A 56365-nucleotide genomic window follows, 5' to 3' on the forward strand; every position below is an offset into this window, starting at 1 on the left:
TACGAGACGCTGGCGCGCCTCGACCGGGAGGGCTGCGCGCGGTACGTGGTCACCGACATCGCCAAGGACGGCACCCTGCAGGGCCCCAACCTCGAGCTGCTGAAGAACGTCTGCGCCGTCACCGACCGGCCCGTCGTCGCCTCCGGTGGCGTGTCGTCGCTGGACGACCTCCGCGCCATCGCCGAGCTCGTCCCGCTCGGCGTCGAGGGCTCGATCGTCGGCAAGGCGCTGTACGCGAAGGCGTTCACGCTGGAAGAGGCCCTGGAAGCGGTGGCCCGGTGAGCGAGGTGCGCCGGATCGGGTCCGGCGGACCGTGGGAGGAGGCCTTCGGCTACTCCCGCGCGGTGCAGCTGCCGGGCGGGCTGGTGCTCGTCTCCGGCTGCACCTCCGTGGTGGACGGTGAGATCGCCGCCGGGGGGCCGTACGAGCAGACGGTGAACGCCTTCAACGTGGCCTTCGCCGCCCTGGAGAAGCTCGGGCTCGGCCGCGAAGACGTCGTGCGCACGCGCATGTACCTCACCCACGCGCGGGACGTCGACGACATCGGGCGCGCCCACAAGGAGTTGTTCGACGCCGTCCGGCCCGCCGCGTCCATGGTCATCGTGTCCGGCTTCGTGGACCCGAGTCTGGTCGTCGAGGTCGAGGTCGAGGCGTTCCGCTCCGGCGACGGCGACGGCCACGGCGATGGCGATGGCGACGGCGACGGCGACGAGGAGGTGCCCGCGTCATGACGCTGGCCGTACGAGTCATCCCCTGCCTGGACGTGGACGCCGGCCGGGTGGTCAAGGGCGTCAACTTCCAGAACCTGCGGGACGCGGGCGACCCCGTCGAGATGGCCAAGGTGTACGACGCCGAGGGCGCCGACGAGCTGACGTTCCTGGACATCACCGCGTCCTCCGGCAACCGAGAGACTACGTACGACGTGGTGCGCCGCACCGCCGAGCAGGTGTTCATCCCGCTGACCGTGGGCGGCGGGGTGCGCACCCCGGAGGACGTCGACAAGCTGCTGCGGGCAGGCGCCGACAAGGTGGGCGTCAACACGGCCGCGATCGCCCGCCCGGAGCTGATCCGGGAGATCGCCGAGCGGTTCGGTCGGCAGGTGCTGGTCCTGTCGGTGGACGCCCGGCGCACGGAGTCGGGCTCCTTCGAGGTGACGACCCACGGCGGCCGCCGAGGCACCGGCATCGACGCCGTCGAGTGGGCGCACCGGGCGGCGGAGCTGGGCGCGGGCGAGATCCTGCTGAACTCGATGGACGCGGACGGCACGAAGGACGGCTACGACCTGGAGATGATCGCCGCGGTGCGCAAGCACGTGACGGTCCCGGTGATCGCCTCCGGCGGCGCCGGCCGGCTCACGCACTTCCCGCCGGCCGTCGAGGCGGGCGCGGACGCGGTGCTGGCGGCGTCGGTCTTCCACTTCGGCGACCTGCGGATCGGCGAGGTCAAGCAGACCCTGCGCGAGGCGGGCCACCCGGTGCGGTGACACCGGCGGACCCGCGCCGGGACGCGCGGCGCTCCTGACCTGGTAAGCCCCGGCCACCTGGCGGCCGGGGCTCACTCGTCCCGAGAAAAGAAAGATAAGTTGCGCAAAATATATTGCGCAACTATTCCTTCCTGTCTACCGTGGGGGACATGACAGGCAGGGAACGCAATCGCCGGATCACGGACCTGGGCACGCTGAAGGCGCTCGCCCACCCGTTGCGGATGCAGCTGTACCGCGGGCTGACCGTCGCCCGTGTCGCCACCGCCTCCCACCTCGCCGACCAGGTGGGCGAGGCCGTCTCGCTCGTCAGCTACCACCTGCGCAAGCTCGCCGAGCACGGGCTGATCGAGGAGGCCGAGCCGCAGAGCGCGGACGGCCGCGAGCGCTGGTGGCGGCTCTCCTCCGACGGCGTGAGCATCCGCGACGAGGACTTCCGCGACGCCCCGGAGAAGGCGGCCGCGCACACCGCGGCCAGCAGGCTCTTCGCCGAGGACCGCATGGACATGTACCGGCGCTGGCTCGACGAGCGGACCCACTGGGGCGCCGAGTGGAACCGCAGCGCCGAGTCCTCCGAGTCCATCCTGCGTCTCACCGCGGACGAACTGGCCGAGCTCAACGCCGAGATGCTCGCGCTCCTGCGCAGGTACGAAGAGCGGGGCAGGGCCGCGGACGCCGCCGAGGGCGCCGACGTTTCCCCCGGCCGCGAGAACGTCTCCGTGCACACGTACTCGTTCCCGTTCCGTGCCTGATCCGGCGCCCGGACCCGCCTCCCCGTCCGTCGCCGGACCCGGACCCGGCGCCGCGTCCGCCGCCGTACCCGAATCCGTGTCCGCTCCCGTGGGAGAGAGGCTGCCGGTGACCACCGCCACGCACGAGACCGTCCAGCGCACCGCCCCCGAACTCCCCGCCCACCGCGACCCCAACGTGCTGCGCTGGCTCACCGCCTACACCGCTTCCATGGTCGGCGACAGCGTCTACTACATCGCCCTGTCGTGGACCGCCGTGCAGACCGGCACCGCCGCACAGGCCGGGCTGGTGATGACGGCGAGCGCCGTGCCGCGGGCCCTGCTGATGCTGGGCGGGGGAGTGATCGCCGACCGGCTGGGTCCGCGCGGGGTCGTCATCGGCAGCGACGCCGTGCGCTGTGCGGCCGTCCTCGCGGTGGCCGCGCTGCTGTACGCGACGACTCCCGGACTGTGGCCGCTCACCCTGCTCGCCCTGGTCTTCGGCGCCGTCGACGCCGTCTTCATGCCGGCCGTGGGCGCGCTTCCCGCGCGCGTGACGAGCCGCGGGCAGCTCGCACGCGTCCAGGGCATGCGCGGCCTCGCCATCCGGTTCGCGAGCGTCGTCGGCGGGCCGCTCGGCGGTCTCGGCGTGGCGGTCGGCGGCGCGGCCGCCGCGTTCTCCCTGGCCGGGCTGCTGATAGCGGTCTCGGTGCCGCTGCTGTGCTCCGTGCGCGTCCGCGAGCTGCCCGCCGACGACCGGGCGGCCGCCGGCGGCACCGCCCGGAGCGACCTGCGGGCCGGCCTGCGGTACGTACGCCGCCACCGCGTCCTCGCCCCCTTGCTGCTGGCCATCGCCCTGGGCGACCTGGGCTTCGTCGGGCCCCTCAACGTGGGCCTGACCCTGCTGGCCGACGAACGCGGCTGGGGCGCCGCCGGCATGGGGTGGGTGCTCTCCGGGTTCGGCGTCGGCGCGGGCGCCGCCTCCCTGCTGCTGACCCTGCGAGGACGGCTCCCGCACGCCGGCCGGCTGGCCGGCTGGTCGATCCTGGCGGGCTCCGTGGCCATCGGCGCCCTCGCGTTCGCGCCCACCCTCGTCACCGCCGTCGGCACGGCCCTGCTGATCGGACTGCTCGCCGGGCTCAGCGGCGCCGTGTGCGGAGCCCTGCTGCAGACCCAGGCCGACCCCGCCTGCCTGGGCCGCGTCACCGCCGTCTCCAGCCTGGTCAGCGTCGGTCTCACCCCGCTCAGCATGCCGGTGTCGGCCGCGGCCGTCGGGGCCTGGGGCACCGGCCCCGTCTTCGTCGTGAGCGCCGCGGTCTGCGGGCTGGGCGGCGTCGTGGCCCTGAGCGTGCCCGACCTGCGCCGCGCCGAACTGCCGCGCTGACCCCACCCCCGGGGGGCCGGGCCGCCGGCCCCCCGGCCCGCACGCCGCTCAGATGCCGAGCTGCTTGCCGCCGTGCAGCCGGTCGATCGCTTCCTTCTCGCCGTCCAGCTCCACCGCGGCGGCGCTCTGCCGCCCGTACAGGAACAGCAGCAGCTCCGACGGCTCACCCGTGGCCGTCACGACCGGCGTGCCCCGGTTGGCGACCGCCGTACGGCCGTCCGGGCGGCGCAGGACCAGGCCCGTCGGCATGCCGCGGCCCATCAGGCGCGCGGTGCGCTCCAGCCGCGACCACAGCGCGTCCTGGAAGACCGGGTCGAGTTCGCGCGCGGACCAGTCGGGCCGCGCCCGGCGGACGTCCTCCGTGTGCACGTAGAACTCGATGGTGTTGGACGCCTCGTCGAGCTGCTTGAGCTGGAACGGGGAGAAACGCGGCGGACCCGTGCGGATCAGCTGGATCAGCTCCCCGTACGGCTTCGCGGCGAACTCCTCCATCACCCGGTCCAGGCGCGACGCCAGCTGCTTGATCAGGATGCCTCCGGTGGCGTCCGGACGGCGCTCGCGCACCACCACGTGCGCGGCCAGGTCACGGGTCTGCCACCCCTCGCAGAGAGTGGGCGCCTCAGGGCCCGCGGTCTCCAAGAGGTCGGCGAGCAGAAGCCGTTCACGCTTCGCGAAAGTGGACATGCGGCCAGCCTACGACCCCGTGCACGGTCCGCACAGTGGACACCGCGCCGTCACCGTCAGTGGCGCGCGGCACAATGGCAGGCATGACCAGCACGCCCACGCCCAGCAGCCTGGACCCCGACATCGCCGCGCGTCTCAAGCGCAGCCCCGACGGGCTCGTCCCCGCCATCGCCCAGCAGTACGACACCGGTGAGGTGCTCATGCTCGGCTGGATGGACGACGAGGCGCTGCACCGCACGCTCACCACCGGCCGCTGCACCTACTGGTCGCGCAGCCGCCGCGAGTACTGGGTCAAGGGCGACACCTCGGGCCACGTCCAGCAGGTCAGGTCCGTCGCCCTCGACTGTGACGCCGACACCGTGCTCGTCCAGGTCGACCAGACCGGCGCGGCCTGCCACACCGGCGCCCGCACCTGTTTCGAGGCCGACGTCCTTCTGAAGGACGCCGCGGGCGCCGATTCCGGCGTCACGGGCTCGGATCAGTAAGGTCAGCCGCCATGGACCTCGAGACGTTCCGCAAGCTGGCCACCGACCGTCGGGTCATCCCGGTCACCCGCAAGCTCCTCGCCGACGGCGACACCCCGGTCGCGCTCTACCGCAAGCTCGCCGCCGAGCGCCCCGGCACCTTCCTGCTGGAGTCCGCGGAGAACGGCCGCTCCTGGTCCCGGTACTCCTTCGTCGGCGTCCGCAGCGCCGCCACGCTCACCGCACGCGACGGCCAGGCCCACTGGCTCGGCGCCCCGCCCGTCGGCGTCCCCGACGAGGGCGACCCGCTCGCCGCGCTGCGCGCCACCGTCGAGACCCTGCACACCCCCCACCAGGAGGGCCTGCCGCCCTTCACCGGCGGCATGGTCGGCTACCTCGGCTACGACATCGTGCGCCGCCTGGAGAAGATCGGCCCCGGCGAGCGGGACGACCTGAAGCTGCCCGAGCTGACGATGCTGCTCACCAGCGACCTCGCCGTCATGGACCACTGGGAGGGCTCCGTCCTGCTGATCGCCAACGCGATCAACCACAACGACCTCGACACCGGCGTCGACGAGGCACACGCCGACGCGATCGCCCGGCTGGACGCCATGGAGGCCGACCTCTCCCGCGCCGTCGCCCAGCCGCCGGCCGTCCTGCCGCCCTCGGAACTGCCCGAGTACACCGCGCTGTGGGGCGGCCCCGACTTCCGGGAGGCCGTCGAGGACGTCAAGGAGCGCATCCGCGCGGGCGAGGCCTTCCAGGTCGTCCCCTCCCAGCGCTTCGAGACGGCGTGCACCGCGAGCGCGCTGGACGTCTACCGGGTGCTGCGGGCCACCAACCCCTCCCCGTACATGTACCTGTTCCGCTTCGACGGCTTCGACGTCGTGGGCTCCTCCCCGGAGGCCCTGGTCAAGGTCGAGGACGGACGGGCCATGGTCCACCCCATCGCCGGCACCCGGCACCGGGGCGCCACCCCGCAGGAGGACCAGGCCCTCGCCGACGAGCTGCTCGCCGACCCCAAGGAGCGCGCCGAGCACCTCATGCTCGTCGACCTGGGCCGCAACGACCTGGGGCGGGTCTGCGAGCCCGGCTCGGTCGAGGTCGTCGACTTCATGTCCGTCGAGCGGTACTCGCACGTGATGCACATCGTCTCCACCGTCACCGGACAGGTCGCCGCCGGCCGTACCGCCTTCGACGTCCTCACCGCCTGCTTCCCCGCCGGCACCCTCTCCGGCGCCCCCAAGCCGCGCGCCATGCAGATCATCGACGAACTCGAGCCCTCCCGGCGCGGCCTGTACGGAGGCTGCGTGGGCTACCTGGACTTCGCCGGGGACTCCGACACCGCCATCGCCATCCGCACGGCCCTGCTGCGCGACGGCACCGCCTACGTCCAGGCCGGCGCGGGCATCGTCGCCGACTCCGATCCGGTCGCCGAGGACCAGGAGTGCCGCAACAAGGCGGCGGCCGTGCTGCGCGCCGTGCACACCGCCAACCGCCTCGGCGGCCCGAGCGCCTGAGGAGAAGTCCGGCGGACGCGAGACGCCCGCCGCCCGATAGGACGCGTCTCACTGAACCCCGGGTGACGTATCGCCCGGGGTTCAGGCGATAGTGGAGCACGTGACTGCTGCACCTCACCCCCGTTCCGAGACCGCGTCCGCCCGGTCGGGCCGCCGGAGCCTCGCCCTCGCCCTGCTGTTCGGCGCGCTGGGCGCGGCCGTGGCCCTGCTGTCCACCCGGCAGCGCTGGTCGCAGGGCACGGCCACGGTGGCCGGTGGCGCCTTCCCGCTGACCGCCAGGGGCAGCGACGTGACGGGCGTGCCCGCGGCGCTCGCCATAGTGGGCCTCGCCGCGCTGGTCGCCGTCTTCGCCGTCCGCCGCACCGGCCGCCTTGCCGTCTCCCTGCTGCTCGCGCTGTCCGGCGCCGGGATCATGGCCACCGCCCTGTTCGGGGCGAGCGACGGCTCCGCGCTCGACGAGCAGGCCGCCAAGGCCTCCGGCGACACCTCGGCCACCGTCGCCTCGTTCACCCACACCGCCTGGCCCTACGCGGCGGCCGCGGGCGGCGCCCTGATCCTCCTCGCAGGCCTGCTCGCCCTGCGCTACGGCCGCGGGTGGCCCGCCATGTCGGGCCGCTACGAACGCGACGGCACCCCCCGTCCCCGGCGCGCCCCCAGGCCCGCCGACCCCGACCGGCCCGAGGAGATGTGGAAGGCCCTGGACCGGGGCGAGGACCCGACCGGCGCCGGCCCCGCCTGACAGGCCCCTGACCAGGTCACCGTCCCGGGCCGCCGATGTGGCGCATCAGACGCGACCGGATCCCACCCCCGCGTCCACCGGGCGTGCGCGTACGGGACAATGGACGACGAGCGTCCGGCTCGGACGGACACAGAGACAGCAATGAGGAGCAAGTCATGGCGGGCAGCAGCCACGGACACACCCCAGCCGCCTGGACCGGTGTCACCATCGCCATCATCGGGTTCACCGTCGCGGGCGCGTTCATGGTGATGGCCGAGCCGCTCGGCTTCTGGGCCGGCATGGCGATCGTGGCGCTCTCCGGCTTCGTCGGCCTGGCGATGCGCGCGGCGGGCCTCGGCCGGCCGAAGGCCGCGGCCCAGCCGGTGCACCAGGTCACGGCCACCCGCGAGCCCGCGGGCGCCGAGGGCTGAGCGACCCGTTTTCGTGAGGGGCGGCCGGTGGACGACCGGCCGCCCCTCACGCATGCCCGGCCGCGCCCTGCACGCGCGCGTGCGGCCACGGCGGGGCACAATGCGCATCGTGAACGCCGACAGCCGCAGTGCGACGACCACCGTCCTTCGACGCCTGGCCGTGCCCGTCGGCATCCTCGCGGCCGTCACCGGGGCCTTCGCCTACGTCGGGGCCGTCGACCCCAACGAGCCCGGCCACTACCCGGCCTGTCCGCTGCTGCGCTACACCGGCCTGTACTGCCCCGGCTGCGGAGGCCTGCGCAGCGCGCACGCGTTCGTGCACGGCGACCTGCAGACCGCGCTGCACGACAACGCCCCGGCCGTCCTCGCCTACCTCGGCTTCGCCGTCGTGTGGACCGTCTGGGTGGTCCGCGCGGCGCGCGGCCGGCCGGTGCGCGTCGACCCCACCCCCGTGCAACTGTGGACGCTCGGCGCGTTGCTGCTGGTCTTCACGGTTGTCCGGAACCTGCCGTTCGGCGGCTGGCTGCATCCTTGATCGACAGGGCGATGTCCAGGTAGTGGGACCGCCGTCAACCGGATGCGAGGCCATCGCCCCGCTCCGGATACCATCGAGTGACCATCTGTTTCTCCCTCGGTCGCAAAAGGGCCGACCGTCTCTCAGCCGGAAGGGGGCCGCTCGCGTGAGTGTGCTCGACGAGATCATCGACGGAGTCCGTGCCGACCTCGCGGAGCGGCAGGCGCGCGTCAGCCTCGACGAGCTCAAGGAGCTGGCGGCCAAGGCCCCCGCCGCCAGGGACGGGGCCGCGGCGCTCCGCGGCGACGGCGTCAAGGTGATCTGTGAGGTCAAGCGCTCCAGCCCGTCCAAGGGCGCGCTGGCCGCGATCGCCGACCCCGCCGGCCTCGCCGCCGACTACGAGGCGGGCGGCGCGGCCGTCATCTCCGTCCTCACCGAACAGCGCCGGTTCGGCGGCTCGCTCGCCGACCTCGAGGCGGTCCGCGCCCGGGTGGACATCCCCGTCCTGCGCAAGGACTTCATCGTCACCTCGTACCAGCTGTGGGAGGCCCGCGCGTACGGCGCCGACCTCGCGCTGCTCATCGTGGCCGCCCTCGAGCAGTCGGCCCTCGAGTCGCTCATCGAGCGCGCCGTCTCCATCGGCCTCACCCCGCTCGTCGAGGTCCACGACGAGGACGAGGTCGAGCGGGCCGTCGACGCCGGCGCCAAGGTGATCGGCGTCAACGCGCGCAACCTCAAGACCCTCGAGGTCGACCGCGGGACCTTCGAGCGGGTGGCCCCCGAGATCCCGGCGAACATCGTGAAGATCGCCGAGTCCGGCGTCCGCGGCCCGCACGACCTCATCGCGTACGCCAACGCCGGCGCCGACGCCGTCCTCGTCGGCGAGTCCCTGGTGACCGGGCGCGACCCCAAGACCGCGGTGGCCGACCTGGTGGCGGCGGGCGAGCACCCCGCGCTGCGCCACGGCCGGGGCTGATCTCCCGCTAGGCTTGCCCCGATGACTCCGACGACCCCCGCGACCGCCACGGACCGCTACGCCCGCCTCGCGCGCGGCTGCCGTCCCCGTGGCTGCCGCGCGCCCGCCCGCCGGGTGCACGGCCGCCGGGTCCGGTACGTCATCGGCGACGAGCCGGGCCAGGTGAACGGCATGCGATGGCAGCGGCGCCCCCGGGGGGCGCGGGGAACTGCGCGACGAGCCGCCGACGGCGGTTAGCCGTCCGCCGACCCCGCTCCCACGGCGTTTCGTGTCTGCACACCACACCGTCTCACCGTGAGGTTTCCGCATGCCCAGCGAGTTCTTCATTCCCGACCCCGACGGACAGGTCCCCACCGTCGAGGGCTACTTCGGCGCGTTCGGCGGCAAGTTCATCCCGGAGGCCCTCGTCGCCGCCGTGGACGAGGTGGCCGTCGAGTACGACAAGGCCAAGCACGACCCCGAGTTCGCGCGCGAGCTCGACGACCTGCTGGTGCACTACACCGGCCGCCCCAGCTCCCTCACCGAGGTGCCGAGGTTCGCCGAGCACGCCGGCGGCGCCCGGATCTTCCTCAAGCGCGAGGACCTCAACCACACCGGCTCCCACAAGATCAACAACGTCCTCGGCCAGGCGCTGCTCACCAAGCGCATGGGCAAGACCCGTGTGATCGCCGAGACCGGCGCGGGCCAGCACGGCGTCGCCACGGCCACCGCCTGCGCCCTCTTCGGGCTCGAGTGCACCATCTACATGGGTGAGATCGACACCCGGCGCCAGGCCCTCAACGTGGCCCGGATGCGCATGCTGGGCGCCGAGGTCGTCGCCGTGAAGTCCGGCAGCCGCACCCTGAAGGACGCCATCAACGAGGCGTTCCGCGACTGGGTCGCCAACGTCGACCGCACCCACTACCTGTTCGGCACGGTCGCGGGACCCCACCCCTTCCCGGCCATGGTCCGCGACTTCCACCGGGTCATCGGCGTCGAGGCCCGCCGCCAGATCCTGGAGCGCGCCGGACGCCTGCCCGACGCGGCCGTCGCCTGCGTCGGCGGCGGCTCCAACGCCATCGGCCTCTTCCACGCCTTCATCCCGGACGCCGGCGTGCGCCTGATCGGCTGCGAGCCGGCCGGGCACGGCATCGAGACGGGCGAGCACGCGGCGACCCTGACCGCGGGCGAGCCCGGCATCCTGCACGGCTCGCGCTCCTACGTCCTCCAGGACGACGAGGGCCAGATCACCGAGCCGTACTCCATCTCGGCGGGCCTCGACTACCCCGGCATCGGCCCCGAGCACTCCTACCTCAAGGACACCGGCCGCGGCGAGTACCGCGCGGTCACCGACGACGCGGCCATGCAGGCCCTGCGCCTGCTGTCGCGCACCGAGGGCGTCATCCCGGCCATCGAGAGCGCGCACGCGCTGGCCGGCGCGCTGGAGGTCGGCAGGGAACTGGGCCCGGACGGGCTGATCGTCGTGAACCTGTCCGGTCGCGGCGACAAGGACATGGACACGGCCGCCCGCTACTTCGGGCTGTACGACACCGACGCCGAGGTCGCCGCCGACGCGGCCGCCACCGCGGAGATCGAGGGGGACGCCAAGTGAGCGGGAACATTCAGCTGCTGTCGGACACCCTCGCCGCCGCGAAGGCCGAGGACCGCGCCGCGCTCATCGCCTACCTCCCGGCCGGGTTCCCGACGGTGGACGGCGGCATCGAGGCGATCAAGGCCGTCCTGGACGGCGGCGCCGACGTGGTCGAGGTCGGACTGCCGCACAGCGACCCGGTCCTCGACGGGCCGGTCATCCAGACCGCCGACGACATCGCCCTGCGCGGCGGGGTGCGCATCGCGGACGTCATGCGCACGGTCCGCGAGGCGTTCGAGGCCACCGGCAGGCCGATCCTCGTCATGACGTACTGGAACCCCATCGACCGCTACGGCGTCGAGCGGTTCACCGCCGAACTGGCGGAGGCCGGCGGTGCGGGCTGCATCCTGCCCGACCTGCCGGTGCAGGAGTCGGCCCTGTGGAGGGAGCACGCCGACAAGCACGGCCTCGCGACCGTCTTCGTCGTCGCGCCGAGCAGCCGGGCCGCCCGGCTCGCGCAGATCACCGAGGCGGGCAGCGGCTTCGTCTACGCCGCCTCGCTGATGGGTGTCACCGGCACCCGGGAGTCGGTCGGCGCGCAGGCGCAGGACCTGGTGGAGCGGACCCGGGCCACCGGCACCGGCCTGCCGGTCTGCGTCGGCCTCGGCGTCTCGGACGCCCGGCAGGCCGCGGAGGTGGCCGGCTTCGCCGACGGCGTGATCGTCGGCTCGGCCTTCGTCAAGCGGATGCTGGACGCACCGGACGAGGCGGCCGGCGTCGAGGCGGTCCGCGCGCTCGCGGGCGACCTGGCGAAGGGCGTGCGCCGCCAGGCGTGAGGGGAACACCGGTCACCCGAACGGGTGGACCTGGGACCGGGGAGGCGCAATGCGCCTCCCCGGTTCGTTCTGGGGGTGTGAGCGAGAAGAATCGTGACGGAAAGCGCACTGCCCGGGAGCGGCTGGCAGCGGAGCGCGAGAAGCAGAAGACGGCCGAGCGGCGGCGGCGCACACTGATCGTCGGCGCGAGCGTCGTCTGCGTGCTGGGGCTGGCCGCGGTGATCGGCGTCGTCGCCGCGAACTCCGGCAAGGACGACAGCAGCGACAAGTCGGGCCCGGTCGTGGCGCCCTCGGGGGCCCAGGGCGAGGACGCCCTCGCGATCCCGGTCGGCAAGGACGGCGCCAAGGCCACGCTCACGGTGTGGGAGGACTTCCGCTGCCCGGCCTGCAAGGCCTTCGAGACGGCGTACCGGCCCACGATCCACGAGCTGACGCAGGGCGGGAAGCTGAAGGTCGAGTACCACCTGGCCACCCTCATCGACGGCAACATGGGCGGCAGCGGCTCCCGCAACGCGGCCAACGCGGCGGCCTGCGCCCAGGACGTCGGCAAGTTCCCCGCCTACCACGACGTTCTCTACGAGAACCAGCCGGAAGAGACGAAGGACGAGTACGCCGAGAACAGCAGGCTGATCGAACTCGCGGGCAAGGTCGACGGGCTCGACACGCCCGCGTTCCGCGCCTGTGTGGAGCAGGGCACGCACAACAGCTGGGTCGTCAAGTCCAACCAGGCCTTCCAGAACGGCCGCTTCGGCGGCACCCCCACCGTGCTGTTCAACGGCAAGAACATCTACCAGGACCGGTCGATGACGCCGGAGAAGCTGAAGAAGATGGTGGAGGAGGCCGACCAGCGGTGACACGGGCGGCGACCGCGCACACCAGCCCGTTATGGAGCCGTAGCCCGGCCGCCCGTCGTCGGCCGGGCGGGGCAGGGTAGCGTCGACCCTGCCATGGAACTTGCCTACATTCCCAGCCCGTCGCACGGGGTGCTGTACCTCGGCCCCGTTCCCCTGCGCGGCTACGCGTTCTGCATCATCATCGGCGTCTTCGTCGCGGTCTGGCTCGGCAACAGGCGCTGGGTCGCCCGGGGCGGGCTGGCCGGCACGGTGGCCGACATCTCCGTCTGGGCGGTGCCCTTCGGGCTGGTCGGCGGCCGGCTCTACCACGTGATCACGGACTACGAGCTGTACTTCAGCGAGGGCCGGGACTGGGTGGACGCCTTCAAGGTCTGGGAGGGCGGCCTCGGCATCTGGGGCGCGATCGCGCTCGGCGCGGTGGGCGCGTGGATCGGCTGCCGCCGCCGGGGCATCCCGCTGCCGGCGTACGCCGACGCCATCGCCCCCGGCATCGCCTTCGCGCAGGCGATCGGGCGCTGGGGCAACTGGTTCAACCAGGAGCTCTACGGCAAGGAGACCGACCTTCCCTGGGCCCTGCACATCACGTCCTCGGCGGACGGGCGGGTGCCCGGCTACTACCACCCGACGTTCCTCTACGAGTCGCTGTGGTGCATCGGCGTGGCCCTTCTCGTCATCTGGGCCGACCGCCGCTTCAAGCTGGGCCACGGGCGGGCGTTCGCCCTGTACGTCGCCGCGTACTGCGTGGGCCGCGCCTGGATCGAGTACATGCGGGTGGACGACGCCCACCACATCCTGGGCCTGCGGCTGAACGACTGGACCGCGCTGGTGGTCTTCCTGCTCGCGGTGGCGTACATGGTCGTCTCGGCGAAGAAGCGCCCGGGCCGCGAGGCGGTCGTCGAACCTGCCGCGCAGGCAGCCGGCGACGCGGCCGGGGACGCCTCGGCGGACGGCGAGGAGAAGTCCGGGGCGCAGCCGTCCCCGTCCGATGCCGCGGAGGACTCCGCAGGGGCGAAGGCCGGGGACGCGTCCGCGGCCGACGACGGGACAGCGGCGAAGAAGGCCGAGGACGGGACCGCGGCCGAGGCGGACGACAAGGCCGAGGCGAAGGCCGACGTCAAGGACGAGGCGGAGTCGGCGGGCAAGAAGAGCTGACGGCCGTCGGCACGACGACGCGCACCAGGAAGCGCACCACGACGAGGGCGCCCGGGTTCACCGGGCGCCCTCGTCGTGCGACCGCGGGGCCGTGGCCGGGCGGTCAGTCCCGGCCGGCCAGGGCCAGCGTGCGGTGTGCGGCCGCCACCACCGCGGCGTCGACGAACCGTCCGTCGGGGAGCGCCTGGGCGCCCTGTTCGGTGAGGGCCGCCTTCACGATCGTCTCGGCGTCCTCCAGTTCCTGCTGGGTCGGCAGGTAGGCCTGTTCGATGATCGGGAGCTGGCGGGGGTGGATGGCGGCGCGCCCCAGGAATCCGAGGGTGCGGCCGTGGGCGCAACTGGTGGCCAGGCCGTCCAGGTCGCGGATGTCGGGGTGCACCGACTGGGGCGGGGGCGCCAGTCCGGCGGCCCGGGCGGCGACGACGACCCGGGAGCGCGACCAGTCCAGGCCCGCGTCGTGGCGGACGCCCAGATCGGCTCGCAGGTCCGCCTCGCCGAGGGCGATGCCGCGCAGGGAGGGGTGGGCGCGGGCGATGGCGAAGGCGTGTTCCACGCCGAGGGCGGTCTCCAGCAGGGCGTGCAGAGGGGTGGCGCCGCGGTCGCTGCGGGGCACGCTCTCGGCGACCCGGGTGATCTGGTGGGGGGCCGTCACCTTCGGCAGGCGCAGACCGCAGACGCCGGGGAGGGCGGCCACCGTGCGCAGGTCGGCCGCCGCGTAGGGGGTGTCCAGGGAGTTCACCCGGACGTGGACCGGTACCGGCTGGGGCTCCGCGAGGCGTTCGGCGGTGGCCGCGCGGGCGTACTCCTTGCGGTCCGGCGCGACCGCGTCCTCCAGGTCGACGATGACGACGTCGGCGCCGCAGGCGAGGGCCTTGGTGACCGTCCGGGGGCGGTCGCCGGGGACGTAGAGCCAGGTCAGCGGGGGCTTCTTCACAGGGCGCCCACCTCACGCAGGGTGCTCAGCTCGGCCGCCGTGAGGCCCAGTTCGGTCAGCACGGCGTCGGTGTCGGCGCCGTGCGGGCGGCCGGCCCAGCGGATCGCGCCGGGCGTCGCGGAGAGCCTGAAGAGGACGTTCTGCATCCGGATCCGGCCCAGCTCCGGGTCGTCCACCGCGGTGACGGTGTCCAGGGCCTGGTACTGGGGGTCCGACAGCACGTCCCGGACGTCCTGGACCGGGGCGATCGCCGCCTGCGCCTTCTCGAACGCCGCGAGGACGTCGGCGCGGGTGTGCCGGGCGATCCAGGAGCCGACCGCCTCGTCGAGGACGTCGGTGTGGGCGGCCCGCTCGGCGCCGGTGGCGAACCACGGCTCGTCGATCAGTTCCGGGCGGCCGACGAGCCGCATCACCCGTTCCGCGACCGACTGCGCCGACGTCGACACGGCGACCCAGTCCCCGTCGGCCGTGCGGTAGGTGTTGCGCGGGGCGTTGTTGGCGGACCGGTTGCCGGTACGGGCCTGGACGTACCCCAGCTGGTCGTACCAGAGGGGCTGGGGGCCGAGGACGGTGAGGATGGGCTCGATGATCGCCATGTCGACGACCTGGCCCTCGCCGGTGCGGTCGCGGGCGGCGAGGGCCGTCATGACGGCGTACGCGGTGGCCAGGCCGGCGATCGAGTCGGCCAGGCCGAAGGGCGGGAGGACGGGAGGGGAGTCCGGTTCGCCGGTGATCGCCGCGAAGCCGCTCATCGCCTCCGCGAGGGTGCCGAAGCCGGGGCGGTGCGCGTAGGGGCCGAACTGGCCGAAGGCGGTGACACGGGCGAGGACCAGGCGGGGGTTCGCCGCCGACAGCTCCTCCCAGCCGAGGTCCCACTTCTCCAGGACGCCGGGACGGAAGTTCTCGATGATCACGTCGGCCTTCGCGGCGAGCCGCAGCAGGGTGTCGCGGCCGCCGGGCGTGGACAGGTTGAGGGTGATCGTGCGCTTGTTGCGGCCCAGGAGCTTCCACCACAGGCCCACGCCGTCCTTGGACGGGCCGTGCCCCCGGGAGGGGTCGGGACGGTCGGGGTGCTCGACCTTGACGACGTCCGCGCCGAAGTCGCCGAGCAGGGTGGCGGCGAGCGGCCCGGCGAACAGGGTGGCCAGGTCGAGGACCCGGACGCCGTGCAGGGGAGCGGTCCGCTCGGCCACGGGGGATGAGGTCGTGCCGGGTGCGGTCGTGGCGGATGTGGTCGTGGCGGGTTCGGTCATGAGGCGTACTGCGTCTCGATCTCGGAGCGGTACGGCATCGACGCGGTGGCGCCGTGCCGCTGGACCGAGAGCGCGGCCGCGGCCGCCGCCCAGGCCAGCGCCTCCCGTACGGGCCGTTCCTCGCCCAGCGCCACCGCGAGGGCGCCGACGAAGGTGTCGCCCGCGCCGGTGGAGTCCACGGCCGTGACGCGCGGGGCGGGCACGGTGAGGGGTTCGGCGCCCCGGGCCGCGTAGAGGCTGCCGGCCGCGCCGAGCGTGATGACGACCTCGGGGACGCTGTCCAGCAGGACGGCGGCCGCCTCGCGCGGGTCGGTGCGGCCGGTGAGCGCGGTCGCCTCGTGCTCGTTGGGCACCAACAGATCGGTGGCGTCGAGGAGTTCCGCCGGCAGCGGCCGGGCGGGGGCGGGGGTGAGGATCGTGCGCACGCCGTGCGCCCGGGCCGCCCGCGCACCGGCGACGACCGCGGCCAGGGGCACTTCGAGCTGAAGGAGCAGCGCGTCCGCGGAGGCGATGAGGCCTTCGTCGCCGGGGGCCAGGTGGTCGACGGTGCCGTTGGCGCCGGGCACCACGACGATCGCGTTGCCGCCGTCGTCGTCCACCACGATGTGCGCGGTTCCGGAGGGGGCCTCGACGGTGCGCAGGTGGTCGGTGTTGACGCCCGCGTGCTCGAGCGTGGAGCGCAGCCGGGCGCCGAACGAGTCGTTGCCGACCGCCCCGATCATCGAGACGGCGCCGCCGGCGTGGGCGGCCGCGGTCGCCTGGTTGGCGCCCTTGCCGCCGGGGATCGTGCGGAACTCCCGTCCCGTCACGGTCTCCCCGCGCTGCGGGGGCTTCTCGACGTAGGCGACGAGGTCCATGTTCGTGCTGCCGAGCACGACGATGTCGGTCATGGGCGGGATGCCTCCCGAGGGATGAGGGACCGGGTGAGATGGGCGAGGGCGTCGAAGCCGACGCCGTCGAAGTCGGCGACGGAGGTGGTCAGCCGGTTCTTGAGCGGGGCCGTCCAGCGGTCGGGGAGGGCGGCCGGGCCGCCGGTGAGCAGCGCGGCGACGCCGCCCGCGGTCGCGCCGTCGGAGTCGGTGTCCCAACCTCCGGACACGGCACGGCAGATGGACCCGGCGAAGTCGCCGTCCGCATGGGTGAGGGCGGCGGCGATCAGGGCCGTGTTGGGGACGGCGTGCACCCAGTGTGCCGTCCGGTGGGCGGCATGGAGCCCGTCGACGACGGTGTCGAAGTCGGCGTGCTCCCCGGCGAGCCGGATCGCGTGGGTGACGGCGACGGCGAGCCGGGAGCGGGGCGGGACGACCGTCAGGCCGGTGCGCAGACAGGCGTGCACGTCGAGGCCGCCGGTCGCGGCAGCGGCGACGACGGCCGCCGTGAACATCGCCGCGTAGACGCCGTTCCCGGTGTGGGTGAGGACGGCGTCGCGGTGCGCCTGCTCGGCCGCGGCGGCCGGGTCGCCGGGGTTGGTCCAGCCGTGCACGTCGGCGCGGATCAGGGCGCCGATCCACTCCCGGAAGGGGTTGCGGTGGCGGGCGGTGTACGGGGGTTCGATGCCGCAGAGGAGGTTGCGGTAGGCGACGCGCTCGGCGGTGAAGGTGCGGCCCGCGGGGAGTTCGTCGAGCCAGAGCCGGGCCACGTCGGCGGTGGTGAAGCCCCTGCCGTGACGCTGCAGCAGCAGGAGGTTGAGCAGGGGGTAGTTGAGGTCGTCGTCCTCGGGCATGCCGTCGATGTTCTCGGCCAGGGAGGTGGGCGCCGAGCGGCGGTTCCAGGGGTGCTCCTCGAGGAGGGGGCCGGGGACCCCTCGGGCGGTGAAGTAGCCGTTCAGGGGCCAGTTGCCGGCGGCCCGGGCGAGCCGGCGGACGGCGTCCAGGGGGAGCTTCTCCACCGGTTTGCCCAGGAGGCAGCCGGCGGCCCGCCCCAGCCACGCCGCTTCCAGGCGGGCCCGCGAGGGCGCCGGGGGTCTCGTGCCGCCCGGCCGGCCGGGCCACCGGGGGCAGAGCGTTCTGATGGCGTCCAGCTCGGTCGGCTCGTCCTCGGCCAGTCTGCTGGGCAGGTCCGCCAGTTCGTCCAGCAGGTCGTCCGCGAGGAGCCGGAGATAGCCGGAGGCCCGTTGCCCGGAGGCGCCGGCGCGGGGCGGCGCCTCGTGGCCTCCGGCCGCCCGCCAGCGGGCGGCGACCGCCCACGGCTCCCGGCCGTCCTCGGCCGCCTGGCGCAGTTCGTGGCCGAGCAGGTCCTCCGGCTGGACCCAGGTCAGTCGGAGCATCCGGAGCCTCCGGGGGCGCCTGCGAGGGCGTGGAAGGCCCGCTCGTGGTCGCGGCGGCGTTCGACGTCGCGGCGGAAGACCTCGCGGGCGACGCCGGTGAGCGTCGCCGCCGGCTGCCACAGGTCGAGGCGGCTGGCCTCGGCGACCTGTTTCGCCCACTCCTCGGGGACCGGTGAGCCGAGGGCGCCGGCCACCGCTCCCGCCATCGTGGCGATCGAGTCGCAGTCGCGGCCGTAGTTCACGGAGCCGAGGACCGCCCGGCGGTAGTCGCCGCCCGCCGCCAGCACCATGCCCAGGGCGACCGGGAGTTCCTCGATCGCGTGCAGCCGGGAGGGGCGGCGGGCGCCGAGCGAGGGCCGCCGGTAGTCGGGGCCCACCGTGTCGTAGGGCGCCACCGCCTCCCTGAGCGGGATGAGCGCGGACTCGACGTCGCCGTGCCGGACCGCCTCCTCGCAGACCTTCTCGATCGCCGTGCGCGTGCCGTCCTTCGCCAGGGCCAGACAGGCCGTCACCACCGAATCCGCGGTCGCGCCCGGCGTGCACGCGGCCGCCACCGCCGCGGCGAAGACGCCCGCCGCCTCCCGGCCGTAGGACGACTGGTGGGCGCCCGCGACGTCCAGCGCCTCCGCGTACGCCCCCGCCGGATCGGCCGCGTTCACCAGGCCCACCGGGGCCATGTACATCGCCGCGCCGCAGTTGACGATGTTGCCCACGCCCGCTTCCCGCGGGTCCACGTGGCCGTAGTGGAGCCGGGCGACCAGCCATTTCTCCGCCAGGAAGATCCGGTGCAGGGGGAGTGCCTCGGCCTCCAGTTCCGGGATCCAGCGGGGGGTCGTCATCAGGTCCGGGACGAGGTGCTCGGCGATCGCGTAGGCGTCGAGGTGATCACGGACCGCGGCGTAGACCCTGATCAGCGCATGGGTCATCAGGGTGTCGTCGGTGACGTGGCCGTCGCCCTTGTGGTAAGGGGCGATGGGGCGGGCGGTGCGCCAGTCGTCGCCGTTCCAGGGCCCGACGACGCCGTGCACACGGCCGCCGTGGCGTTCGAGGATCTGGTCCGGGGTGTAGCCCTCGACGGGGCCGCCGAGGGCGTCGCCCACGGCCGCGCCGACCAGGGCGCCGGTGATGCGCTCCTCCAGGGTTGCCCCGTTGCTTTCTTCTGCTTTGGGCGTCATGCCCCGAATCATCCTCCTGGTGGGGCCGGTTGTGCGGCTTCCAGGAGCCCGGCGAGTTTCACCAGGTCGGTGCCGGTGAGCCGGGGGAGCGCGCAGCCGGACAGGACGCGGCAGCTGTCGCGCCACGCCCCGGGGATCGCGGCGGCGCCGCCGAGCGCCCCGGTGAGCGCGCCCGCCAGGGCGGGGGCCGAGTCCGCGACCCGGGAGAGGCAGGCCGCGGCCGGCACCGCCTCGCCGATGCGGCCGCCGGACGCCGTCGCCAGGGCCAGCGCCACCGGCACGGTCTCCGCGGCCGCGATGCCGTAGCTGTAGACGTGGTCGACGATCTGGTGCTCCAGCAGCGGGATGAGCGCGAACGCGCTCGGCGCGGTGCGGGCCAGGTCCAGCGCGTGCCGGGCGTTGCGGCCGATCTCCGTGTGCGCGGGGAGCTCGCCGAGCGCCGCCGTCACGCAGGCCTCGACGTCCGCCCCGGCCAGGGCGAGGGCGAGGGCCGCGGCCATCGCCCTCGCGCCGTGCACGCCGTCGCCGTCCTGGGTGTAGCGGGCGTCGAACTCGGCGAGCCCGGCGGCGGCCCCGGGATCGCCGGCGTGCGCCACGGCGAGCACGCAGGCGCGTACGCAGGCCGCGTCGTCGAAGTAGTGCGGGTTGTCGTGGCCGGTGGCGGGGGGCCGCAGTCCGGCGGCGAGATTGCCCAGTCCGGCGCGCACCGAGATACGGGCCCGCAGGGGCAGGACGGCGGACTCGACCTCCGGCGCGCGGTCGGCCGCCGCGGCGACCTCACTGGCGATCGCGTTCCAGGTGAGGTCGATGGCGGCACGCATCCGGCGGTCCCGGCCGAGGTCGCCCAGAGCGGTGTCGTCGCCGGCCCGCAGCACCGCCTCGGCGGCGAACGCCGCCCACTCGGCGTCGTCGGAGGGGCCGAGCCGGAGGGGCTCGGGGGGCTGGTTCAGGGCGATGGGGACGGGCAGGGTGGTCGTCGCGTTGTGTTCGGCGAAGGTGTCGAGCTCCCGGGTCAGCCGACGGGTCCAGTCCGGCATCCGGGCGGCGCGATGGCGGGCGGCGGGCCATCCGGCGGCGTCGCCCGCGGCGAGGCCGAGCAGCAGGCCTTCGATGCGCCGTGTGCGCCGCGGGTGGGCGAGGCCTTCGGTCCCGGCCTCTCCCGCCGGCCCGGCGGCCCGGCGTGCCGCGCCGGTGCGGTCGCCCGTCGCGTCGGCGCCGTTCGCGCCGCCGGGTGCGGACGGGTCCCGCGGGGCGCCCGCCCCCGTGCCCCCGCCCTCGCGGCCGGCGGTCGCGGGCGTGCAGGGCGCCGCCGTGACCGCTGCGGCCGGCGCCGTCTCGTCCCAGGGTGCGGGCGGTGTCATGAACAGGCCTCCGGGATGTCGTGACTGTCGTTCGCTGCCGTCGCTGCCGTCGCCATCGCCGTCGTCAGGGTGAAGGCCGTCGGGTCGGGGCGGGGAAGCCGTCCCGGGCTCATCAGGATCGGGACGACGTCTGCCACGACCACGCCCTCGCCCCACTTGCCGCCCTCGCCCGGCACCAGCAGCTCGGCCACGTCCAGGACGTGATGGCCCGCCATCGAGGGCAGGCAGGTGCCCCGTGCCGGACCGATGGCCGCCGCCCAGTCCGGCGGGATCGCCGAGACCCCCCGGGTGGCGCCGGCCAGGGCGCCCGCCACCGCCGCCGTGGTGTCCGCGTCGCGGCCCATGTTCACCGCCGTGAGGACCGCCTCGCGGAAGTCGCCGTCGGCGGCCGCGTACGCGCCGAACGCGAGGGCGACGGCCTCCGGCGCCAGATCGGTCCACGGGTAGCCGCCGACGACGACGGCCGAGCGCACGGCCCGTTCGCCCCGGTGGGCCACGGCCGCCGCCCGGCGCAGCGAACGAGCCGTCCACGAATCCTCGGGGACCACCGCGAGCGCGGAGGCGACGACCGCGATCGGCGGCGCCCCGGCCATCGCCGCGGCGACTCCGGCCGCGACCGCCTGCCCGCCGTAGATGCCCTCGCCGTCGTGGCTCACCGCGCCGTCGATCGCGACCAGCCGGGCCGCTTCCGCCGGGCGGCCCGCGGCGAAGACGCCGAAGGGGGCCGCACGCATCGCCAGGCCGTCGCTCCAGGCGTGCCGGTGCTGCGCCGAGATGGGCGCCGCGAGGCCGCGGCGGAGGTTCTCCAGAGTGCCGCGCTCGCTGAATCCCGCGCCGCGGAAGGGCCCCTCGTCCCGGTCGGCGATCCACTGGTGCCAGGCCGACTCCACGTGGGCCGGGGTGAGCGCGGAGCCGTGCCGGGCGAGCAGCAGGCCGGAGAAGATCGCGTACTCGGTGTCGTCCGTGCCGGCCGGTCTGTCGGCGACGTAGCCGGTGATGCGGCCCCAGCGGGCGCGGATCTCGGAGGGCTTCATGTTCTCGGCGGGGGCGCCCAGGGCGTCTCCGACGGCGAGGCCGAGCAGGGCGCCGCGGGCTCGTTCACGGATCGTTGCCATGGGCGGGCCTCTCCACCGTGGCTCCGCTCGGGCGCGGAACCGTCTGCGGATGTGTCCCACCATCGGCGGTTGACCCGAGCCTCGACGCCCTTCAAGTCACCCGGTCGACACCTGTGCGGATAGTCGATCGAATGAGCGCTCGAAGGTAAAAGCGCAGGTTAGCCGAGCCTTTCCTTGCTGGCGAAGCGGAATGAGGAGGCGTATCTTCGCGTTGCACGAACTTAGAATCAGTCTAAAGTTAGCTTTGGCTCAGCTTACTGGGGGATCTCCGTGGCCATCATCGAGACCGAGGCGCCGCTGCACGAGGCGCACCGCGACAACCACACCCACCGTGACGTCAACGGCGGCTGGCTGCGCCCCGCCGTCTTCGGCGCGATGGACGGCCTGGTCTCCAACCTCGCCCTCATGACCGGCGTCGCCGGCGGATCCGTGGGGCAGCAGACCCTGGTCGTCACCGGCCTCGCGGGACTGGCGGCCGGCGCCTTCTCCATGGCCGCCGGCGAGTACACCTCCGTCGCCTCGCAGCGTGAACTCGTCGAGGCGGAGCTCGCCGTCGAGCGGCGGGAGCTGCGCAAGCACCCCCAGGACGAGGAGGCCGAGCTCGCCGCGCTGTACGAGTCCCGGGGCGTCGAACCCGCGCTGGCCCGGCAGGTCGCCCAGCAGTTGTCGCGCGACCCCGAGCAGGCCCTGGAGATACACGCCCGCGAGGAACTGGGCATCGACCCGTCGGACCTGCCCTCGCCGCTGGTCGCCGCGGTGTCCAGCTTCGGTTCCTTCGCGCTGGGCGCGCTGCTTCCCGTCCTGCCGTACCTGCTCGGCGCCGCCTCGCTGTGGCCGGCCGTGCTGCTCGCCCTGCTCGGCCTGTTCGGCTGCGGCGCGGTGGTGGCCCGGGTGACGGCGCGGTCCTGGTGGTTCAGCGGGCTGCGGCAGCTGGCCCTCGGCGGCACGGCGGCGGGTGTGACGTACGCCCTGGGCAGCTTCTTCGGAACGGCCGTAGGATAGATCGGCTGCTATCTATGCGTTGGGCCGCATAGATAGTCGTTACCGGCTGGTTTCGACTGCTTAACCAGCGGGCATGAGCCGTAAGCGCTGTGGGCAATGACGCCTGCGGCGCACTCGCGGGGTGGGTGACGCCGCTCCCTCCGCCCTTCCGGTCCGCCGGGCAGCGATCCGACCGATCCCGTCCCGTCCGGCCCCCATACCTTTCAGCCACGTGCGAGGAACCCCCGCCGCGCACCCGTGGCGTCCGCATGCTGGAACGGAGTATCCGGTTCCCGAGAACCGCTCCATCATGTAACCTGCACGAAATTTTGCGTTCCGCAGAGGGCCAACGTCGTCCCTTCGCCAGCAGACATGCCACCTGAGACGACGACGGGAGAGCCGATGCGTACGCCGCGCCAGCCGTCCCAGCATTCCGCGAATGGCCAGAACTGGTCCTTCATGGATGCTCGCCCTGCTGCGCAGGGTATGTACGACCCCCGCAACGAGCACGACGCCTGCGGCGTCGGATTCGTGGCCACCCTCACCGGCGAGGCGAGCCACGCGCTGGTCGAGCAGGCGCTGACCGTTCTGCGCAACCTCGAGCACCGCGGCGCCACCGGCTCCGAGCCGGACTCCGGCGACGGCGCGGGCATCCTGACCCAGGTCCCGGACGCCTTCTTCCGCGAGGTCGCCGGATTCGACCTCCCCGAGGCCGGCCACTACGCCGCCGGCATCGCCTTCCTCCCCGAGACCGGCGCCGAGCCCGCCGTCTCGAAGATCGAGACGATCGCCGCCGCGGAGGGCCTCACCGTCCTCGGCTGGCGCGACGTCCCGGTCGCCCCCGAACTCCTCGGCGCGACCGCCCGCTCCACGATGCCGGCCTTCCGCCAGGTCTTCGTGAGCGACGGCACGAGCCATGGCATCGACCTCGACCGCAAGGCGTTCGTGCTGCGCAAGCGCGCCGAGCGCGAGGCCGGCGTCTACTTCCCCTCGCTCTCCGCGCGGACGATCGTCTACAAGGGCATGCTGACCACCGGCCAGCTCGAGCCCTTCTTCCCGGACCTGTCCGACCGCCGCTTCGCCTCGGCCGTGTCGCTCGTCCACTCGCGCTTCTCCACGAACACCTTCCCCTCGTGGCCGCTCGCGCACCCCTACCGCTTCGTCGCGCACAACGGTGAGATCAACACCGTCAAGGGCAACCGCAACTGGATGCGCGCCCGCGAGTCGCAGCTCGTCTCCGACCTGTTCGGCCAGGACGACAAGGCCATCGAGCGGATCTTCCCGGTGTGCACGCCGGACGCCTCCGACTCGGCCTCCTTCGACGAGGTGCTCGAGCTGCTCCACCTCGGCGGCCGCTCGCTGCCGCACTCCGTGCTGATGATGATCCCGGAGGCGTGGGAGAACCACGACTCCATGGACCCGGCCCGGCGCGCCTTCTACCAGTTCCACTCCACGATGATGGAGCCCTGGGACGGCCCGGCCTGCGTCACCTTCACCGACGGCGTCCAGGTCGGCGCGGTCCTCGACCGCAACGGCCTGCGCCCCGGCCGCTACTGGGTCACCGACGACGGCCTGGTCGTCCTCGGCTCCGAGGTCGGCGTCCTCGACATCGACCCCGCCAAGGTCGTCCGCAAGGGCCGCCTGCAGCCCGGCCGCATGTTCCTCGTCGACACCGCCGAGCACCGCATCATCGAGGACGACGAGATCAAGGCCCAGCTCGCCGCCGAGAACCCGTACGCGGAGTGGCTCGAGGCCGGCGAGATCGAGCTGGGCGACCTGCCCGAGCGCGAGCACATCGTGCACACGCACGCCTCGGTCACCCGCCGCCAGCAGACCTTCGGCTACACCGAGGAAGAGCTGCGCGTGCTCCTCGCGCCGATGGCCAAGGCCGCCGCCGAGCCGATCGGCTCCATGGGCACCGACTCGCCGATCGCCGCGCTCTCCTCCCGCCCCCGGCTGCTCTTCGACTACTTCACGCAGCTGTTCGCGCAGGTCACCAACCCGCCGCTGGACGCCATCCGCGAGGAGCTCGTCACCTCGCTGCGCTCCTCCCTCGGCCCCGAGGGCAACCTGCTGGAGCCGACGGCCGCGTCCTGCCGTACGGTCACCCTGCCCTTCCCGGTGATCGACAACGACGAGCTGGCCAAGCTCATCCACATCAACGCCGACGGCGACATGCCCGGCTTCAAGGCCGCGACCCTCTCCGGCCTGTACCGGGTGCACGGCGGCGGAGACGCGCTGGCCGCCCGGATCGACGAGATCTGCACCGAGGCCGACGCCGCCATCGACAACGGCGCCCGGCTCATCGTGCTGTCGGACCGCCACTCCGACGCCGAGCACGCGCCGATCCCGTCGCTGCTGCTCACCGCGGCCGTCCACCACCACCTCATCCGCACCAAGCAGCGCACCCAGGTGGGCCTGCTGGTCGAGGCCGGAGACGTCCGCGAGGTCCACCACGTCGCCCTGCTGATCGGGTTCGGCGCCGCCGCCGTCAACCCGTACCTGGCCATGGAGTCGGTGGAGGACCTGCTGCGCGCGGGCACCTTCCTGAACGGCATGGAGCCCGAGCAGGCCATCCGCAACCTGATCTACGCCCTCGGCAAGGGCGTCCTGAAGGTCATGTCCAAGATGGGCATCTCGACCGTCGCCTCCTACCGCGGCGCCCAGGTCTTCGAGGCGGTCGGCCTCGATGACGCCTTCGTCGAGAAGTACTTCAGCGGCACCGCCACCAAGATCGGCGGCATCGGCATCGACGTCGTCGCCAAGGAGGTCGCCGCCCGCCACGCCAAGGCCTACCCCGCCTCCGGCATCGCCCCCGCGCACCGCGCCCTGGAGATAGGCGGCGAGTACCAGTGGCGCCGCGAGGGCGAGCCGCACCTGTTCGACCCGGAGACGGTCTTCCGCCTCCAGCACTCGACGCGCTCGGCCCGCTACGACATCTTCAAGCAGTACACGAGTCGGGTGAACGAGCAGTCCGAGCGCCTGATGACCCTGCGCGGGCTCTTCGGCCTCAAGTCGGACCGCCCCTCCATCTCCGTCGACGAGGTCGAGCCCGTCTCCGAGATCGTCAAGCGCTTCTCCACCGGCGCCATGTCGTACGGCTCCATCTCCCAGGAGGCGCACGAGACCCTCGCCATCGCCATGAACCAGCTGGGCGGCAAGTCCAACACCGGTGAGGGCGGCGAGGACCCGGAGCGCCTGTACGACCCGGCGCGCCGCTCCAGCATCAAGCAGGTCGCCTCCGGCCGCTTCGGCGTCACGTCCGAGTACCTGGTCAACGCGGACGACATCCAGATCAAGATGGCCCAGGGCGCCAAGCCCGGCGAGGGCGGCCAGCTGCCCGGCCACAAGGTCTACCCGTGGGTCGCCAAGACCCGCCACTCGACCCCGGGGGTCGGCCTGATCTCCCCGCCGCCGCACCACGACATCTACTCCATCGAAGACCTGGCCCAGCTGATCCACGACCTGAAGAACGCGAACCCGCAGGCGCGGATCCACGTGAAGCTGGTCTCCGAGGTCGGCGTCGGCACGGTCGCGGCCGGTGTGTCCAAGGCGCACGCGGACGTGGTGCTCATCTCCGGCCACGACGGCGGCACCGGCGCCTCCCCGCTGACCTCGCTCAAGCACGCGGGCGGCCCCTGGGAGCTCGGCCTCGCCGAGACCCAGCAGACCCTGCTGCTCAACGGCCTGCGCGACCGGATCGTGGTCCAGACGGACGGCCAGCTCAAGACCGGCCGTGACGTCATCATCGCCGCGCTGCTCGGCGCCGAGGAGTTCGGTTTCGCGACCGCCCCGCTCGTCGTCTCCGGCTGCGTCATGATGCGCGTCTGCCACCTGGACACCTGCCCCGTCGGCATCGCCACCCAGAACCCGGTGCTGCGCGACCGCTTCGCCGGCAAGGCCGAATACGTCGTGAACTTCTTCAGGTTCATCGCCGAAGAGGTCCGCGAACTGCTCGCCGAGCTGGGCTTCCGCTCGATCGAGGAGGCCGTCGGCCACGCCGAGGTCCTCGACGTCGAGCGCGCCGTCGACCACTGGAAGGCACAGGGCCTCAACCTCGCCCCGCTCTTCCACGTGCCGGCCCTGCCCGAGGGCGCGGCCCTGCACCAGGTCATCTCGCAGGACCACGGCCTGGAGAAGGCGCTCGACAACGAGCTCATCAAGCTCGCCGCCGACGCCCTCGCCGCGGACTCCGCGACCGACGCCCAGCCGGTGCGCGCCCAGGTCTCCATCCGCAACATCAACCGCACGGTCGGCACCATGCTCGGCCACGAGGTGACGAAGCGGTTCGGCGGCGCGGGCCTGCCCGACGACACCGTCGACATCACCTTCACCGGCTCCGCGGGCCAGTCCTTCGGCGCCTTCCTCCCGCGCGGTGTCACGCTGCGCCTGGAGGGCGACGCCAACGACTACGTCGGCAAGGGCCTCTCCGGCGGCCGTGTCGTCGTCCGCCCGGACCGGGGCGCCGACCACCTCGCCGAGTACTCGACCATCGCGGGCAACACCATCGCCTACGGCGCGACCGGCGGGGAGCTGTTCCTGCGCGGCCGCACCGGTGAGCGGTTCTGCGTCCGCAACTCCGGCGCGCTGGTGGTCTCCGAGGGTGTGGGCGACCACGGCTGCGAGTACATGACCGGCGGTCATGCGGTGGTCCTCGGCGAGACGGGCCGCAACTTCGCGGCCGGCATGTCCGGCGGCGTCGCCTACGTGATCGACCTGAACCGCGACCACGTCAACGTGGGCAACCTGGACGCCGTCGAGGCGCTCGACGACGCCGACCGGCAGTGGCTGCACGACGTGGTGCGCCGCCACGCCGAGGAGACCGGTTCGACGGTCGCCGAGAAGCTGCTCGCCGACTGGGACGCGGCCGTGGAGCGCTTCAGCAAGATCATCCCCAGCACGTACAAGGCAGTGCTCGCCGCCAAGGACGCCGCCGAGCAGGCGGGACTCTCCGAGTCCGAGATCACCGAGAAGATGATGGAGGCGGCGACCCATGGCTGACCCGAAGGGCTTCCTGAACCACGGCCGTGAGGTCGCCAAGTCCCGCCCCGTCGACGTGCGGCTGAAGGACTGGAACGAGGTCTACGTCCCCGGTTCGCTGCTGCCGATCATCGGCAAGCAGGCCAGCCGGTGCATGGACTGCGGCATCCCGTTCTGCCACAACGGCTGTCCGCTGGGGAACCTGATCCCCGAGTGGAACGACTTCGCCTACCGCGAGGACTGGTCGGCGGCGCAGGAGCGGCTGCACGCGACGAACAACTTCCCGGAGTTCACCGGGCGGCTGTGCCCGGCTCCCTGCGAGTCGGCGTGTGTGCTCGGCATCAACCAGCCGGCCGTCACCATCAAGAACGTCGAGGTCTCCATCATCGACAAGGCGTGGGAGACCGGTGACGTCGCCCCGCAGGCGCCCGAGCGCCTGTCCGGCAAGACTGTCGCGGTCATCGGCTCGGGCCCGGCGGGTCTGGCCGCCGCCCAGCAGCTGACGAGGGCCGGCCACACCGTCGCCGTCTACGAGCGCGCGGACCGCATCGGGGGCCTCCTGCGGTACGGCATCCCCGAGTTCAAGATGGAGAAGCGGCACATCAACCGGCGCATCGAGCAGATGCGCGCGGAGGGCACCCGCTTCCGCACCGGCATCGAGATCGGCCGCGACCTCAAGGCGACCGACCTCAAGAAGCGTTACGACGCCGTCGTGATCGCCGCCGGCGCCACCACCGCCCGCGACCTGCCGGTCCCCGGCCGTGAGCTCAAGGGCGTCCATCAGGCGATGGAGTACCTGCCGCTGGCCAACAAGGTCCAGGAGGGCGACTTCGTGGCGCCCCCGATCACGGCCGAGGGCAAGCACGTCGTGGTCATCGGCGGCGGCGACACCGGCGCCGACTGCGTGGGCACCGCCCACCGCCAGGGCGCTGCCTCCGTCACCCAGCTGGAGATCATGCCCCGCCCGGGCGAGGAGCGGAACCCGGGTCAGCCCTGGCCGACCTTCCCGATGCTCTACAAGGTCACGTCCGCGCACGAGGAGGGCGGCGAGCGGGTCTACTCCGTCTCCACCACCCACTTCGAGGGCGACGAGGACGGCAACGTCCAGTGGCTGCACCTCACCGAGGTCGAGTTCGTCGAGGGCAGGCTGACCCCGAAGCCGGGCACGGAGCGCAAGATCCCCGCCCAGCTGGTCACCCTCGCCATGGGCTTCACCGGCACCGACCGGGAGAACGGCCTCGTGGAGCAGTTCGGCCTGGAGCTCGACGAGCGCGGCAACGTCGCGCGCGACGCCGACTTCGCGACCAACGTGCCCGGCGTGTACGTCGCCGGAGACGCCGGCCGCGGCCAGTCGCTCATCGTGTGGGCGATCGCGGAGGGCCGCTCGGCCGCCCGCGGCGTCGACCGGTTCCTGACCGGCGCGAGCGAGCTGCCCGCCCCGATCCGCCCGACGGACCGCTCGCTGATGGTCTGACGGCCCCGCCGAAAGGCGCCCAGACGTCCCGTACAAAGGCGTGCGGAACACAGACGGCGCCTGCCCACAGTCCCCGACCGGACGACTGGGCAGGCGCCGTCGCCTTTTCGTACGCCTGTTCCCGAGGCGGGGGCGGTGGGTGTGGGAGGCTGTGCGCCATGGTCGCGATCAGTCTCACCAAGGTCCAGGAGACCGCACCCGCGCTGGTCGGCCTCTACGAGAGCGCCGGGGCGTCCCTCGCCAGGCACGGCCTCGACGGGCAGCGGGCCGCCGTCTACCTCGTCGTCGACTACTCGGGCTCGATGAAGCCGTACTACCAGGACGGCAGCGTGCAGGCGCTCGCCGAACGGGTGCTGGGACTGTCCGCGCACCTCGACGACGACGGCCGGGTGCCGGTCGTCTTCTTCTCCACCGACGTCGACGCCGTCACCGACATCGCCCTCGCCGACCACCGCGGACGGGTGGACCGCATCGTGGCCGGGCTCGGGCACATGGGCAGGACCAGCTACCACCTCGCCATGGACGCCGTCATCGACCACTACCTCGACAGCGGGGCGCGCGAACCCGCGCTGGTCGTCTTCCAGACCGACGGAGGCCCCGTCGACAAGCTCGCCGCCGAGCGCTACCTGTGCAAGGCCTCCAAGCTGCCCCTGTTCTGGCAGTTCGTCGGCTTCGGCGACCGCGGCAGCAGACAGTTCGACTTCCTGCGCAGGCTCGACGAACTGCCCGTCCCCTCGAAGCGGGCGGTCGACAACGCCGGCTTCTTCCACGCCGGCCCTGATCCGCGGAAGGTCTCGGACGCCGATCTCTACGACCGGCTCGTGAGCGAGTTCCCGCAGTGGCTGAGGGCCGCCCGGGCGCAGGGCATCGTCCGGCCGTAGCCGCGGGCCCCGGCGGCGGCCGCCCGCAACCGTCCGCACCGTTGGCTCAACGGGCCGTCCGTGCCACCCTGAGGAAGATCCGACGGGGAGGCGGCGACGTATGGGCGAGCACGCGGGAGCGGTGAACAGTGCGGCGGACGACGGGAGTTCGCGACGGCCACGGGATCCGGCGGGCAGAGGCGAGCGGGTCGCGGACTGGGCGGACGGACGGCTCGGGCTGTACACGCTGGCGAAGGCCAACCTGCGCAAGGTGTTCCCGGACCACTGGTCGTTCATGCTGGGCGAGATCTGTCTCTACAGCTTCCTGATCCTCATCCTCACCGGCGTCTACCTCACCCTGTTCTTCGAGCCGAGCAGCGCCGAGGTCGTCTACCACGGCTCGTACGCGCCCCTCAACGGCATCACGATGACACGGGCGTACGAGTCGACGCTCGACATCAGCTTCGACGTGCGCGGCGGGCTGCTGATCCGGCAGATCCACCACTGGTCGGCGCTGGTCTTCGTCAGCGGCATGCTCGTGCACATGATGCGGGTGTTCTTCACCGGCGCGTTCCGCAAGCCGCGCGAGGTCAACTGGGTGTTCGGCTGGCTGCTGTTGTTCCTCGGCATCCTCACCGGTCTCACCGGCTACTCGCTCCCCGACGACCTGCTCTCCGGCACCGGAGTGCGGTTCGCCGACGGCGCGATCCTGTCCGTCCCGGTCGTCGGCACGTACCTGTCGTTCTTCCTCTTCGGAGGCGAGTTCCCGGGGCACGACATCATCGCCCGGTTCTACCCGATCCACGTCCTGCTGCTGCCCGGCATCATGCTGGGGCTGGTCGTCGCTCATCTCGTCCTGGTGTTCTTCCACAAGCACACCCAGCACCCCGGACCCGGACGCGACCAGAAGAGCGTCGTCGGCATGCCGTTCATGCCGGTCTACATGGCGAAGGCCGGCGGGTTCTTCTTCCTGGTCTTCGGCGTACTGGCGGTGATGGGCGGGATCGCGAGCGTCAACCCGGTCTGGGCGTTCGGGCCGTACCGCCCGGACCTGGTGACGACGGGCGCCCAGCCGGACTGGTACCTCGGCTTCTCCGAGGGGCTGATCCGGGTGATGCCGGGGTGGGAGATCAACGCCTGGGGCCACACCCTGGAGTTGGGCGTCCTCATCCCGTTCTCGCTGTTCCCGCTGATCCTGCTCGCCATCGGGGCCTACCCCTTCGTCGAGGCGTGGATCACCGGTGACGAACGGGAGCACCACATCCTCGACCGGCCGCGCAACGCCCCCGTGCGCACCGGCCTCGGCGTGGCCTGGCTGACCCTGTACGCGGTGCTGCTGATCGGCGGCGGCAACGACATCGTGGCCACGCACCTGCATCTGTCCATCAACGCGATCACCTGGTTCGTGCGGATCTCCGTGTTCGCCGCCCCGGTCGTCGCCTTCACGCTCACCAAGCGGATCTGTCTCGGGCTGCAGCGCGGCGACCGTGACAAGGTCCTGCACGGCCGGGAGACGGGCGCCATCAGACGCCTGCCGCACGGCGAGTACATCGAGGTTCACGAACCCCTCGGCCAGGACCGGCTGTTCACCCTCACCCAGCACGAGCAGCACCCGCCGTACGAGATCGGGCCGCTCGTCGACCACAACGGGGTGCGGCGGCCGGTCACCCTGTCCCAGCGGGTGCGGGCGCGGCTGGCCCGTGCGATGTTCGGGGCGGACAGCCACATCCCCAAGCCGACGCCCGAGGAGTACCGCGAACTCACCCGGGGCCACGGCGGTCAGGGGAGTCCCGCGGACCACGGGGGTCGTGCGGGCCACGGGGGAGCCGGGGGAGCCGGGAGCTGAGGACCCGCGCGAAGCGTTCGCCGATCAGACGGTGTCCCGACGCGTCCGGGTGGAGGCCGTCCGGCAGCGGCGTCTCGACGGCGTCGGCCTCGCCGTAGAGGTCGAGGCCGTCGACGTGGTGCAGGTGCGGGTCGTCGGCGGCGCGCTCGGCCACGATCCGCGCCAGTTCGGCGCGGATCACCCGCAGGGTCAGCTTCCCGTACGCCACCTCGGCCGGATCGCCCATCGGCTGGAACAGCTCCCGGCCCGCGGCGGCGGAGGCGAAGTCCAGCGAGGTGGGGCCCGGAGTGTCCTCGTGCATCGGGCACAGGATCGGTGAGACGACCACGAGGGGCGTGCCGGGACGGCCCTCGCGGATCGTGTCGAGGAAGCCGTGCACCGCCGGGGTGAAGGCGCGCAGCCGCATCAGGTCCAGGTTCACCAGGTTGATGCCGACCTTGACGCTGATCAGGTCGGCCGGGGTGTCCCGCAGCGCGCGGGCGGTGAACGGGTCGAGGAGGGCGCTGCCGCCCAGGCCCAGGTTGATCAGCTCCACGCCGGCCAGCGAGGCGGCGAGGGCGGGCCAGATCGCGGTGGGGCGCACGGCGTCCGAGCCGTGGCTGATCGAGCTGCCGTGGTGCAGCCAGACCGGGCGGCCGGACGCGGGGGCGGTGGTCAGCGGGGCGTCGGTGCGCAGGGCGACCAGCTCGGCGCTCTCGTCGTGCGGGAGCCAGATCTCGAGGTCCTTGACGCCGGGCGGCAGGTCCGTGAACCGCAGGGTGGCGACCGGACCGGACCGCGTGTCGGTGGTCCCCGCCACCAGGTCGACGGTCTGGACGCGGCCGCCCTCCGTCGCGCTGGCCGCCCTGAGCGGACGGCCGTCGACGAGCAGCTCGTACACGCCGTCCGGGCGGGGCGGCCCGCCGACGTAGACCCGCTTGGTGGGCAGGACGTCCAGCTCCACGGCGGTGGCCCCGCTGCGGAACACGAGCCGCACACCCGACGGCTGGGACTCGGCCATGGCGAGCTGCGGGTCGGCGCACTGGGCACGCGCGCGTGCGGGCAGCCGGTGCGGCAGCACGCCGTGCCCGGTGCGCTCGACGTCGAGGGCCCCACGCAGCAGGTCGGCGGTGACGGGCGTCGTGATCCAGGCCGGCCCGGGCGCGCGGCTCATGCGGCGGGCCAGTTGCGCAGCAGGGCGTCGAGGGCGTCCAGGACGCGGGCCCAGGTCTCGTCCGTGTCCGGCGCGCTGTGGCTGAAGCTCCCGCCCAGCTCCAGGCCGACGTATCCGCTGAAGACGCTGCCGAGCAGCCGGACCGCGTGCGTGCGGTCCGGCTCCGCCAGGTCGTAGCCGCGCAGCAGCGCCCGGGTCATCTGCGCGTGCCGGACGCCGGCGCTTTCGGCGGCCGTCTGCGGGTCGAGCCGCAGCTGGGCGGCGGCGTAGCGGCCGGGGTGCCGGTGCGCGTAGTCGCGGTAGACGTTGGCCAGCGCGGTCAGCGCGTCCTTCCCGGCCCGGCCCGCCAGCGCGTCGGCCGCCCGGTCGGCGAGCTCCTCGAGGGCGAGCAGCGCGATGCGGGTCCTGAGGTCCTGCGAGTTCTTCACGTGCGAGTACAGACTCGCCACCCTGACGTCGAACCGCCGGGCCAGCGCCGAGACGGTCACCTCCTCGAAGCCGGCCTCGTCGGCGAGCTCCGCACCCGCCCGCACCAGGCGCTCCGTGGTCAGTCCGACCCGCCCCATGTCCGTCCGTCCTTCCCGTCGACGCCTTGCCCCAGGCCTTAACCCATTATGCGTTTGCCTAAAACCTTTAGGCAAATTAGCCTCGCGGATATGAAGCCGCTGACCGAAGCAGAGATCCGCGCCGCGTTCGTGAACTGCACCAAGGGCGAGGCAAGGCGACTGTCCGTACCGCGCGACCTCGCCGACCGCCCGTGGGACGACCTGGACTTCCTGGGCTGGCGCGACCCCCAGGCCCCCGACCGCGCCTACCTGGTCGCAGAGCTCGACGGCCGGCTGAAGGCCGTAGCGATGCGCACCTCGGCCGCCGGCCCCGGGCAGTCCCGGCGCAGCGTGTGCCGGCTGTGCCTGACCACGCACTCCGGCGGCGTCTCGCTGATGGTCGCGCCGAGGGCCGGCCGGGCAGGCCAGCAGGGCAACTCGGTGGGCTCCTACATCTGCAGCGACCTCGCCTGCTCGCTGTACGTGCGGGGCAAGCGGGACGCGGGCGTCGGGGCGCGTCTGCAGGAGACGATCACGCTGGAGGAGAGGATCGGGCGGACGGTCGCCCACCTCGCCGCGTTCGTCGCCCAGGTCACGGGCTGACCGTCCGCCGTCCCCGCGCGTGCCCGGCGGGCGGACGTGGGGCCGCGCCACCACCGGCGGCGGGTCAGGAGCGGCCGTCCAGCACCTGGGCCCGGCAGGCGTCCGGATCACCCCACGCCGTGCGCAGCGCGCGGGCCTTGGCCAGCCACAGCGACAGGTCGTACTCCGCCGTGTAGCCGATCGCCCCGTGCAGCTGGAGCGCGGTGCGCGCGGTCGCGTACGCCGCCTCGCAGGCGCTCACCTTCGCCGCGGCCACGTCCGCCGGGGCCATCGTCACCGCGGCGCCCAGCACCAGGGGACGGGCGAACTCCAGCGCGATCTTCGCGTCCGCCAGCCGGTGCTTGACCGCCTGGAACGACCCGATGGGCACCCCGAACTGGACGCGCTGCCGCACGTACCCCACCGTCCGGTCCAGCAGTGCGAGACCCACGCCCAGCGCCTGCGCTGCGGTGGCCAGTCGCGCCCACAGCAGGGCCCGGTCCGCAGGCGGGTCCGGGTCGAGGAGCTCACCGCCCGGCAGCAGCCGGGTGAGCCGGCGGGCCGGGTCCAGGCACGCGCGGACCGGACCGTGCCCCGGCGCGAGCCGCAGTCCGTCCCGGGCCAGGACGAGCCGTGCCGTCGCCGCGTCGCCGTCCAGGGCGTACCCGCCCTCCCGCGCCAGCGTCGCGATCGACTCGCCCGAGGCGAGCCCCGGCAGGAACCGCCCGGCCGGACCCGGCGCGCCGAGCGCCGCGGCCGCGGCCACCGTCTCCACCAGCGGGCCGGGCGCCGCATACCGCCCCAACTCCACGAACGCGACCGCCAGTTCCACGGGCCGCGGTCCCAGCCCGTCGTACTCCTCAGGGACCGCAAGCGCGAAGACGCCGGCCGCGGCGATCCGCGACCACAGCGCCCGCCCGGCCGCCCGCTCGCCGCGGCTCCAGTCGCGGATCACGGCCGGTACGCCGGCCGCGGCCAGCATCGCGCCCAGCGACCCGGCGAACGCCCGCTGCTCGGCGTCGAGGAGGAAATGCGGCGCCGGCCCGGGCGCCGCCGCTGCCGGGGTGCGCGGCGAGACCGTCACCGGCGCCCCCTCGGCAGGCCGAGCAGATGCTCGGCGATGATGTCGCGCTGGATCTCGTTCGTGCCCGCGTAGATCGGCCCGGCGAGAGCGAAGACATATCGCTGCGGCCACTCCTCCTCCGCGAACTCGCCCTCCTCGCCGAGGAGATCCAGCGCCGTCTCGTGCAGGGCGATGTCGTACTCGGACCAGAAGACCTTGTTCAGACTCGCCTCGGCCCCGACGCGCTCACCGCCGAGGAACCGGGAGGCTGTCGCGTAGGTGGCCAACTGGTAGGCGCGGGCGCCGATCAGGGCGTCGGCGACCCGTGCCCGCGCGTCCTGCGGACTGCCCCGGTCCCGCCAGAGCGCGTGCAGCCGGTCGGCCGCCGCGAGGAAGCGGCCCGGGGAGCGCAGCGTCAGCCCGCGTTCGTCGGCCGCCGTCGCCATCGCGATCCGCCAGCCCTGGCCCGGCTCGCCGATCACGTCGTCGTCCGCCACGAACACCTCGTCCAGGAACAGCTCGGCGAACGCCGGCTTCCCGTCGAGGCGGCCGATCGGGCGGACGGTGACGCCCTTCGCCCGCAGGTCGAACATGACGTACGTGAGGCCCTGATGGGGTTTCGGGGCCTCGGGGTCACTGCGGAACAGGCCGAAGGCGCGGTCGGCGAAGGCCGCACGCGAGGACCAGGTCTTCTGGCCGGTGAGCCGCCAGCCGCCGGGAACCCGTACCGCCCGGGCGCGCAGCGACGCCAGGTCCGAACCGGCCTCCGGCTCCGACCAGGCCTGCGCCCAGACGGTCTCGCCGCGCGCCATCGCGGGCAGCACCCGCGCGCGCTGCTCCTCGGTGCCGTGCGCGAGGAGGGTCGGCGCGAGGAGGCTCACGCCGTTCTGGCCGACCCGGCCCGGGGCGCCCGCGGCCCAGTACTCCTCCTCGAAGAGCAGCCAGCGCACCAGGCCGCAGTCCCGGCCGCCGTACCGCCGCGGCCAGTTCACCGCCGACCAGCAGCCCTCGGCCAGTTCGGCCTCCCACGCGCGGTGCGCGGCGAAGCCCTCGGCGGTCTCCAGCGAGGGCAGCGGCTCGGGCGGCACATGGGCGTGCAGCCAGTCCCGGGCCTCGGCGCGGAACGCCTCGTCGGCGGGGGAGTGCGTGAGATCCACGGGCGCTCTCCTACGGGTGCTTCTCGCGGGACCGTTCTTCCCTAACAAGTGTTTGGTAGGTTAGCGTGGCTCCATGACAGTCGTCGAGAGTCCGGCATACGTGCCCGGTCACGGGCTGCTCAGGGGGCGCACCGCCGTCGTCACGGCCGCGGCCGGGGCCGGCATCGGCGGAGCCGTCGCCCGCCGCTTCCTGGAGGAAGGGGCCCGGGTGCTGATCAGCGACGCCCACACCCGTCGGCTCAAGGCCCACGAGAGCGCGCTGGCCGAGGAGTTCGGGCCGGCCTCGGTGGCCGCCCTGCCCTGCGACGTCACCGACGAGGAGCAGGTGCGGGCCCTCTTCGACGCCGCCGTCGCCGCCCACGGCAGGCTGGACGTCGTCGTCAACAACGCCGGCCTCGGCGGCACCGCGCACCTCGCCGACATGACGGACGAGCAGTGGACCCGCGTCCTCGACGTCACGCTGAACGGCACCTTCCGCTGCACCCGGGCCGCCCTGCGGCGGATGCGCGACACCGGCGGCGGCGTCATCGTCAACAACGCCTCCGTCGTCGGCTGGCGCGCCCAGGCCGGACAGGCGCACTACGCCGCCGCGAAAGCGGGCGTGATGGCGCTGACCCGCTGCGCCGCGATCGAGGCCGCCTCCTACGGCGTACGGGTCAACGCCGTCTCACCCAGCCTCGCCATGCACCCCCACCTGGTGAAGGTCACCTCCGCCGAGCTGCTCGAGGAGCTCACCGGGCGCGAGGCCTTCGGACGGTACGCCGAACCCTGGGAGGTCGCCAACGTGATCGTGTTCCTCGCGTCCGGCTACTCCTCGTACATGACCGGCGAAGTGGTCTCCGTCAGTGGCCAGCATCCCTAGGACGACAATGGACGCGTGCCTCCTACGAAGCCTTCCGCCAAGCCTGCTGCGAAACCGGCGGCGAAGAAGAAGCCCCAGGTGACCGCCGCGCCCGCCCGGCGCCGCGAACTCCTCGAGACCGCCGCCGAGGTCTTCGCCGAGCAGGGCTACAACGCCACCACCGTGCGCAAGATCGCCGACCACGCGGGCATGCTCGCGGGCAGCCTCTACTACCACTTCGACTCCAAGGAGTCGATGCTCGAGGAGATCCTGCGCAGCTTCCTCGACGAGCTGTGGGACGGCTACGACACCGTCCTGGCCGCCCCACTGGGCCCCCGCGAGACCCTCGAAGCCCTGGTCACCGAGTCGTTCCGGGAGATCGACCGGCACCGCGCCGCCGTCGCGATCTACCAGAAGGAGAGCAGGCAGCTCGTGGCGCAGGAGCGCTTCGCGTTCCTCGCCGACTCGCAGCGCAGGTTCGAGACGGCGTGGCTCTCCACGCTGGAACGGGGCGTCGGCGCCCGGGTCTTCCGGGCCGATCTCGACGTCCGTCTTACCTACCGGTTCGTCCGCGACACGGTGTGGGTCGCCGCGTCCTGGTACCGGCCCGGCGGGCAGCACAGCCCGGAGGAGATCGCCCGCCAGTACCTGTCGATGGTGCTGGACGGCATCGCCGTCCGTGAATAGTCCACTGACGTGCCCCTTTGCATGAGGGAGTTGCCATGGCCGAGGCCTACATCGTCGAAGCGGTCCGTACGCCCGTCGGGCGGCGGGGGGGAGGTCTGTCCGGGGTGCACCCGGCGGATCTCGGCGCGCATGTGCTGAAGGAGCTCGTCGCCCGCTCGGGCGTGGACCCGGCGGCCGTCGAGGACGTCGTCTTCGGCTGCCTGGACACGGTCGGACCGCAGGCCGGGGACATCGCGCGGACCTGCTGGCTGGCCGCCGGCCTCCCCGAGGAGGTGCCGGGCGTGACCGTCGACCGGCAGTGCGGCTCCTCGCAGCAGGCCGTGCACTTCGCCGCCCAGGGCGTGCTGTCCGGCACCCAGGACCTGGTCGTCGCGGGCGGCGTGCAGAACATGTCGCAGATCCCGATCGCCTTCGCCACCCGGCAGGCCGCCGAACCCCTCGGCTTCACCCAGGGCCCCTTCGCGGGCAGCGAGGGCTGGCGCGCCCGCTACGGGGACCGGCCCGTCAACCAGTTCGCCGGCGCCGAGATGATCGCCGCCAAGTGGGGCGTCAGCCGGCAGGACCAGGAGGAGTTCGCGCTGCGCTCGCACCGCCGGGCGGTACGCGCGATCGACGAGGGCCGCTTCACCCGCGAGACCGTCGCCTACCGGGACGTGACGACCGACGAAGGGCCGCGCCGGGACACCTCTCTGGAGAAGATGGCCGCGCTGAAGCCCGTCATCGACGGCGGCACCGTCACCGCCGCCTGCTCCTCACAGGTCTCCGACGGCGCGGCCGCGCTGCTGCTGGCCTCCGCGGACGCCGTCCGCGAGCACGGGCTGCGGCCGCGGGCCCGCGTCCACCACCTCTCGGTGCGCGGCGAGGACCCCATCCGCATGCTGACGGCCCCGATCCCGGCCACCGCGCACGCCCTGAAGAAGACCGGCCTCACGATCGACGACCTCGACCTCGTCGAGATCAACGAGGCGTTCGCGCCCGTCGTCCTGGCCTGGCTGAAGGAGACCGGCGCGGACCCGGAGAAGGTCAACGTCAACGGGGGCGCGATCGCCCTCGGTCATCCCCTCGGCGCGACCGGCGCGAAGCTGATGACGACGCTGCTGCACGAACTGGAGCGCACCGGCGGCCGGTTCGGCCTGCAGACGATGTGCGAAGGCGGCGGCCAGGCCAACGTGACGATCATCGAGCGGCTCTGACGGGTGCGCGGGACGGGGCTCGCGCGGCGGCCGTCACGTCGCGGCGAGCCGGTCCAGGGCGGCCAGCACGTCCTGCGCCTCCTTCATGATCCGTTCCACCAGCTCCGCGCACGACGGCAGGTCGTCGATCACCCCGGCGACCTGCCCGGCGGCCATCACGCCCGCCTCCGGGCGGCCCTCCACCATCGCCGACCTCAGCAGCATCGGCGTGTTCGCGGCCAGCAGCACCTGGCTCCAGGCGAGGTCCTTGCCGTGCCGCAACGCCAGGCCGTCACGGACCATCTGCCGCCAGGTGAGACCGGACACCCTGCGAAAGCCCGCCGCGTGCCGCGCCGCCCGCAGCAGCGCCCGGACCCGGCCCGCGTCCTCCAGGCCGTCGACCAGCGGAGTGCGCAGCATGCGGTGCGGCAGGCCGTCCACCGCCCGGGTGACCGTGACGTCCCGTACCGTCGCGGCCAGATACCGCGCCTTCACCGCCTCCGGGACCGGCGAGTCCGACGTCAGCAGGAACCGCGTGCCCATCGCGACGCCGGCCGCCCCGTACGCCAGCGCGGCGGCGAGACCGCGCCCGTCGAAGAAGCCGCCCGCCGCCACGACGGGGACGTCCACCGCGTCCACCACCTGCGGCAGCAGGACCGTCGTCGCCACCTCTCCGGTGTGGCCGCCGCCCTCGCCGCCCTGCACGATCACCGCGTCCGCACCCCACGCAGCCACCTTCTCGGCGTGCCGGCGGGCCCCTACGGACGGGACGACCACGACCCCCGCCTCCTTGAGCGCGGCGATCAGCTCGGCGGAGGGGGCGAGCGCGAACGACGCGACCCGCACCCCCTCGTCGACGATGATCCGGACCCGGTCGCCGGCGTCCGCCGCGTCGGCCCGCAGGTTCACCCCGAACGGCGCGTCCGTGCGCGACTTCACCTCCCGCACCGCCGACCGCAGCCGGTCCGGCGTCATCGTCGCCGAGGCCAGGACGCCCAGCGCGCCCGCGTCCGCCGCCGCCGACACCAGCCGCGGACCCGCCACCCATCCCATGCCGGTCTGCACGATCGGGTGACGCACCCCGACCAGCCGGGTGAACGCCGTCTCCATCAGACCGCCACCTCCCGGGCCCGCGCGCCGCCCGGGTCGATCACCTCACGGATCAGCCGCAGCTCCTGAGCGGTCGGCTCACGGGTGTACGGCACCTCGTCGGCGACGGCGAGATCGAACCCCGTCGCCTCCCGTACCTCCTCGACGCTCACCCCGGGATGCAGCGAGGCCAGCCGCATCGACCGGTCGGGCGTGGCGAAGTCGAAGACGCCGAGGTCGGAGACGACCCGCCCGAGGCGGTGGTGCCGGGCCCCGGCCGCACGGTCGTACCCCACGCCGCACACCATGTCGACCTTCGCGACGAACACCCGCCGGGAGTGCTTCGGGACCCAGTAACTCGTCGGATTGTTCAGGGTGTTGACCGGCGCACCGCGCACCCCGAGGAGCTGCCGCACCGGCTTCGCCCAGTCGCCGACGCACGCGATGTTCTGGTTGCCGTACCGGTCGATCTGGCTCGCGCCCATCATCACGTGCCGCCGGCCGCCGGTGACCAGCTCCAGATGCTGCCGGTAGGGCAGCCAGCCCTCCGTCGTCCCGTCCGGACGCACGATCAGCGCCTCGCCGTCGGTCAGCAGGAGATCCGGCGAGAAGCTGAGCCGGGCGAGCCGGGCGCCGACCGAGGGGATCACGCCCATGGGGCTCGCCAGGATCTCGCCCGCGTCCCGCCAGGCCTCCGCGCAGGCGATCACGCAGTACTCGGCGCGCGTGGTCCCGCTCACGAGTCCTCCCCGACCGCAGACCGGTACGCCTGTTCGTCCCCGGCGAGATAACGGGCCGAGAACTGCGCCCAGGGCGTCGTCGCGTACCGCTTCTGGAACGCCTCGTCCCGGCCGTAGTCGGGTGCGCAGGACGTGAAGTGCGCCCCGTTCGGGGCCTCGACCACCCCCGTCACCGTGTGCCGCTTGATCAGCAGCGACTGCGGCGGGGCCTCCTTGGTCAGCTCGGCCGTGTCGACGACGCGCTCGCAGCTGACGTACGCCGTGTCCGCCGCCTCGCAGAACAGGTCGTCGAAGTACGGGTCCGGGCCCAGGTACTGCCCGTTGCCCAGCCGGTCGGCTCGATTGACGTGCACCAGCGCGGCGTCCAGCCGCAGGGCGGGCATGGCCACGAACGTCTCCCCGTCCTCGTAGGGCGACGTCACCGTCCGCAGACCGGGGTTGACCCGCATCACGTCGGAGCCCAGGCCCGCCCGCACGGGCAGGAACGGCAGCCGGTGCGCCGCCGCGCGCAGCCCCCACAGGAACATCGCCTCGTCGACCTCCGTCAGCTCCAGCGTCCCGCGCTCGCGGGCCGCCCGGTAGTGCGGCTCGAGCGGGATCGAGTCCAGGGTGGCGAAGGCGGCGACCAGCCTGCGGATCCGACCCGCCGCCGCGAGCATGCCGACGTCCGGGCCGCCGTACGAGACCACGGTGAGGTCGGTGACGTCCGTCCGCAGCAGCGCACGCACCAGCGCCATCGGCTTGCGGCGCGAGCCCCAGCCGCCGATGCCGAGGGTCATGCCGCTCTCCAGACGGGAGACGGCCTCCTCGGCGCTCATCGTCTTGTCACTCACCCGAGCTCTCCTCCCGTGCGGCCCCGCCGAAGGCGCCGCGGACCCGGTCGGCCACACCGCCGACGCTCGCCTCGTACGTGAACCCCTGCTCGAAGCGGTAGCTGCGACGCACGTCGACCGGGTCGATGCCGTTGATGGCGGCCTTGGCCAGCCGCACCAGCTCGCCGTCCTTCGCGGCGATCTCCCCGGCCAGCTCCAGCGCGGCCGCGCGCAGGTCGCCGCGGGGCGTCACCCGCCACACCGAGCCGTGCGCGTGCAGCTCCGCCGCCGTGACCGTGCGCGAGGTGTAGTAGAGGGCGCGCAGCAGATGCTGGGGCACGAGCCGGGCCAGATGGGTGGCCGCGCCCAGCGCGCCCCGGTCCAGCTCGGGCAGCCCGAACACGGCGTCCTCGCTCGCGACGATCACGTCCGCGTTCCCCACGAGGCCGACGCCGCCGCCCAGGCAGAACCCCTGGACGGCCGCCACGACGGGGACCTCGCACTCGTACACCGCCGCGAACGCCTCGAAGCAGCCGCGGTTGGCGCCGATCAGCGCCCCCGGCCCCTGTGCCTGGATCTCCTTGATGTCGACGCCCGCGTTGAAGCCCCGCCCCTCGGCGGCCAGCACCACGCACCGCGTGGCCGGATCGCGGCCGGCCGCGCGCACGGCGTCGGCCAGGGCGAACCAGCCGTGCACCGGCAGGGCGTTCACCGGCGGGAAGTCGACCGTGACGAGCGCGATTCCCTTTTCCGCCCCCTTTTCCGGGGACGAGGTGGAGACACCCATGGAAGCATCAGCTACCTTTCCACCAAACGTTTGTTAGGTGGAAAGGTAGCAGCCGATGAAGCTGGACGGGAAGGTCGCCGTCGTCACCGGCGGCACCCGGGGAGTGGGCGCCGGCATCGCGCGCTCCCTCGCGCGCGCCGGCGCCGAGGTCGTCGTCTGCGCCCGCCGCCCGCCCGACACCCCCGTCCACGCAGCCCGGTTCGCGCCGCTGGACGTACGGGACGCCGACGCCGTGACGGCCTTCTTCGCCGGGCTGCCCCGGCTGGACGTCCTCGTCAACAACGCGGGAGGCGCCCCCTACCGGCCGCTCGCCGCGGCCGACGCGCACCGCCACGCGCGCGTGATCGAGCTCAACCTCCTTGCCCCGCTCACGGTGTCCCTCGCCGCCCACGACCACCTCAGGCGCACCCGGGGCTCCATCGTGATGATCGGCAGCGTCAGCGGCGGCCGCCCCTCGCCCGGCACCGCCGCCTACGGCGCGGCCAAGGCGGGCCTGGAGAGCCTCGCTCGGTCCATGGCCGTCGAATGGGCGCCGGAGATCCGCGTGAACACCCTGGTCGTCGGCATGGTCCACACCGAGCGCACCCACCTCCACTACGGCGACGACGACGGCGTCGAGGCCGTCGCCCGCACCGTGCCGCTGGGCCGCCTCGCCCTCCCCGACGACGTCGGCGACGCGGCCGTCTTCCTCGCCTCCGACGCGGCCGCCTACATCAGCGGGGCGAGCCTGCTCCTGCACGGCGGGGGCGAACGACCCGCCTTCCTCGACGCCGCCACCGCCGACAGGCCGACCCGAGAGACGTGAGAGACCCGAGAAGCGTGAGCCACATGAGCCACATGAGCCACATGAGCCACATGAGCCACATGAGCCACATGAGAGACCTGAGAGACCTGAGAGGAGACCCGCGATGAACGGAATCTGCGACGGACGGGTCGTCGTCGTCACCGGCGCCGGCCGCGGCCTCGGGCGCGCCCACGCCCTCGCCTTCGCCGCCGAGGGCGCCCGGGTCGTCGTCAACGACCTCGGCGTCGGACTCGACGGCGCACCCGGCCCCGACAACCCCGCCCGGCAGGTCGCCGACGAGATCCGCGCGGCCGGCGGCACCGCCCTCGCCCACGGCGGCGACATCGCCACCCCCCAGGGCGCCGCCTCCCTCGTGACGACCGCCCTGGAGGCGTACGGCCGGCTCGACACCCTCGTCAACAACGCCGGCTTCCTGCGCGACCGCATGCTCGTCAACCTCGACGAGGACGACTGGGACGCCGTCCTGCGCGTCCACCTCAAGGGCCACTTCCTCACCCTCAAGCACGCCGCCGCGCACTGGCGCGCCGAGACCAAGGCAGGCCGCACACCCGCCGCCCGCGTCATCAACACCGCGAGCGGCGCGGGACTGCTCGGCTCGGTCGGGCAGGGCAACTACAGCGCCGCGAAAGCCGGCATCGTCGGCCTCACCCTCGTCGCAGCCGCCGAACTCGCCCGCTACGGCGTCCAGGTCAACGCGATCGCGCCCGCCGCCCGCACCCGCATGACGGAACACACCTTCGCCGCCGCCATGGCCGCCCCCGACACCGGCTTCGACGCCATGGCCCCCGGCAACGTCTCCCCGCTGGTCGTCTGGCTCGGCTCCACCGCCAGCGAAGGCGTCACCGGACACGTCTTCGAGACGGAGGGCGGCCGGATCACCGTCATGCAGGGCTGGCGGCCCGGCCCCACAGCGGACACCGCAAGACGCCGCAGCCCCGCCGAGGCGGGAGAGACCGCACGCAAGCTCCTCGCGGACGCGGAACCACCGGGACGCGTCTACGGCGCGTGACACCCGCACCGCGGCACCCGTCCGCCCGCCCGCGACCGCACCGCACCTCACGTGTCGCACTCCAGCACGGTCCTGCACAACCCGCAGCGCGCCCGGACCCGCCCCCGCACCGGAACCCGGATCCGCTGACGACAGGTGGGACACGCGAACATCACCCGCAACGGCCCCTGCGGATCACGCACGAACGCATACGGCGCGCCCGCATCCCCCGACCCCGCCCGAACACCCTGCGCATGCCGGCGGTCACGGGCGTAACGCCGCCGCCCCGCCCAGCCCGCCGCCGTCAGCGGCGGCTCCCGCTCGTCGCACCGCGCCCGCTCCAGACCCCGCCCGTACGCCGCGTACGCCTGCGCGCTCGTGAACCACACCGACGGATCCTCACCGAACACCAGCGACCGCTTCGCCAGCACGTACCCGAACTCCTCCGGCGTCAGATACCCCAGCTTCTGCGACGACACCCCGTCCACCCGGTAGGCGTCCAGCAGCAGCCAGCCCGCCCCCAGATACGTCGTCGCCGTGTCCGTCAGGATCTCGTTGTCCCGCGTCCCCGCGAACGACAACCCCACCCGGTGCAGATAGACGTGCATGATCTCGTGCGCCAGCGCCGCACCGATGTCCCGGCGATGCGTACGGAAACGATCGTTCAGCTCGACGAAGTACTCCGGCCCCGCCGCGAGCTCGATGTGCGCCGCATGCTCCATCTCCCGGAACGCCACCACCATCCGCGCATCCGGCAACCGGTAGTGCCGCACCAGCTCCCGCGCCACCCGCTGCGCCCCCAGATGCAGGTCGTCGGTGTCGCAGAACGCCACATCGGCCGGCGCCACACTCGTCGCGAACTGGTGGATCGTGTCGTACGACAACCGTCTGTACAACGCCGTCAACGCCGCCCGCACCGTCTCCAGATGCGGGTAACCGTGCTCGACCGGCCCACCGTTCGCCACGCCGCACCCCCAACACGCCGAGGACCCGATTCCACTGTACGGGCAGCCCGCGAAGCCCGTCCGGACATGCCCTAGGGTGATCGCCCATGACCACCAGCAACACCCGCACGCCCGGCGCCGGCGACGTCGACCCCGCCGTCCGCGAGGAACTCGCCCGGCTGCGCGACAGCATCGACAACATCGACGCGGCCGTCGTGCACATGCTCGCCGAACGCTTCAAAGCCACCCAGCAGGTCGGCCACCTCAAGGCCCGCCACCAGCTCCCGCCCGCCGACCAGGCCCGCGAGGCCCGCCAGATCGCCCGGCTGCGCACCCTCGCCGAGAGCGCCAAGCTCGACCCCGCCTTCGCCGAGAAGTTCCTCAACTTCATCATCGCCGAGGTCATCCGCCACCACGAGCGCATCGCCGAGGACACCGCCGCGCCCCCACGCGACTGACCCGGACCGCACGGCAACCCACTCGAACCGGCCCCCGGCACAGGCCCACCACCAGCCCGTCACCGGCGCGGAACCGGCACACGACCGGCACGAGAACGGCCCCTGACCGGCGCTCCGGCGCGAGAACGGACATAGGGCGCGTACCGATCCGCCCCTGTGCCCGGCCAGCGGCATCAGGCAGCATGTCGTGCATGTCCGTACTGACGCGCGACGAAGCGCAGAGCCGTGCCAAACTCCTCGACGTCCTCCGCTACACCATCGAGCTCGACCTGACGACCGGCGACGAGACCTTCGAGTCCAGCACCGTCATCCGGTTCGCCGCGCGCACCCACGGGGACACCTTCGTCGAGATCCGGCCCGCAGAACTGCACTCCGTCACCCTCGACGGCGAGCCCGTCGACCCCCAGACGCTCGACGACAACCGGCTCGCCCTGACCGGCCTCACCGCCGGCGAGCACGAACTGCGCGTCCACGCGAGCATGCGCTACTCCCGCACCGGCGAAGGCATGCACCGCTTCACCGACCCCACCGACGGCGAGACCTACCTCTACACCCAGCTGTTCATGGAAGACGTCCAGCGCGTCTTCGCCGCCTTCGACCAGCCCGACCTCAAGTCGGTCTTCGAACTCACCGTCCAGGCCCCCGAAGGCTGGACCGTCCTCGCCAACGGCATCACCGAACACCTCGGCGACGGCCGCTGGCAGGCCGCACCCACCCCCCTCGTCTCCACCTACCTCGTCGCCGTCGCCGCCGGCCCCTGGCACTCCGTGCGCACCGAACACCGCGGACTGCCCTTCGGCCTCCACTGCCGCCGCTCCCTCGCCCCCTACCTCGACGCCGACGCCGACGAACTCCTCGACATCACACGCGCCTGCTACGACCGCTACCACGAGAAGTTCGAGGAGCCCTACCCCTTCGACTCCTACGACCAGGCGTTCGTCCCCGAGTTCAACGCCGGCGCCATGGAGAACCCCGGCCTCGTCACCTTCCGCGACGAGTTCGTCTACCGCTCCGCCGTCACCGACACCGAACGCCAGACCCGCGCCATGGTCATCGCCCACGAGATGGCCCACATGTGGTTCGGCGACCTCGTCACCCTCCAGTGGTGGGACGACATCTGGCTCAACGAGTCCTTCGCCGAGTACATGGGCTACCAGACCCTCATCGAAGCCACCCGCTTCCACGGCACCTGGACCGAGTTCGGCGTCGTCCGCAAACCCTGGGGCTACGACGCCGACCAGCGACCCTCCACCCACCCCGTCGCCCCCGAGAACGTCGACGACACCGCCTCCGCACTCCTCAACTTCGACGGAATCTCCTACGCCAAGGGCGCCTCCGCACTGCGCCAGCTCGTCACCTGGCTCGGCGAGAAGGACTTCCTCGCCGGCATCAACACCCACTTCGCCCGGCACCGCTTCGCCAACGCCACCCTCGCCGACTTCATCGACTCCCTCGCCGCCCACACCGACCGCGACGTCCACGCCTGGGCCGACGCCTGGCTGCGCACCACCGGCGTCGACACCCTCGTCCCCACCGTCAGCGGCTCCAACGGCGACCACACCCTCACCGTCGACCACCAGGGCAGCCGGCCCCACCGCGTCGGCGTCGGCCTCTACGACCTCGACCTCGCCGACGAGGACCGCCACCTCACCCTGCGCCGACGCCTCGAGATCGACATCCCGCAGAGCGCACCCGAACCCCTCGGCAAACGCCCCGCCCTGCTCCTCCTCAACGACGGCGACCTCACCTACGCCAAGGTCCGCTTCGACCCCGGATCCTTCGACACCGTCCGCGCCCGCCTCAGCGGCCTGCCCGACCCACTCACCCGCGCCGTCGTCTGGAACGCCCTGCGCGACGCCGTCCGCGACGGTGAACTCGCCCCCGCCGCCTACCTCGAGACCGCCCGCGCCCACCTCCCGCACGAGACCGACCTCGCCCTCGTCCAGGGCGTCCTCACCTTCGCCTCCGGCCAGGCCGCCGACCGCTACGCCACCCCCGAACAGCGCCCCGCCGCCCTCGCCGCCCTCTCCGCACTGTGCCGCGACCTCATCCGCCGCACCGAGGACGGCGACCACCCCAGCCTGCGGCTCATCGCCGTACGCCACTTCATCGCCGTCGCCGCCCACCCCGAGACCATCGCCGCCTGGCTCGCCGACGGCACCGTCCCCGGCGGCCCCGAACTCGACCCCGACCTGCGCTGGCGCGTCCTCGCCCGGCTCGCCGTCCTCGGCGCGATCGACGACGACGCCATCACCGCCGAACTCGACCGCGACCCCTCAGCCACCGGCCGCGAAGGCGCCGCCCGCTGCCGCGCCGCCCTGCCCGACGCCGAGGCCAAACGCACCGCCTGGGCCGCCATGTTCGAGGACGACGACCTCTCCAACTACCTCTTCACGGCCACCGCCCAGGGCTTCTGGCAGCCCGAACAGGCCGACCTCGTCGCCGGCTACGTCCCGCGCTTCTACCAGGACGCCGTCGCCGTCGCCGCCCGCCGCGGCCCCGCCATCGCGGACGCCGCCGGCCGCTGGGCCTTCCCCGCCCACGCCGTGGACCCCGACACCCTGCGGCTGGGCGAACAGTGCCTCGCCGACGCCCGGCCCATCCCGGCCCTGCGCCGCAAACTCGTCGACCAACTCGACGACCTGACACGCGCGTTGCGCGTACGCGAGGCACACCAGGCCTGACACCCGGCGACGCCCCGCACGAGGGCCCCGCACGCCCCGGGCCGGCGCGTGCGGGGCCCTGCCGGCGGGCCGAGTCCCCACTCGGCCCGCCGCACCGCCCCTTCACGCGGCCCCGACCGCCGGTTGCCGACGGCCCCGGCGGGACGCGGTGCTCGGGCGCGCACCGACTTCCCGTGCGTTCCGTGACACGCTCCGAGAACCCGGCTCCGCCACGGCGCAGCCCAGCCGTTCGAGGAAGTGTTCCCCGGCGACCGACTCGACGGCACGGTCGCCGCCACGCGCCCGAACCCCACCTCCCACGCCGGCAGCCCTCGCACGCGCCGAAGTACCCACTTTCGGGTTCCTGTCGCCGGGCTTTCCGGGCGCGTCGCCGCCCCGGCCGACAAGCTGGACCTCCCCGCTGCGGGCATCCGCCCCCGGCCCCGGAGGATTCCCCGTGAGCATGCCGCCCCTCGCCTCAGGCCCCGAAGGCTCCGACGCCCTGCGCCCGCTGCTGGCGACCGTCCTCGACGCGCTCGACGCCGGTGCCCGCTCCCGCGGCGGACCCCTGCCCGCAGGCGGACCGCACACGGTGGCCGCACGCGTCCGCGAAGCCGTCGGCGACCCCCTGCCCGAACACGGCGACCCCGACGCCCTGCACACCCTCGTCCACGCCCTCGCCGCAGGCGCCGCCGACCCCGCCCACCCCCTGTGCGCCGCCCACCTGCACTGCCCGCCCCTCGCCGTCGCCACCGCAGCCGACCTCGCCGCCTCCGCCCTGAACCCCTCCCTCGACTCCTGGGACCAGGCGCCCGCCGCCTCGGAACTGGAAGCCCTGCTCACCCACGCCCTCGCCGCGGAGATCTACGGCCACCCGAACCGGACACCCCCCACCCCCACCTCCACCCCCACGCCGTCGGGCACAGCCCCCACACCGTCCGCCGCCGCCACCGACCCGGCCCCCGCCGACGCCCTCGTCACCACCGGCGGCACCGAAGCCAACCACCTCGCCCTGCTCCTCGCCCGGGAAGCACACGGACCCGCCCTCCGGCTCGTCTGCGGCGCCAACGCCCACCACTCCCTGCCCCGCGCCGCCTGGCTCCTCGGCCTCCCCGAACCCGTCGTCCTCCCCACCCCCACCGGCGTCCTCGACCCCGCCGCCCTCCACCACACCCTCACCACCCGGTCCGGCCCCCTCCTCGTCGCCGCCACCGCCGGCACCACCGACGCCGGACTCATCGACCCGCTCCCCACCCTCGCCGCCCTCTGCCGCACCAACGGCGCCCGACTGCACATCGACGCCGCCTACGGAGGAGGCCTCCTCTTCAGCGACCGCCGACGCCCCCTCCTCACCGGCCTCGAAGCCGCCCACACCGTCACCCTCGACCTCCACAAACTCGGCTGGCAGCCCGTCGCCGCCGGACTCCTCGCCGTCCGCGACCCCCACGACCTCACCGCCCTCCACCACCACGCCGACTACCTCAACGCCGACGACGACACCGAAGCCGGCCTCCCCGACCTCCTGGGCCGCTCCCTGCGCACCACCCGCCGCCCCGACGCCTTCAAGATCGCCGTCACCCTCAAAACCCTCGGCCGCAGCGGCCTCGGCGCCCTCGTCGACCAGGTCTGCGACCACGCCCGGCAGCTCGCCGACCTCATCACCGCCCACCCCCACCTAGAACTCCACGCCCCACCCACCCTCAGCACCGTCCTCTTCCGGCCCGCACACACCACCGACACAGCCGTCGCCGACATCCGCCGCCGCCTCCTCACCCAAGGCCACGCCGTCCTCGGCCGGGCCCGCCTCGACGGCCGGCTCTGGCTCAAGGCCACCCTCCTCAACCCCCACACCCGGCCCGCCGACCTCACCGCCCTCCTGCGACTGGTGGAAGGAAACACCCCCGCATGAACACGCCCCCGCACCCCGACGCCGACACCCCCCGCGACCTCGTCGGCATCGGCGTCGGCCCCAGCAACCTCTCCCTCGCGGCCCTCGCCCAGCCCCTCGCCGAAATCGACGCCGTCTTCTACGAACAACGCCCCCGCTTCGACTGGCACCCCGGCCTCCTCATCGACGGCGCCCGCATCCAGGTCCCCTTCCTCGCCGACCTCGTCACCCTCGCCGATCCCACCAGCGACTGGACCTTCCTCAACTACCTCAAGACCCACCACCGCCTCTACCCCTTCTACTTCGCCGAGCGCTTCCACATCCAGCGCGCCGAATACGACGCCTACGGCCGCTGGGTCGCCGACCAACTCCCCGGACTCCGCTTCCGCCACCAGGTCGACTCCGTCCGCTGGAACCCCGAACGCGACCTCTTCGAAGTCGACTTCACCCAACTCGACGCAGCCGGCGAAGCCGAGGCCCTCGGCCGCACCCACACCCGCAACGTCGTCCTCGGCATCGGCGCCGAACCCCACATCCCCGACCCGATGCGCCCCCTCGCCGACGCACCCGGCGTCCCCGTCCTGCACGCCGACGACTACCTCGCCCACCGCGACGCCCTCCTGACCGCCGGCCACGTCACCGTCGTAGGAACAGGACAGTCCGGCGCCGAGGTCTTCCTCGACCTCCTCCGCCACCGCCCCGCCGGCCGCGAACGACTCCACTGGCTCGGCCGCACCGAAGCGTTCGCCCCCATGGAGTACTCCAAACTCGGCCTCGAACACTTCACCCCCGACTACACCCGCTACTTCCACGCCCTTCCCGAAAGCGTCCGCGACCGCCTGCTCACCGGCCAATGGCAGCTCCACAAAGGCATCGACGCCGACACCCTCGCCGCCGTCCACGACGAGCTCTACCGCCGCACCCTCCACGGCGGCTGGCCCGACGCCGTCCTCACCCCCGGCGTCACCGTCCGCACCGCCGGCCGCATCTCCACCACCCAGATCGAACTCCACCTCGAACACACCCAGCAGAACACCCGCAGCCGCCTCACCACCGACGCCGTCGTCCTCGCCACCGGCCACCGCGAACGCACCCTCGACCGCATCCTCGCCGGACTCGACCCCTACATCCGCCGCGACAACAGCGAACGCCCCCGCATCGACGCCCACTACCGACTCGTCCTCGACCCCTCCATCACCGCCACCGGCTGCAACGTCCACGTCCAGAACGCCGAACGCCACACCCACGGCGTAGGAGCCCCCGACCTCGGCCTCGCCGCCTGGCGCAGCGCCACCATCCTCAACGCCCTCACCGGAAAAGAGACCTACCCCCTGCCCACCCGCACCGCCTTCACCACCTTCGGACTCGAACAACCCCAGCCCCACCCCCGCGTCCCCACGGCCCGGCAGGCGCCCACCCTCACCCCCCTCGTCGACCTGCGCTAGACACCGCCAGGACGACCCGCAGGACACGAAAAGGGCGGTGCGCCCACGGTGACCGACCAGGCCACCGCACGACACACCGCCCCAGGGACCGGGGAGCTCCAGAACCCCTAGAACACCGGCACACCCTCACGCGTCAGCTTCCAGTCCACCGACGCGAAGTCCTTCGGGTCCAGCACACCCTTCGCCGTCACCCACTCCGAGATCCGCGTACGGATCTCCGTCGACTCCGACCACAGCTCCTTCGCCGCCGCCACATGCGGGAACGCGCCGCCCCCGTTGGCCCGGTAGTTGTTCACCGCCAGCACGAACTGCTGCGCATCGTCCAACGCCGCACCGGCGAACGTCAGGTTCCTGATCCGCGAACCCGCCGGCTGCGCGATGTCGATCTCGTACGACAGACCCGACACGTAGTCGTAGTTGTAGTCCGGACGCCCCGCCGCGTTCGTCAGCTTCTCCGTGTCGACCACCGTGCCCGCCGCCGTCTGCACGAAATACTGCGCCGAGTACTCCAGGTACGCCCGCACCTGCGCACCCGTCAGCAACTTCGCCACCAGCGTGTTGTCGTACACGTACAGGCTCGACAGATCCCGGATCGTCACCTGCCCCGCCGGGATCTCCGACGTACGCGAGAACGGCGACGCCTGAGCGATCACCGGCAGCGACCCGTACGACGTCCCCGCCAACGCCGCCTTCACGACGTCCTCCTGCACCTTCGTGATCAGGTCGATGATCGGCGCGTCCTTGTACCGCGCCTCCACCGTCGTCAACGTCTCCGTCGCCGTGCCCACCACCTGGTTGACATACGCCACGACCTTCGCGTGCTCGTCACCCAGCAGCTTCGTGATCTTCGGGTCGTCGGCGACCGAGTTGGAGTTCAGCACCTTCGACGACACCGACTCGACCGACCACCGCCCCTTCTCGAACACCAGCTCCACATCGAACACCGACAGCCGCTCCGCGTACGCCAACGGCTCCGACAGCACGACCGTCTTCCCCGACTTCGCGTTGACGACCTTCAGCTCCGGAATCTCCACATGCGCATGCCCCACCAGCACCGCGTCGATGTCCGGCACCTGCTGCGCCACCAACGCCGCCGAGTTCTCCACATACGGCAACTGGTCACCGTACGACGACGTACCCGACGAACCCGAGTGCGCAGACACGATCACCACGTCCGCACCCAGCGACTTCAGCTTCGGCACCCACTTCGCCGCCTGCTCCTCGAGCCCCGGGAACGCCAGCTTCCCCTGCACGTACGCCTTGTCCCAGATCGCGATGCCCGGGTTCGTCAGCCCCAGCACCGCCACCTTCACCGGCGGCGCGCCCTTCACACAGAACGTCTTGATCACATACGGCTGGAACGCCGGCCGCAGCGTCTTCGCGTCCACCGCGTTCGCCCCCAGCAACGGGAAGCGCAACTGCGACTCGAACTTGCGCAGCGTCTCGATGCCGTAGTTGAACTCGTGGTTGCCCAGCGCCGCCGCGTCGTACCCGATCGCGTTCATCGCCTGCGCCATCGGATGCACCGGACCGCCCTTGGCGGTGATCGGGTCGACCTTCGCGTAGTAGTACGTCAGCGGAGTGCCCTGGATCGTGTCACCCGCGTCCAGCAGCAGCGTGTTCTCGCGCCCCTTCTCCGCCCGGATCCGGTTCACCAGCGTCGAGATCCGCGACAGACCCTGCGCGTTGCCCGCCGCGTCCTTGTACTCCGCGTCCTTGAAGTAGTCCCAGTTGAAGACATGACCGTGCAGGTCCGTCGTGCCCATCACGGTCAGCGAGTACCGCTTCGGCTGCTTGCCCGGCTTGCCCGGCAGTTGCGACGTCGCGGCCTGCGCCGACGGAGCCGCCACAGCCCCCGCGATCGCCACCCCCGCCCCGGTCACGGCGGACTTCTTCAGGAACTTCCGGCGGTTCAACGGCATGTCTCGTGCTCCTCGGGGGATGGTCAACGACGCGCGTAGATTCTGACCCGGCAACCGCCGACGGCAACAGGTCCAGGAGGTTGCGATCTGATGACCGCAAGGGTCGGCCCACACCCCCGAACACCGGAACCAGTGACAAGGTGGGACGTATGACCTCCCCGCAGAACCCCCCTTACGGCACCCCCGACACCCCTCACCTCACGGTCCGCGGCGAGGCCGAACTCGAAGTCGACCCGGAGATCGCCCGCATCGCCGTCACCCTCACCGCCCGCGGCCGCGACCGCCGCACCACCCTCGACGACCTCACCCGCCGCAACGCCACCGCCCTCGACCTCATCAAGTCCTACGGCGACACCGTCGAGAACCTCTCCACCGGCGCACTCACCCTCACCCCCGAACTCGAACCGCACCGCCGAGGCGAACGCGTCCGCACCTACCACGGCACCGTCCGCCTCACCGCCGAACTCACCGACTTCACCGCCCTCGGCGAACTCGCCACCCGCCTCGCCGACCTCGAACTCACCCGGGTCGACGGCCCTTGGTGGGACCTGCGCCCCACCTCGCCGGCCCACCGCACCGCCCGCCGCCACGCCGTCCACGACGCCGTCCAACGCGCCAGGGAATACGCCGAAGCACTCGACACCACCGTCGCCGCCCTCCTCGAACTCACCGACACCGCGACAGGCGGCCCCAGGCCCCGTTCCGCCTTCGACCGCCGCACCGTCCGCTTCTCCCGCGCCGCGGCGGACACCGAACCCCAGGACCCCGAACCCCTCGACCTCGAACCCCAGCGCATCCAGGTCCGCGCCGAGGTCACCGCACGGTTCACCATGAATCCACCGGCCCTGTAAATCCGCCGACGGCGTGAATTCACCCGTTCGGGGAATCCGTGTACCGGGAAAGAATCCCGTGGATATCGGCACGGGCGCTCAAAAGAGCGGCACCCCGCACACTTTAGAAGTTGTCAACAACCCTTCACCCAAAGGTTGTTGAGCAGTCACGTGCCCCCAATTCGCTACCCACCGGTAAGACATAAGCTCGAAACATGCGCCGAGCAAAAATCGTCTGCACCCTGGGCCCCGCAACCGACTCCTACGACCAGCTCAAAGCCCTCGTGGAAGCCGGAATGGACGTCGCCCGCTTCAACCTCAGCCACGGCACCCACGCCGAACACGAGGAGCGCTACCGCCACGTCCGCAAGGCCGCAGACGAAACCGGCCACAGCGTCGGCACCCTCGCCGACCTTCAAGGCCCGAAGATCCGCCTCGGCCACTTCGCGGAAGGCCCCGTACTCCTCGAACGCGAAGACACCTTCACCATCACCGTCGAAGAAGGCATCGCAGGCGACGGCACCCGCTGCGGCACCACCCACGCCGGCCTCGCCGCCGACGTCACCCCCGGCGAACGCATCCTCGTCGACGACGGCAAAGTCACCCTCGAAGTCACCCACGTCGACGGCCCCCGCGTCCACACCCGCGTCGTCGAAGGCGGCGTCATCTCCGACCACAAGGGCCTCAACCTCCCCGGCGTCGCCGTCTCCGTCCCCGCCCTGTCCAAGAAGGACGAAGAAGACCTGCGCTGGGCGCTGCGCACCGGCTTCGACGTCATCGCCCTCTCCTTCGTCCGCAGCGGCCGCGACATCCTCGACGTCCACCGCATCATGGACGAGGAAGGCCGCCGGCTCCCCGTCATCGCCAAGGTGGAGAAGCCCCAGGCCGTCGAGAACATCGACGAGATCGTGGCCGCCTTCGACGGCATCATGGTCGCCCGCGGAGACCTCGGCGTCGAAATGCCGCTCGAACAGGTCCCGATCGTCCAGAAACGCGCCATCAAACTCGCCAAGCGCAACGCCAAACCGGTCATCGTCGCCACCCAGATGCTCGACTCCATGATCGAGCACTCCCGCCCGACCAGGGCCGAGGCCAGCGACGTCGCCAACGCCGTCCTCGACGGCACCGACGCCGTGATGCTCTCCGGTGAGACCAGCGTCGGCAAACACGCCGTCCAGACCGTCCGCACCATGGCCAGGATCGTCACCGCGGCGGAGGAGGACCTCCTCGCCAAGGGCCTGCCCGAGCTGACGGAGAACAACAAGCCCCGCACCCAGGGCGGCGCCGTCGCCCGCGCCGCCGCCGAGATCGGCGACTTCCTCGGCGCGAAGTTCCTCGTCGCCTTCACCCAGAGCGGCGACACCGTCCGCCGCCTCTCCCGCTACCGCTCCCCGATCCCCGTCCTCGCCTTCACCCCGGAACCGGCGACCCGCTCCCAGCTGAGCCTGACCTGGGGCGTCGAGACGTTCCTCGGCCCGGCGGTCGCCTCCACGGACGCGATGGTCGACCAGGTCGACGAGCTGCTGCTGCGGTACGGCCGTTGCGAGAAGGGCGACGTCGTCGTGATCACCGCCGGCTCCCCGCCCGGCGTCTCGGGCTCCACGAACCTGGTCCGAGTCCACCACATCGGCGAGGACGACAGCCCGAGGTAGCCCACCGGGGGTCAGTGCTTGGGGCCTACGTGGGCGTCCATGAGCACTACCGAGGCCTTCTTCGCGATGGAGATGTTGAGGGGTTCACGGCCGCGGGCGAGCGTCGTCCACTCCACGCCGACCTCGTCGAGGGTGTCGGTGAACAGCCGCCGGATGTCGTCCGACCTGTTGGTGAAGAAGTACCGGGGGTACTCGTAGCGCTTGCGTACGCCACCGATGGTCTTCTCGGTCCAGTTGGTGATGCGGCATCCGTCGGAGTGGATGAGGCCGCGGACGAACTCCCAGGGGTGCTCATCGACGATGGCCTGCTGCCACGGTTCGAGCACGATGAGGCGTTCATGCTTCTTGCCGGGGCCGTGCTGGGGGAACAGGTACGGCCAATGGGCGTAGTAGCCGACCACCGACACGCAGCCCTGGGCCTGGACTCGATGCGCCGTGCGTGCGGGATTGACGGCGCGAATGGCGGTCTCGCACGCATCGATGAGTCCCGGCCAGGCATCCGCGCAGGCGATGCGGAGATAGTGCCCGCTACCGCGTGGATGTGCGCTGATGCACCCGTCGCCGAGATAGAGGCCGAGCAGATACG

52 protein-coding genes (2 of these 52 cut by a window edge) are annotated in these 56365 nt (G+C 72.8%); 33 read left to right on the forward strand and 19 right to left on the reverse strand.

The genetic code is table 11. The features are described from left to right. The 5 genes from priA to ACH4ZA_RS13790 form a co-directional block, all read left to right on the forward strand. A protein-coding gene (gene priA / locus ACH4ZA_RS13770; RefSeq protein ID WP_351677513.1) for a bifunctional 1-(5-phosphoribosyl)-5-((5-phosphoribosylamino)methylideneamino)imidazole-4-carboxamide isomerase/phosphoribosylanthranilate isomerase PriA crosses the window boundary here: on the forward strand, nt 1-282 show its end. Its footprint begins 444 nt before the window's first position; 282 of the gene's 726 nt are visible here — the last part of the coding sequence; the start codon falls outside the window, past its left edge; it ends in the stop codon at nt 280-282. Beyond that, nucleotides 279-731: a RidA family protein gene (locus tag ACH4ZA_RS13775; protein ID WP_398429464.1), complete on the forward strand. Its 453-nt coding sequence runs from the start codon at nt 279-281 to the stop codon at nt 729-731. The genes priA and ACH4ZA_RS13775 overlap by 4 nt, the downstream gene beginning before the upstream one ends. Next, the gene (gene hisF / locus ACH4ZA_RS13780) at nt 728-1483 is read left to right on the forward strand and encodes an imidazole glycerol phosphate synthase subunit HisF (protein WP_319276729.1); all 756 of its coding nucleotides are present in this window, start codon (nt 728-730) and stop codon (nt 1481-1483) included. Before ACH4ZA_RS13775 ends, hisF begins: the two co-directional genes overlap by 4 nt. Nucleotides 1484-1632: 149 nt before the next feature. Next, nucleotides 1633-2232 (forward strand): ArsR/SmtB family transcription factor, encoded by a 600-nt coding sequence (locus tag ACH4ZA_RS13785; protein ID WP_398429465.1) that lies wholly within the window; start codon nt 1633-1635, stop codon nt 2230-2232. Between the two features lie 106 nt (nt 2233-2338). Further along, entirely contained in the window at nt 2339-3592 is a 1254-nt protein-coding gene (locus ACH4ZA_RS13790) for an MFS transporter (protein WP_398429467.1), read from the forward strand. A 48-nt stretch (nt 3593-3640) separates the two neighbouring features. Here ACH4ZA_RS13790 and ACH4ZA_RS13795 read toward each other — a convergent pair whose 3' ends face one another. Continuing rightward, nucleotides 3641-4276 carry a TIGR03085 family metal-binding protein gene (locus ACH4ZA_RS13795; protein ID WP_398429469.1) on the reverse strand — a complete coding sequence of 212 codons (636 nt, stop codon included), beginning with the start codon at nt 4274-4276 and terminating at the stop codon, nt 3641-3643. 83 nt (nt 4277-4359) lie between these two features. Here ACH4ZA_RS13795 and hisI point away from each other — a divergent pair, with 83 nt between their 5' ends. The 11 genes from hisI to lgt all read left to right on the forward strand — a co-directional run bounded on the left by hisI (nt 4360) and on the right by lgt (nt 13311). Then, nucleotides 4360-4761, forward strand: a complete 402-nt coding sequence (gene hisI, locus ACH4ZA_RS13800; RefSeq protein ID WP_319276723.1) for a phosphoribosyl-AMP cyclohydrolase — start codon at nt 4360-4362, stop codon at nt 4759-4761. Between the two features lie 11 nt (nt 4762-4772). Beyond that, nucleotides 4773-6260: an anthranilate synthase component I gene (locus tag ACH4ZA_RS13805; protein WP_319276722.1), complete on the forward strand. Its 1488-nt coding sequence runs from the start codon at nt 4773-4775 to the stop codon at nt 6258-6260. A gap of 91 nt (nt 6261-6351) precedes the next feature. Next, nucleotides 6352-6999: a TIGR02234 family membrane protein gene (locus ACH4ZA_RS13810; RefSeq protein ID WP_398429470.1), complete on the forward strand. Its 648-nt coding sequence runs from the start codon at nt 6352-6354 to the stop codon at nt 6997-6999. Between the two features lie 155 nt (nt 7000-7154). Beyond that, complete coding sequence (locus ACH4ZA_RS13815) at nt 7155-7409, forward strand: HGxxPAAW family protein (protein WP_319276719.1); 255 nt, start codon at nt 7155-7157, stop codon at nt 7407-7409. Between the two features lie 100 nt (nt 7410-7509). Then, nucleotides 7510-7944 carry a DUF2752 domain-containing protein gene (locus ACH4ZA_RS13820; protein ID WP_398429471.1) on the forward strand — a complete coding sequence of 145 codons (435 nt, stop codon included), beginning with the start codon at nt 7510-7512 and terminating at the stop codon, nt 7942-7944. Between the two features lie 145 nt (nt 7945-8089). Then, nucleotides 8090-8899 (forward strand): indole-3-glycerol phosphate synthase TrpC, encoded by an 810-nt coding sequence (gene trpC, locus ACH4ZA_RS13825; protein WP_319276716.1) that lies wholly within the window; start codon nt 8090-8092, stop codon nt 8897-8899. 21 nt (nt 8900-8920) lie between these two features. Then, entirely contained in the window at nt 8921-9136 is a 216-nt protein-coding gene (trpM, locus tag ACH4ZA_RS13830; RefSeq protein ID WP_319276714.1) for a tryptophan biosynthesis modulator TrpM, read from the forward strand. A gap of 70 nt (nt 9137-9206) precedes the next feature. Then, nucleotides 9207-10490: a tryptophan synthase subunit beta gene (gene trpB / locus ACH4ZA_RS13835; protein ID WP_319276713.1), complete on the forward strand. Its 1284-nt coding sequence runs from the start codon at nt 9207-9209 to the stop codon at nt 10488-10490. Continuing rightward, the gene (gene trpA, locus ACH4ZA_RS13840; RefSeq protein WP_319276711.1) at nt 10487-11305 is read left to right on the forward strand and encodes a tryptophan synthase subunit alpha; all 819 of its coding nucleotides are present in this window, start codon (nt 10487-10489) and stop codon (nt 11303-11305) included. The genes trpB and trpA overlap by 4 nt, the downstream gene beginning before the upstream one ends. A gap of 77 nt (nt 11306-11382) precedes the next feature. After that, a complete protein-coding gene (locus tag ACH4ZA_RS13845; protein WP_398429472.1) occupies nt 11383-12159 on the forward strand; it encodes a thioredoxin domain-containing protein in 777 nt (258 codons plus the stop codon). 93 nt (nt 12160-12252) lie between these two features. Further along, nucleotides 12253-13311, forward strand: coding sequence for a prolipoprotein diacylglyceryl transferase (lgt, locus tag ACH4ZA_RS13850; RefSeq protein WP_319276707.1), 1059 nt, complete (start codon nt 12253-12255; stop codon nt 13309-13311). 103 nt (nt 13312-13414) lie between these two features. Here the strand turns inward: lgt and ACH4ZA_RS13855 are convergent, their stop codons facing one another. The 7 genes from ACH4ZA_RS13855 to ACH4ZA_RS13885 are packed head-to-tail and all read right to left on the reverse strand — an operon-like array spanning nt 13415 to nt 21415. Then, nucleotides 13415-14245, reverse strand: a complete 831-nt coding sequence (locus tag ACH4ZA_RS13855; RefSeq protein ID WP_319276706.1) for a CoA ester lyase — start codon at nt 14243-14245, stop codon at nt 13415-13417. Then, nucleotides 14242-15498 carry a CoA transferase gene (locus tag ACH4ZA_RS13860; protein WP_319276705.1) on the reverse strand — a complete coding sequence of 419 codons (1257 nt, stop codon included), beginning with the start codon at nt 15496-15498 and terminating at the stop codon, nt 14242-14244. Before ACH4ZA_RS13860 ends, ACH4ZA_RS13855 begins: the two co-directional genes overlap by 4 nt. After that, nucleotides 15495-16388, reverse strand: coding sequence for a ribokinase (rbsK, locus tag ACH4ZA_RS13865; protein WP_319276703.1), 894 nt, complete (start codon nt 16386-16388; stop codon nt 15495-15497). Before rbsK ends, ACH4ZA_RS13860 begins: the two co-directional genes overlap by 4 nt. Continuing rightward, complete coding sequence (locus ACH4ZA_RS13870; protein WP_319276701.1) at nt 16385-17764, reverse strand: ADP-ribosylglycohydrolase family protein; 1380 nt, start codon at nt 17762-17764, stop codon at nt 16385-16387. The genes rbsK and ACH4ZA_RS13870 overlap by 4 nt, the downstream gene beginning before the upstream one ends. After that, entirely contained in the window at nt 17752-18939 is a 1188-nt protein-coding gene (locus ACH4ZA_RS13875) for an ADP-ribosylglycohydrolase family protein (RefSeq protein WP_398429474.1), read from the reverse strand. Before ACH4ZA_RS13875 ends, ACH4ZA_RS13870 begins: the two co-directional genes overlap by 13 nt. An 8-nt stretch (nt 18940-18947) precedes the next feature. Further along, a complete protein-coding gene (locus ACH4ZA_RS13880) occupies nt 18948-20300 on the reverse strand; it encodes an ADP-ribosylglycohydrolase family protein (protein WP_398429475.1) in 1353 nt (450 codons plus the stop codon). Next, nucleotides 20297-21415 carry an ADP-ribosylglycohydrolase family protein gene (locus ACH4ZA_RS13885; RefSeq protein WP_398429476.1) on the reverse strand — a complete coding sequence of 373 codons (1119 nt, stop codon included), beginning with the start codon at nt 21413-21415 and terminating at the stop codon, nt 20297-20299. The genes ACH4ZA_RS13880 and ACH4ZA_RS13885 overlap by 4 nt, the downstream gene beginning before the upstream one ends. A 270-nt stretch (nt 21416-21685) precedes the next feature. Here ACH4ZA_RS13885 and ACH4ZA_RS13890 point away from each other — a divergent pair, with 270 nt between their 5' ends. The 5 genes from ACH4ZA_RS13890 to ACH4ZA_RS13910 all read left to right on the forward strand — a co-directional run bounded on the left by ACH4ZA_RS13890 (nt 21686) and on the right by ACH4ZA_RS13910 (nt 31556). After that, nucleotides 21686-22417, forward strand: coding sequence for a VIT1/CCC1 transporter family protein (locus tag ACH4ZA_RS13890; RefSeq protein WP_398429477.1), 732 nt, complete (start codon nt 21686-21688; stop codon nt 22415-22417). A 381-nt stretch (nt 22418-22798) separates the two neighbouring features. After that, a complete protein-coding gene (gene gltB / locus ACH4ZA_RS13895) occupies nt 22799-27397 on the forward strand; it encodes a glutamate synthase large subunit (protein ID WP_398429478.1) in 4599 nt (1532 codons plus the stop codon). Then, nucleotides 27390-28850, forward strand: a complete 1461-nt coding sequence (locus ACH4ZA_RS13900) for a glutamate synthase subunit beta (RefSeq protein ID WP_319191655.1) — start codon at nt 27390-27392, stop codon at nt 28848-28850. The genes gltB and ACH4ZA_RS13900 overlap by 8 nt, the downstream gene beginning before the upstream one ends. 158 nt (nt 28851-29008) lie before the next feature. After that, nucleotides 29009-29731 (forward strand): VWA domain-containing protein, encoded by a 723-nt coding sequence (locus ACH4ZA_RS13905; protein ID WP_319276688.1) that lies wholly within the window; start codon nt 29009-29011, stop codon nt 29729-29731. A gap of 100 nt (nt 29732-29831) precedes the next feature. Beyond that, complete coding sequence (locus ACH4ZA_RS13910) at nt 29832-31556, forward strand: cytochrome bc complex cytochrome b subunit (RefSeq protein WP_398429480.1); 1725 nt, start codon at nt 29832-29834, stop codon at nt 31554-31556. Here the strand turns inward: ACH4ZA_RS13910 and ACH4ZA_RS13915 are convergent. Both ACH4ZA_RS13915 and ACH4ZA_RS13920 read right to left on the reverse strand, forming a co-directional pair. Further along, complete coding sequence (locus tag ACH4ZA_RS13915) at nt 31471-32709, reverse strand: GDSL-type esterase/lipase family protein (RefSeq protein ID WP_398429482.1); 1239 nt, start codon at nt 32707-32709, stop codon at nt 31471-31473. The two genes, ACH4ZA_RS13910 and ACH4ZA_RS13915, sit on opposite strands and share 86 nt — an antisense overlap. After that, nucleotides 32706-33275: a TetR-like C-terminal domain-containing protein gene (locus tag ACH4ZA_RS13920; RefSeq protein WP_319276683.1), complete on the reverse strand. Its 570-nt coding sequence runs from the start codon at nt 33273-33275 to the stop codon at nt 32706-32708. Before ACH4ZA_RS13920 ends, ACH4ZA_RS13915 begins: the two co-directional genes overlap by 4 nt. Before the next feature lie 90 nt (nt 33276-33365). On the opposite strand from ACH4ZA_RS13920, the gene ACH4ZA_RS13925 reads away from it, so the two are divergent. Then, complete coding sequence (locus tag ACH4ZA_RS13925; protein WP_398429484.1) at nt 33366-33857, forward strand: FBP domain-containing protein; 492 nt, start codon at nt 33366-33368, stop codon at nt 33855-33857. 64 nt (nt 33858-33921) lie between these two features. Here ACH4ZA_RS13925 and ACH4ZA_RS13930 read toward each other — a convergent pair whose 3' ends face one another. Both ACH4ZA_RS13930 and ACH4ZA_RS13935 read right to left on the reverse strand, forming a co-directional pair. Then, on the reverse strand, nt 33922-34818 hold the full coding sequence (locus tag ACH4ZA_RS13930) for an acyl-CoA dehydrogenase family protein (RefSeq protein ID WP_398429517.1): 897 nt from the start codon (nt 34816-34818) through the stop codon (nt 33922-33924). Nucleotides 34819-34916: 98 nt separating this feature from the next. Beyond that, nucleotides 34917-36056, reverse strand: coding sequence for an acyl-CoA dehydrogenase family protein (locus tag ACH4ZA_RS13935; RefSeq protein ID WP_398429485.1), 1140 nt, complete (start codon nt 36054-36056; stop codon nt 34917-34919). A 73-nt stretch (nt 36057-36129) separates the two neighbouring features. Here ACH4ZA_RS13935 and ACH4ZA_RS13940 point away from each other — a divergent pair, with 73 nt between their 5' ends. Genes ACH4ZA_RS13940 through ACH4ZA_RS13950 form a run of 3 tightly spaced genes read left to right on the forward strand, consistent with a single transcriptional unit; the run spans nt 36130 to nt 38777 of the window. After that, entirely contained in the window at nt 36130-36918 is a 789-nt protein-coding gene (locus ACH4ZA_RS13940) for an SDR family oxidoreductase (RefSeq protein WP_319276678.1), read from the forward strand. Between the two features lie 15 nt (nt 36919-36933). Next, nucleotides 36934-37584, forward strand: coding sequence for a TetR/AcrR family transcriptional regulator (locus tag ACH4ZA_RS13945; protein WP_319276677.1), 651 nt, complete (start codon nt 36934-36936; stop codon nt 37582-37584). 35 nt (nt 37585-37619) lie between these two features. Next, nucleotides 37620-38777 carry an acetyl-CoA C-acetyltransferase gene (locus ACH4ZA_RS13950; protein ID WP_398429487.1) on the forward strand — a complete coding sequence of 386 codons (1158 nt, stop codon included), beginning with the start codon at nt 37620-37622 and terminating at the stop codon, nt 38775-38777. Between the two features lie 33 nt (nt 38778-38810). Here the strand turns inward: ACH4ZA_RS13950 and ACH4ZA_RS13955 are convergent, their stop codons facing one another. From ACH4ZA_RS13955 to ACH4ZA_RS13970, 4 genes are read right to left on the reverse strand one after another with little or no spacing between them, the layout of a single operon-like run. After that, nucleotides 38811-39866: a nitronate monooxygenase gene (locus ACH4ZA_RS13955; protein WP_319276673.1), complete on the reverse strand. Its 1056-nt coding sequence runs from the start codon at nt 39864-39866 to the stop codon at nt 38811-38813. Further along, nucleotides 39866-40585 carry a CoA-transferase gene (locus ACH4ZA_RS13960; protein ID WP_319276671.1) on the reverse strand — a complete coding sequence of 240 codons (720 nt, stop codon included), beginning with the start codon at nt 40583-40585 and terminating at the stop codon, nt 39866-39868. The genes ACH4ZA_RS13955 and ACH4ZA_RS13960 overlap by 1 nt, the downstream gene beginning before the upstream one ends. Continuing rightward, a complete protein-coding gene (locus ACH4ZA_RS13965; protein WP_319276669.1) occupies nt 40582-41418 on the reverse strand; it encodes a CoA-transferase in 837 nt (278 codons plus the stop codon). The genes ACH4ZA_RS13960 and ACH4ZA_RS13965 overlap by 4 nt, the downstream gene beginning before the upstream one ends. After that, nucleotides 41411-42184, reverse strand: coding sequence for an enoyl-CoA hydratase family protein (locus ACH4ZA_RS13970; RefSeq protein ID WP_319276668.1), 774 nt, complete (start codon nt 42182-42184; stop codon nt 41411-41413). Before ACH4ZA_RS13970 ends, ACH4ZA_RS13965 begins: the two co-directional genes overlap by 8 nt. A 55-nt stretch (nt 42185-42239) precedes the next feature. Between ACH4ZA_RS13970 and ACH4ZA_RS13975 the strand changes: the two genes are divergently transcribed. Together ACH4ZA_RS13975 and ACH4ZA_RS13980 are read left to right on the forward strand one after the other, a co-directional pair. Then, nucleotides 42240-42989: an SDR family oxidoreductase gene (locus ACH4ZA_RS13975; protein WP_319276667.1), complete on the forward strand. Its 750-nt coding sequence runs from the start codon at nt 42240-42242 to the stop codon at nt 42987-42989. Between the two features lie 103 nt (nt 42990-43092). Beyond that, nucleotides 43093-43998 (forward strand): SDR family oxidoreductase, encoded by a 906-nt coding sequence (locus ACH4ZA_RS13980; protein WP_398429489.1) that lies wholly within the window; start codon nt 43093-43095, stop codon nt 43996-43998. 47 nt (nt 43999-44045) lie between these two features. Here the strand turns inward: ACH4ZA_RS13980 and ACH4ZA_RS13985 are convergent, their stop codons facing one another. Next, the gene (locus ACH4ZA_RS13985) at nt 44046-44942 is read right to left on the reverse strand and encodes a hypothetical protein (protein WP_398429490.1); all 897 of its coding nucleotides are present in this window, start codon (nt 44940-44942) and stop codon (nt 44046-44048) included. Nucleotides 44943-45028: 86 nt separating this feature from the next. Between ACH4ZA_RS13985 and ACH4ZA_RS13990 the strand changes: the two genes are divergently transcribed. The 4 genes from ACH4ZA_RS13990 (at nt 45029) to ACH4ZA_RS14005 (ending at nt 51375) form a co-directional block, all read left to right on the forward strand. Further along, entirely contained in the window at nt 45029-45379 is a 351-nt protein-coding gene (locus ACH4ZA_RS13990; protein WP_319276664.1) for a chorismate mutase, read from the forward strand. A gap of 191 nt (nt 45380-45570) precedes the next feature. Further along, complete coding sequence (pepN, locus tag ACH4ZA_RS13995; protein WP_319276663.1) at nt 45571-48063, forward strand: aminopeptidase N; 2493 nt, start codon at nt 45571-45573, stop codon at nt 48061-48063. 436 nt (nt 48064-48499) lie between these two features. Beyond that, complete coding sequence (locus tag ACH4ZA_RS14000; protein ID WP_398429491.1) at nt 48500-49951, forward strand: pyridoxal phosphate-dependent decarboxylase family protein; 1452 nt, start codon at nt 48500-48502, stop codon at nt 49949-49951. Continuing rightward, on the forward strand, nt 49948-51375 hold the full coding sequence (locus tag ACH4ZA_RS14005) for a lysine N(6)-hydroxylase/L-ornithine N(5)-oxygenase family protein (protein WP_398429493.1): 1428 nt from the start codon (nt 49948-49950) through the stop codon (nt 51373-51375). The genes ACH4ZA_RS14000 and ACH4ZA_RS14005 overlap by 4 nt, the downstream gene beginning before the upstream one ends. A gap of 107 nt (nt 51376-51482) precedes the next feature. Here the strand turns inward: ACH4ZA_RS14005 and ACH4ZA_RS14010 are convergent, their stop codons facing one another. Beyond that, nucleotides 51483-53297, reverse strand: coding sequence for a bifunctional metallophosphatase/5'-nucleotidase (locus ACH4ZA_RS14010; protein WP_398429495.1), 1815 nt, complete (start codon nt 53295-53297; stop codon nt 51483-51485). A 149-nt stretch (nt 53298-53446) separates the two neighbouring features. On the opposite strand from ACH4ZA_RS14010, the gene ACH4ZA_RS14015 reads away from it, so the two are divergent. Together ACH4ZA_RS14015 and pyk are read left to right on the forward strand one after the other, a co-directional pair. Further along, nucleotides 53447-54148: an SIMPL domain-containing protein gene (locus tag ACH4ZA_RS14015; RefSeq protein WP_398429496.1), complete on the forward strand. Its 702-nt coding sequence runs from the start codon at nt 53447-53449 to the stop codon at nt 54146-54148. A gap of 194 nt (nt 54149-54342) precedes the next feature. Beyond that, on the forward strand, nt 54343-55779 hold the full coding sequence (pyk, locus tag ACH4ZA_RS14020; RefSeq protein ID WP_398429497.1) for a pyruvate kinase: 1437 nt from the start codon (nt 54343-54345) through the stop codon (nt 55777-55779). A gap of 11 nt (nt 55780-55790) precedes the next feature. On the opposite strand, the gene ACH4ZA_RS14025 is transcribed toward pyk, so the two are convergent. Continuing rightward, a protein-coding gene (locus tag ACH4ZA_RS14025; protein ID WP_319276654.1) for a helix-turn-helix domain-containing protein crosses the window boundary here: on the reverse strand, nt 55791-56365 show its 3' portion. Its footprint extends 184 nt past the window's final position; only the last 575 of its 759 coding nucleotides appear in the window; its start codon lies beyond the right edge, outside the window; its stop codon occupies nt 55791-55793.

The organism is Streptomyces sp. NPDC020597 (assembly GCF_044335095.1).
Taxonomy (GTDB): Bacteria; Actinomycetota; Actinomycetes; order Streptomycetales; family Streptomycetaceae; genus Streptomyces.

Excerpts from the sequence above, each read along its gene's own strand:
- ACH4ZA_RS13950 (WP_398429487.1), top strand. The coding sequence starts at position 37,620 with ATGGCCGAGGCCTACATCGTCGAAGCGGTCCGTACGCCCGTCGGGCGG.
- ACH4ZA_RS13915 (WP_398429482.1), bottom strand. The coding sequence starts at position 32,709 with ATGAGCCGCGCGCCCGGGCCGGCCTGGATCACGACGCCCGTCACCGCC.
- ACH4ZA_RS13920 (WP_319276683.1), bottom strand. The coding sequence starts at position 33,275 with ATGGGGCGGGTCGGACTGACCACGGAGCGCCTGGTGCGGGCGGGTGCG.
- hisI (WP_319276723.1), top strand. The coding sequence starts at position 4,360 with ATGACCAGCACGCCCACGCCCAGCAGCCTGGACCCCGACATCGCCGCG.
- ACH4ZA_RS13925 (WP_398429484.1), top strand. The coding sequence starts at position 33,366 with ATGAAGCCGCTGACCGAAGCAGAGATCCGCGCCGCGTTCGTGAACTGC.
- trpM (WP_319276714.1), top strand. The coding sequence starts at position 8,921 with ATGACTCCGACGACCCCCGCGACCGCCACGGACCGCTACGCCCGCCTC.
- hisF (WP_319276729.1), top strand. The coding sequence starts at position 728 with ATGACGCTGGCCGTACGAGTCATCCCCTGCCTGGACGTGGACGCCGGC.
- ACH4ZA_RS14015 (WP_398429496.1), top strand. The coding sequence starts at position 53,447 with ATGACCTCCCCGCAGAACCCCCCTTACGGCACCCCCGACACCCCTCAC.
- ACH4ZA_RS13870 (WP_319276701.1), bottom strand. The coding sequence starts at position 17,764 with ATGCTCCGACTGACCTGGGTCCAGCCGGAGGACCTGCTCGGCCACGAA.
- ACH4ZA_RS13875 (WP_398429474.1), bottom strand. The coding sequence starts at position 18,939 with ATGACGCCCAAAGCAGAAGAAAGCAACGGGGCAACCCTGGAGGAGCGC.
- ACH4ZA_RS13910 (WP_398429480.1), top strand. The coding sequence starts at position 29,832 with ATGGGCGAGCACGCGGGAGCGGTGAACAGTGCGGCGGACGACGGGAGT.
- ACH4ZA_RS13970 (WP_319276668.1), bottom strand. The coding sequence starts at position 42,184 with ATGGGTGTCTCCACCTCGTCCCCGGAAAAGGGGGCGGAAAAGGGAATC.
- lgt (WP_319276707.1), top strand. The coding sequence starts at position 12,253 with ATGGAACTTGCCTACATTCCCAGCCCGTCGCACGGGGTGCTGTACCTC.
- rbsK (WP_319276703.1), bottom strand. The coding sequence starts at position 16,388 with ATGACCGACATCGTCGTGCTCGGCAGCACGAACATGGACCTCGTCGCC.
- ACH4ZA_RS13785 (WP_398429465.1), top strand. The coding sequence starts at position 1,633 with ATGACAGGCAGGGAACGCAATCGCCGGATCACGGACCTGGGCACGCTG.
- ACH4ZA_RS13815 (WP_319276719.1), top strand. The coding sequence starts at position 7,155 with ATGGCGGGCAGCAGCCACGGACACACCCCAGCCGCCTGGACCGGTGTC.
- ACH4ZA_RS13805 (WP_319276722.1), top strand. The coding sequence starts at position 4,773 with ATGGACCTCGAGACGTTCCGCAAGCTGGCCACCGACCGTCGGGTCATC.
- gltB (WP_398429478.1), top strand. The coding sequence starts at position 22,799 with ATGCGTACGCCGCGCCAGCCGTCCCAGCATTCCGCGAATGGCCAGAAC.
- ACH4ZA_RS13955 (WP_319276673.1), bottom strand. The coding sequence starts at position 39,866 with ATGGAGACGGCGTTCACCCGGCTGGTCGGGGTGCGTCACCCGATCGTG.
- ACH4ZA_RS14010 (WP_398429495.1), bottom strand. The coding sequence starts at position 53,297 with ATGCCGTTGAACCGCCGGAAGTTCCTGAAGAAGTCCGCCGTGACCGGG.
- pepN (WP_319276663.1), top strand. The coding sequence starts at position 45,571 with ATGTCCGTACTGACGCGCGACGAAGCGCAGAGCCGTGCCAAACTCCTC.
- ACH4ZA_RS13880 (WP_398429475.1), bottom strand. The coding sequence starts at position 20,300 with ATGACACCGCCCGCACCCTGGGACGAGACGGCGCCGGCCGCAGCGGTC.
- trpB (WP_319276713.1), top strand. The coding sequence starts at position 9,207 with ATGCCCAGCGAGTTCTTCATTCCCGACCCCGACGGACAGGTCCCCACC.
- ACH4ZA_RS13980 (WP_398429489.1), top strand. The coding sequence starts at position 43,093 with ATGAACGGAATCTGCGACGGACGGGTCGTCGTCGTCACCGGCGCCGGC.
- ACH4ZA_RS13940 (WP_319276678.1), top strand. The coding sequence starts at position 36,130 with ATGACAGTCGTCGAGAGTCCGGCATACGTGCCCGGTCACGGGCTGCTC.
- ACH4ZA_RS13900 (WP_319191655.1), top strand. The coding sequence starts at position 27,390 with ATGGCTGACCCGAAGGGCTTCCTGAACCACGGCCGTGAGGTCGCCAAG.
- ACH4ZA_RS13795 (WP_398429469.1), bottom strand. The coding sequence starts at position 4,276 with ATGTCCACTTTCGCGAAGCGTGAACGGCTTCTGCTCGCCGACCTCTTG.
- ACH4ZA_RS14005 (WP_398429493.1), top strand. The coding sequence starts at position 49,948 with ATGAACACGCCCCCGCACCCCGACGCCGACACCCCCCGCGACCTCGTC.
- ACH4ZA_RS13860 (WP_319276705.1), bottom strand. The coding sequence starts at position 15,498 with ATGACCGAACCCGCCACGACCACATCCGCCACGACCGCACCCGGCACG.
- pyk (WP_398429497.1), top strand. The coding sequence starts at position 54,343 with ATGCGCCGAGCAAAAATCGTCTGCACCCTGGGCCCCGCAACCGACTCC.
- ACH4ZA_RS13930 (WP_398429517.1), bottom strand. The coding sequence starts at position 34,818 with ATGCTGGCCGCGGCCGGCGTACCGGCCGTGATCCGCGACTGGAGCCGC.
- ACH4ZA_RS13820 (WP_398429471.1), top strand. The coding sequence starts at position 7,510 with ATGCGCATCGTGAACGCCGACAGCCGCAGTGCGACGACCACCGTCCTT.
- ACH4ZA_RS13885 (WP_398429476.1), bottom strand. The coding sequence starts at position 21,415 with ATGGCAACGATCCGTGAACGAGCCCGCGGCGCCCTGCTCGGCCTCGCC.
- ACH4ZA_RS13975 (WP_319276667.1), top strand. The coding sequence starts at position 42,240 with ATGAAGCTGGACGGGAAGGTCGCCGTCGTCACCGGCGGCACCCGGGGA.
- ACH4ZA_RS13990 (WP_319276664.1), top strand. The coding sequence starts at position 45,029 with ATGACCACCAGCAACACCCGCACGCCCGGCGCCGGCGACGTCGACCCC.
- ACH4ZA_RS13905 (WP_319276688.1), top strand. The coding sequence starts at position 29,009 with ATGGTCGCGATCAGTCTCACCAAGGTCCAGGAGACCGCACCCGCGCTG.